This is a genomic window from Streptomyces sp. NPDC001068, from assembly GCF_042897315.1.
Lineage (GTDB): Bacteria > Actinomycetota > Actinomycetes > Streptomycetales > Streptomycetaceae > Streptomyces.
Genome location: NZ_JBIAYD010000012.1, coordinates 169,911 through 226,104 on the forward strand (window position 1 = coordinate 169,911; position 56,194 = coordinate 226,104).

At 72.8% G+C, this 56,194-nt stretch carries 52 protein-coding genes (1 of these 52 running past the window's edge); 19 read left to right on the forward strand and 33 right to left on the reverse strand.

Features of this window, described 5'->3' with window-relative positions:
• Positions 1-155 carry the beginning of a hypothetical protein gene (locus ACFY3I_RS31745; protein WP_390864518.1) on the reverse strand. The gene continues 313 nt to the left of window position 1, outside the view, so only the first 155 of its 468 coding nucleotides appear in the window; it begins with the start codon at positions 153-155; the stop codon falls past the left edge of the window.
• A 148-nt stretch (positions 156-303) separates the two neighbouring features.
• On the opposite strand from ACFY3I_RS31745, the gene ACFY3I_RS31750 reads away from it, so the two are divergent.
• Positions 304-975, forward strand: coding sequence for a pyridoxal 5'-phosphate synthase (locus ACFY3I_RS31750; protein ID WP_390864519.1), 672 nt, complete (start codon positions 304-306; stop codon positions 973-975).
• A 10-nt stretch (positions 976-985) separates the two neighbouring features.
• Here ACFY3I_RS31750 and ACFY3I_RS31755 read toward each other — a convergent pair whose 3' ends face one another.
• The 3 genes from ACFY3I_RS31755 to ACFY3I_RS31765 all read right to left on the reverse strand — a co-directional run bounded on the left by ACFY3I_RS31755 (position 986) and on the right by ACFY3I_RS31765 (position 3,096).
• The gene (locus ACFY3I_RS31755; protein WP_390864520.1) at positions 986-1,966 is read right to left on the reverse strand and encodes a GNAT family N-acetyltransferase; all 981 of its coding nucleotides are present in this window, start codon (positions 1,964-1,966) and stop codon (positions 986-988) included.
• A gap of 40 nt (positions 1,967-2,006) precedes the next feature.
• Positions 2,007-2,612: a GNAT family N-acetyltransferase gene (locus ACFY3I_RS31760; RefSeq protein ID WP_390864521.1), complete on the reverse strand. Its 606-nt coding sequence runs from the start codon at positions 2,610-2,612 to the stop codon at positions 2,007-2,009.
• Between the two features lie 73 nt (positions 2,613-2,685).
• On the reverse strand, positions 2,686-3,096 hold the full coding sequence (locus ACFY3I_RS31765; RefSeq protein ID WP_390864522.1) for a Zn-ribbon domain-containing OB-fold protein: 411 nt from the start codon (positions 3,094-3,096) through the stop codon (positions 2,686-2,688).
• A 362-nt stretch (positions 3,097-3,458) separates the two neighbouring features.
• On the opposite strand from ACFY3I_RS31765, the gene ACFY3I_RS31770 reads away from it, so the two are divergent.
• The 3 genes from ACFY3I_RS31770 (at position 3,459) to ACFY3I_RS31780 (ending at position 7,812) form a co-directional block, all read left to right on the forward strand.
• Positions 3,459-4,616: a flavin-containing monooxygenase gene (locus ACFY3I_RS31770; protein WP_390864523.1), complete on the forward strand. Its 1,158-nt coding sequence runs from the start codon at positions 3,459-3,461 to the stop codon at positions 4,614-4,616.
• Between the two features lie 182 nt (positions 4,617-4,798).
• Entirely contained in the window at positions 4,799-7,027 is a 2,229-nt protein-coding gene (locus tag ACFY3I_RS31775; protein ID WP_390864524.1) for an acetate--CoA ligase family protein, read from the forward strand.
• Positions 7,027-7,812, forward strand: coding sequence for an enoyl-CoA hydratase/isomerase family protein (locus tag ACFY3I_RS31780; protein WP_390864525.1), 786 nt, complete (start codon positions 7,027-7,029; stop codon positions 7,810-7,812). The genes ACFY3I_RS31775 and ACFY3I_RS31780 overlap by 1 nt, the downstream gene beginning before the upstream one ends.
• Positions 7,813-7,927: 115 nt before the next feature.
• Here the strand turns inward: ACFY3I_RS31780 and ACFY3I_RS31785 are convergent, their stop codons facing one another.
• Entirely contained in the window at positions 7,928-8,347 is a 420-nt protein-coding gene (locus ACFY3I_RS31785; protein ID WP_390864526.1) for a nuclear transport factor 2 family protein, read from the reverse strand.
• 143 nt (positions 8,348-8,490) lie between these two features.
• Between ACFY3I_RS31785 and ACFY3I_RS31790 the strand changes: the two genes are divergently transcribed.
• Positions 8,491-9,342, forward strand: coding sequence for a helix-turn-helix domain-containing protein (locus tag ACFY3I_RS31790; RefSeq protein ID WP_390864527.1), 852 nt, complete (start codon positions 8,491-8,493; stop codon positions 9,340-9,342).
• Between the two features lie 277 nt (positions 9,343-9,619).
• Positions 9,620-10,219 carry a flavin reductase family protein gene (locus ACFY3I_RS31795; protein ID WP_390864528.1) on the forward strand — a complete coding sequence of 200 codons (600 nt, stop codon included), beginning with the start codon at positions 9,620-9,622 and terminating at the stop codon, positions 10,217-10,219.
• A gap of 49 nt (positions 10,220-10,268) precedes the next feature.
• Here the strand turns inward: ACFY3I_RS31795 and ACFY3I_RS31800 are convergent, their stop codons facing one another.
• Positions 10,269-11,600 carry an MFS transporter gene (locus ACFY3I_RS31800; RefSeq protein ID WP_390864529.1) on the reverse strand — a complete coding sequence of 444 codons (1,332 nt, stop codon included), beginning with the start codon at positions 11,598-11,600 and terminating at the stop codon, positions 10,269-10,271.
• A 71-nt stretch (positions 11,601-11,671) separates the two neighbouring features.
• Between ACFY3I_RS31800 and ACFY3I_RS31805 the strand changes: the two genes are divergently transcribed.
• Positions 11,672-12,679 carry a GlxA family transcriptional regulator gene (locus ACFY3I_RS31805; protein ID WP_390864530.1) on the forward strand — a complete coding sequence of 336 codons (1,008 nt, stop codon included), beginning with the start codon at positions 11,672-11,674 and terminating at the stop codon, positions 12,677-12,679.
• Here ACFY3I_RS31805 and ACFY3I_RS31810 read toward each other — a convergent pair.
• The 3 genes from ACFY3I_RS31810 to ACFY3I_RS31820 all read right to left on the reverse strand — a co-directional run bounded on the left by ACFY3I_RS31810 (position 12,676) and on the right by ACFY3I_RS31820 (position 16,025).
• On the reverse strand, positions 12,676-13,725 hold the full coding sequence (locus ACFY3I_RS31810) for a Zn-dependent alcohol dehydrogenase (protein ID WP_390864531.1): 1,050 nt from the start codon (positions 13,723-13,725) through the stop codon (positions 12,676-12,678). The two genes, ACFY3I_RS31805 and ACFY3I_RS31810, sit on opposite strands and share 4 nt — an antisense overlap.
• Positions 13,725-14,879 carry an acyl-CoA dehydrogenase family protein gene (locus ACFY3I_RS31815; RefSeq protein WP_390864532.1) on the reverse strand — a complete coding sequence of 385 codons (1,155 nt, stop codon included), beginning with the start codon at positions 14,877-14,879 and terminating at the stop codon, positions 13,725-13,727. Before ACFY3I_RS31815 ends, ACFY3I_RS31810 begins: the two co-directional genes overlap by 1 nt.
• 231 nt (positions 14,880-15,110) lie before the next feature.
• The gene (locus ACFY3I_RS31820; protein ID WP_390864533.1) at positions 15,111-16,025 is read right to left on the reverse strand and encodes an SDR family NAD(P)-dependent oxidoreductase; all 915 of its coding nucleotides are present in this window, start codon (positions 16,023-16,025) and stop codon (positions 15,111-15,113) included.
• 86 nt (positions 16,026-16,111) lie between these two features.
• On the opposite strand from ACFY3I_RS31820, the gene ACFY3I_RS31825 reads away from it, so the two are divergent.
• Positions 16,112-17,047, forward strand: a complete 936-nt coding sequence (locus tag ACFY3I_RS31825; RefSeq protein ID WP_390864534.1) for a cyclase family protein — start codon at positions 16,112-16,114, stop codon at positions 17,045-17,047.
• Between the two features lie 353 nt (positions 17,048-17,400).
• Here ACFY3I_RS31825 and ACFY3I_RS31830 read toward each other — a convergent pair whose 3' ends face one another.
• The 4 genes from ACFY3I_RS31830 to ACFY3I_RS31845 all read right to left on the reverse strand — a co-directional run bounded on the left by ACFY3I_RS31830 (position 17,401) and on the right by ACFY3I_RS31845 (position 20,436).
• The gene (locus ACFY3I_RS31830) at positions 17,401-17,877 is read right to left on the reverse strand and encodes an ATP-binding protein (RefSeq protein WP_390864674.1); all 477 of its coding nucleotides are present in this window, start codon (positions 17,875-17,877) and stop codon (positions 17,401-17,403) included.
• 18 nt (positions 17,878-17,895) lie between these two features.
• The gene (locus ACFY3I_RS31835; RefSeq protein WP_365284905.1) at positions 17,896-18,033 is read right to left on the reverse strand and encodes a hypothetical protein; all 138 of its coding nucleotides are present in this window, start codon (positions 18,031-18,033) and stop codon (positions 17,896-17,898) included.
• 387 nt (positions 18,034-18,420) lie between these two features.
• The gene (locus tag ACFY3I_RS31840; protein WP_390864535.1) at positions 18,421-19,299 is read right to left on the reverse strand and encodes an acyl-CoA dehydrogenase family protein; all 879 of its coding nucleotides are present in this window, start codon (positions 19,297-19,299) and stop codon (positions 18,421-18,423) included.
• 6 nt (positions 19,300-19,305) lie between these two features.
• Positions 19,306-20,436 (reverse strand): acyl-CoA dehydrogenase, encoded by a 1,131-nt coding sequence (locus ACFY3I_RS31845; protein WP_390864536.1) that lies wholly within the window; start codon positions 20,434-20,436, stop codon positions 19,306-19,308.
• A gap of 134 nt (positions 20,437-20,570) precedes the next feature.
• Here ACFY3I_RS31845 and ACFY3I_RS31850 point away from each other — a divergent pair, with 134 nt between their 5' ends.
• Complete coding sequence (locus tag ACFY3I_RS31850) at positions 20,571-22,130, forward strand: class I adenylate-forming enzyme family protein (protein WP_390864537.1); 1,560 nt, start codon at positions 20,571-20,573, stop codon at positions 22,128-22,130.
• Here ACFY3I_RS31850 and ACFY3I_RS31855 read toward each other — a convergent pair.
• Both ACFY3I_RS31855 and ACFY3I_RS31860 read right to left on the reverse strand, forming a co-directional pair.
• Complete coding sequence (locus tag ACFY3I_RS31855; RefSeq protein WP_390864538.1) at positions 22,114-22,626, reverse strand: EF-hand domain-containing protein; 513 nt, start codon at positions 22,624-22,626, stop codon at positions 22,114-22,116. The two genes, ACFY3I_RS31850 and ACFY3I_RS31855, sit on opposite strands and share 17 nt — an antisense overlap.
• 212 nt (positions 22,627-22,838) lie before the next feature.
• Complete coding sequence (locus ACFY3I_RS31860) at positions 22,839-23,213, reverse strand: STAS domain-containing protein (RefSeq protein ID WP_365284915.1); 375 nt, start codon at positions 23,211-23,213, stop codon at positions 22,839-22,841.
• A 381-nt stretch (positions 23,214-23,594) separates the two neighbouring features.
• Between ACFY3I_RS31860 and ACFY3I_RS31865 the strand changes: the two genes are divergently transcribed.
• A complete protein-coding gene (locus ACFY3I_RS31865; protein ID WP_351737242.1) occupies positions 23,595-24,173 on the forward strand; it encodes a sigma-70 family RNA polymerase sigma factor in 579 nt (192 codons plus the stop codon).
• Positions 24,170-25,459: a maleylpyruvate isomerase N-terminal domain-containing protein gene (locus tag ACFY3I_RS31870; protein WP_390864539.1), complete on the forward strand. Its 1,290-nt coding sequence runs from the start codon at positions 24,170-24,172 to the stop codon at positions 25,457-25,459. The genes ACFY3I_RS31865 and ACFY3I_RS31870 overlap by 4 nt, the downstream gene beginning before the upstream one ends.
• Before the next feature lie 234 nt (positions 25,460-25,693).
• On the opposite strand, the gene purU is transcribed toward ACFY3I_RS31870, so the two are convergent.
• Together purU and ACFY3I_RS31880 are read right to left on the reverse strand one after the other, a co-directional pair.
• On the reverse strand, positions 25,694-26,578 hold the full coding sequence (gene purU, locus ACFY3I_RS31875) for a formyltetrahydrofolate deformylase (protein ID WP_365295479.1): 885 nt from the start codon (positions 26,576-26,578) through the stop codon (positions 25,694-25,696).
• 56 nt (positions 26,579-26,634) lie between these two features.
• Entirely contained in the window at positions 26,635-27,135 is a 501-nt protein-coding gene (locus tag ACFY3I_RS31880; protein ID WP_390864540.1) for a hypothetical protein, read from the reverse strand.
• 117 nt (positions 27,136-27,252) lie between these two features.
• Here ACFY3I_RS31880 and ACFY3I_RS31885 point away from each other — a divergent pair, with 117 nt between their 5' ends.
• Positions 27,253-28,557, forward strand: coding sequence for an ABC transporter substrate-binding protein (locus tag ACFY3I_RS31885; RefSeq protein WP_390864541.1), 1,305 nt, complete (start codon positions 27,253-27,255; stop codon positions 28,555-28,557).
• A gap of 60 nt (positions 28,558-28,617) precedes the next feature.
• Here ACFY3I_RS31885 and ACFY3I_RS31890 read toward each other — a convergent pair whose 3' ends face one another.
• Together ACFY3I_RS31890 and ACFY3I_RS31895 are read right to left on the reverse strand one after the other, a co-directional pair.
• Entirely contained in the window at positions 28,618-30,207 is a 1,590-nt protein-coding gene (locus ACFY3I_RS31890; RefSeq protein WP_390864542.1) for a hypothetical protein, read from the reverse strand.
• 201 nt (positions 30,208-30,408) lie between these two features.
• Positions 30,409-31,794, reverse strand: a complete 1,386-nt coding sequence (locus ACFY3I_RS31895; protein ID WP_390864543.1) for a transcriptional regulator — start codon at positions 31,792-31,794, stop codon at positions 30,409-30,411.
• A gap of 274 nt (positions 31,795-32,068) precedes the next feature.
• Between ACFY3I_RS31895 and ACFY3I_RS31900 the strand changes: the two genes are divergently transcribed.
• Genes ACFY3I_RS31900 through ACFY3I_RS31910 form a run of 3 tightly spaced genes read left to right on the forward strand, consistent with a single transcriptional unit; the run spans position 32,069 to position 35,179 of the window.
• Positions 32,069-32,731 carry a bifunctional DNA primase/polymerase gene (locus ACFY3I_RS31900; RefSeq protein ID WP_365295470.1) on the forward strand — a complete coding sequence of 221 codons (663 nt, stop codon included), beginning with the start codon at positions 32,069-32,071 and terminating at the stop codon, positions 32,729-32,731.
• A 55-nt stretch (positions 32,732-32,786) separates the two neighbouring features.
• Positions 32,787-33,560: an ABC transporter ATP-binding protein gene (locus ACFY3I_RS31905; protein WP_365295468.1), complete on the forward strand. Its 774-nt coding sequence runs from the start codon at positions 32,787-32,789 to the stop codon at positions 33,558-33,560.
• Positions 33,557-35,179: a transporter gene (locus ACFY3I_RS31910; protein WP_390864544.1), complete on the forward strand. Its 1,623-nt coding sequence runs from the start codon at positions 33,557-33,559 to the stop codon at positions 35,177-35,179. Before ACFY3I_RS31905 ends, ACFY3I_RS31910 begins: the two co-directional genes overlap by 4 nt.
• 178 nt (positions 35,180-35,357) lie before the next feature.
• Here ACFY3I_RS31910 and ACFY3I_RS31915 read toward each other — a convergent pair whose 3' ends face one another.
• A complete protein-coding gene (locus ACFY3I_RS31915) occupies positions 35,358-36,248 on the reverse strand; it encodes an alpha/beta hydrolase (protein ID WP_365295464.1) in 891 nt (296 codons plus the stop codon).
• A 506-nt stretch (positions 36,249-36,754) separates the two neighbouring features.
• Entirely contained in the window at positions 36,755-37,447 is a 693-nt protein-coding gene (locus ACFY3I_RS31920) for a metal-dependent transcriptional regulator (RefSeq protein ID WP_351321325.1), read from the reverse strand.
• Between the two features lie 239 nt (positions 37,448-37,686).
• Here ACFY3I_RS31920 and ACFY3I_RS31925 point away from each other — a divergent pair, with 239 nt between their 5' ends.
• Positions 37,687-38,442, forward strand: coding sequence for an SIS domain-containing protein (locus tag ACFY3I_RS31925; RefSeq protein ID WP_390864545.1), 756 nt, complete (start codon positions 37,687-37,689; stop codon positions 38,440-38,442).
• Positions 38,443-38,473: 31 nt separating this feature from the next.
• Here ACFY3I_RS31925 and ACFY3I_RS31930 read toward each other — a convergent pair whose 3' ends face one another.
• The 3 genes from ACFY3I_RS31930 to pdxH form a co-directional block, all read right to left on the reverse strand.
• Positions 38,474-39,895 (reverse strand): PAS domain-containing protein, encoded by a 1,422-nt coding sequence (locus ACFY3I_RS31930; RefSeq protein ID WP_390864546.1) that lies wholly within the window; start codon positions 39,893-39,895, stop codon positions 38,474-38,476.
• Between the two features lie 128 nt (positions 39,896-40,023).
• Positions 40,024-40,473 carry a GNAT family N-acetyltransferase gene (locus ACFY3I_RS31935; protein WP_390864547.1) on the reverse strand — a complete coding sequence of 150 codons (450 nt, stop codon included), beginning with the start codon at positions 40,471-40,473 and terminating at the stop codon, positions 40,024-40,026.
• A 366-nt stretch (positions 40,474-40,839) separates the two neighbouring features.
• Positions 40,840-41,478: a pyridoxamine 5'-phosphate oxidase gene (gene pdxH / locus ACFY3I_RS31940; protein ID WP_365295483.1), complete on the reverse strand. Its 639-nt coding sequence runs from the start codon at positions 41,476-41,478 to the stop codon at positions 40,840-40,842.
• A 173-nt stretch (positions 41,479-41,651) separates the two neighbouring features.
• On the opposite strand from pdxH, the gene ACFY3I_RS31945 reads away from it, so the two are divergent.
• Positions 41,652-42,752, forward strand: a complete 1,101-nt coding sequence (locus ACFY3I_RS31945; RefSeq protein ID WP_365295458.1) for a citrate synthase 2 — start codon at positions 41,652-41,654, stop codon at positions 42,750-42,752.
• A 55-nt stretch (positions 42,753-42,807) separates the two neighbouring features.
• On the opposite strand, the gene ACFY3I_RS31950 is transcribed toward ACFY3I_RS31945, so the two are convergent.
• The 8 genes from ACFY3I_RS31950 to ACFY3I_RS31985 all read right to left on the reverse strand — a co-directional run bounded on the left by ACFY3I_RS31950 (position 42,808) and on the right by ACFY3I_RS31985 (position 52,918).
• The gene (locus ACFY3I_RS31950) at positions 42,808-43,410 is read right to left on the reverse strand and encodes a TetR/AcrR family transcriptional regulator (RefSeq protein WP_390864548.1); all 603 of its coding nucleotides are present in this window, start codon (positions 43,408-43,410) and stop codon (positions 42,808-42,810) included.
• Positions 43,398-44,132 (reverse strand): enoyl-CoA hydratase family protein, encoded by a 735-nt coding sequence (locus tag ACFY3I_RS31955; RefSeq protein ID WP_390864549.1) that lies wholly within the window; start codon positions 44,130-44,132, stop codon positions 43,398-43,400. The genes ACFY3I_RS31950 and ACFY3I_RS31955 overlap by 13 nt, the downstream gene beginning before the upstream one ends.
• Positions 44,129-45,724: a 4-coumarate--CoA ligase family protein gene (locus ACFY3I_RS31960; RefSeq protein WP_390864550.1), complete on the reverse strand. Its 1,596-nt coding sequence runs from the start codon at positions 45,722-45,724 to the stop codon at positions 44,129-44,131. The genes ACFY3I_RS31955 and ACFY3I_RS31960 overlap by 4 nt, the downstream gene beginning before the upstream one ends.
• A 17-nt stretch (positions 45,725-45,741) precedes the next feature.
• Positions 45,742-46,908 (reverse strand): acyl-CoA dehydrogenase family protein, encoded by a 1,167-nt coding sequence (locus tag ACFY3I_RS31965; protein WP_390864551.1) that lies wholly within the window; start codon positions 46,906-46,908, stop codon positions 45,742-45,744.
• An 82-nt stretch (positions 46,909-46,990) separates the two neighbouring features.
• On the reverse strand, positions 46,991-48,832 hold the full coding sequence (locus tag ACFY3I_RS31970) for an acetyl/propionyl/methylcrotonyl-CoA carboxylase subunit alpha (protein ID WP_390864552.1): 1,842 nt from the start codon (positions 48,830-48,832) through the stop codon (positions 46,991-46,993).
• An 8-nt stretch (positions 48,833-48,840) separates the two neighbouring features.
• Positions 48,841-50,439, reverse strand: coding sequence for an acyl-CoA carboxylase subunit beta (locus tag ACFY3I_RS31975; protein WP_390864553.1), 1,599 nt, complete (start codon positions 50,437-50,439; stop codon positions 48,841-48,843).
• Entirely contained in the window at positions 50,436-52,127 is a 1,692-nt protein-coding gene (locus ACFY3I_RS31980) for an acyclic terpene utilization AtuA family protein (protein ID WP_390864554.1), read from the reverse strand. The genes ACFY3I_RS31975 and ACFY3I_RS31980 overlap by 4 nt, the downstream gene beginning before the upstream one ends.
• Positions 52,124-52,918, reverse strand: coding sequence for a TIGR03084 family metal-binding protein (locus tag ACFY3I_RS31985; protein WP_390864555.1), 795 nt, complete (start codon positions 52,916-52,918; stop codon positions 52,124-52,126). The genes ACFY3I_RS31980 and ACFY3I_RS31985 overlap by 4 nt, the downstream gene beginning before the upstream one ends.
• Positions 52,919-53,125: 207 nt before the next feature.
• Between ACFY3I_RS31985 and ACFY3I_RS31990 the strand changes: the two genes are divergently transcribed.
• Positions 53,126-54,217 (forward strand): permease, encoded by a 1,092-nt coding sequence (locus ACFY3I_RS31990; RefSeq protein ID WP_390864556.1) that lies wholly within the window; start codon positions 53,126-53,128, stop codon positions 54,215-54,217.
• Positions 54,214-55,014 carry a TIGR03943 family putative permease subunit gene (locus tag ACFY3I_RS31995; protein ID WP_390864557.1) on the forward strand — a complete coding sequence of 267 codons (801 nt, stop codon included), beginning with the start codon at positions 54,214-54,216 and terminating at the stop codon, positions 55,012-55,014. Before ACFY3I_RS31990 ends, ACFY3I_RS31995 begins: the two co-directional genes overlap by 4 nt.
• On the opposite strand, the gene ACFY3I_RS32000 is transcribed toward ACFY3I_RS31995, so the two are convergent.
• Positions 54,984-56,045, reverse strand: coding sequence for a DMT family transporter (locus ACFY3I_RS32000; RefSeq protein WP_390864558.1), 1,062 nt, complete (start codon positions 56,043-56,045; stop codon positions 54,984-54,986). The two genes, ACFY3I_RS31995 and ACFY3I_RS32000, sit on opposite strands and share 31 nt — an antisense overlap.
• Positions 56,046-56,194: the final 149 nt, after the last annotated feature.

Here is a 56,194-nt window from a genome sequence, read left to right on the forward strand (position 1 = left end):
CAGACCGGGCACTCCAGCTCGACGCGCTCCCGGCCCACCGCCGGCCGCACCAGCCGGAAGTCACGGGCGGCCCAGGTGGCGGTCCGCGCCGTGGACCGCCCGGCCTCGCCGAGCACATGGCGTACGCCCACTCTCACGGTCCTGGGTCCCCTCATGCCGGACAGTGTGGGGCCGGGGCACAGGTGTCCGCAGGCCTTTGCGCGGTTGTGCCCCGGAGTCCGGCCCCCGGGTACCTCCGGGCACCCCGGATCGCCCCGCGACGTGCTGCCGGGGCGGCCGCGGGTACCCGAGGATACTCGGCACATGGCAGCAACGGATCTTCACGACCTCCTGAAGTCGCTCCGGGTCTGGTCCCCCGAGACCACGGAGCTACGGCCGTTCGAACCGGAGTCGGCTCCCGACGACCCGCTCCCCCTCTTCACCACGTGGTTCGCGGAGGCGGTGGCGGCCGGACAGGTGGAACCGCACACCGTGTCGCTGGCGACGACGGACGAGGAGGGCAGGGCGGACGTGCGGATCGTGATGCTGCACGGCGCGGACCCGGCCGGCTGGTCCTTCGCCTCGCACGTGACCAGCCGCAAGGGGCACCAGCTGAGCGCCCGCCCGTACGCGGCGCTGGTCTTCTACTGGCCGGTCCTGGGCCGCCAGGTCCGGCTCCGCGGGCCGGTCACCACCGCCCCGTGGGAGGAGGGCCAGACGGACCTGCACGCCCGCTCGACGGGCGCCCTCGCGGCGGCGCTCACCGGCAGCCAGAGCGGACCCCTGTCCTCCCCGGACGAGCTGCGGCAGGAATCGGAGGCGGCCTGGGAACGGGCCCGCGCCGACCCGGCCGCCCCCTCCCCCACCTGGACCCTCTACCGGCTGCGCCCGGAGGAGGCGGAGTTCTTCCAGGGCGACCCGGACCGCCGGCACGTCCGGCTCCGGTACTCCGTCCAGCCCGACGAGACCTGGCACCGGCAACTGCTCTGGCCGTGAGCGCCCACCGCTACGCCCCCGCCGGGAGGTCGTACACCGCCCAGTCGGCGACCTCCCGGTACCCGATGCGCCGGTAGAGCGCGTTGCTCGTCGGGTTCGCGAGGTCCGCGAAGAGCAGCACCTCGCCGACGCCCCGGGCCAGGGCCGCCCGGCCCACCTCCGTGGTCACCGCGCCGGCGTAGCCGCGACCGCGCAGTTCGCGCGGGGTGTAGACGGGCGCGACCCGGGCCTGGCCGGCGACGGTCGGGGTCACGCCGGCCATGGACACCGGGGTGCCGTCGGGCGTCTCCCACAGCGTGACGCCGCCGTAGGAGAGCCGGAAGTCGGCCCAGTCCCCGGCGTTCCGGCCGCCCGGCACGCCCGCGTCGGCGACGAAGCCGTCGTACCAGCGGATCAGCAGGTCCCGGTCGGCCGGCCCGGCCACCCTCGCCCGGCCCTCCGGCATCGGCAGGGGTGCCGTCAACTCGTGCAGCCGGTAGAGCCGTTCGAGATCGCGGAGGGCCCCGGCGATCCCGGTCAGCCGTTCCCAGGCCGCCACGAACGCCTCCGCGGTGGCGCGTTCGGCGGCGAATCCGGTGAACGGGTGGCCGAGGGCGCGGAGCCGGGAGGCCAGTGCCCCGGTCTCCGCGGCCGTGAGCCGGGTGGTGCGCAGGGCGTACGGCGGGGTGTGCAGCAGCGTCGCGCCCACGCTGCCGTCCGCCCTGGTCAGGAAGCCGAGGAACGGAGGCCGGTCGCCGTACGCCGACGGGCCGCGGTGCCGCAGTTGCCGGGTCACCGTCAGGTGGACGGTGTGCAGGTCCGGGCGGGAGCCGAGGAATTCCCCGGCGCGGGCGAGGAATTCCTCGGTGTCGGAGGTGAAGTGCCAGTCGGACGCGGCGACCGGTGCGGGGGTCCTGGGCTCCTCGGGTGTCCTGGGCTCCTCGGGTGTCCCGGGTGTCTCGGTCGTCTCGGGTGTCTCGGGTGTCTCGGGTGCGGGTGTCTCGGGGTTCATGGTCGATGGTGGCGCCCGGTCGCCTTGTCCCGCACGTGAATTAGCCGAGGGCCGGGTCGGGGTCCGAGGCCAGGCGGGCGTGCAGGTGGGCGTCCCGGAACGCGTTCGGCCGGCCCGCCTCGAACATTGCGCCCCGCAGTGTCCCCTCGTACGGGAAGCCGCAGGCCCGCGCTATCCGGCAGGACGCCTCGTGACCGAGCGCGTGGCCCAGTTCCAGGCGGTAGAGGCCCAGTTCGGCGAAGGTCCAGCGGGCGGCCAGGGCCAGGGCGCGCGTGGCGACCCGGCGGCCGCGCTCCGCCGGGAGCACCCAGTAGCCGACCCGGGCCGAACGGGACACCCGGTCGATCATGTTGATGCCGATGTGCCCGAGGGTCGTACCGCTCTCCGCGTCCGCGATCCGGAACGGCGCGCAGCCGCCGGTGGCCGCCTGTTCCCGCTGCCTGAGCAGCGCGGTACGGGCTCCGGCCAGGTCGATGTCCGGCTGGAGGGGGGTGTTCCAGCGCAGGAACTCCAGGTCGGTGCGGCCGCGCAGCCAGGCCTCGGCGTGGTCGGGCGAGTCCGGGTCCCAGTGGTCGAGGCGCAGGCCGTGACCGCGCGGGACGGCGTCGGGGCGGTGGGCGGCGGGCTGTTCGTCGATCTGGGCCATGGGGTCATTGAAGCCCCTGTGCCGGGTGGTGCCCAGACCGTGTCGGCGCGCCCCGGTGTTCACCGGTTCCGGTTCAGCGTGTCGCGGGACGGAACACCGGCACACCCGACCGGAACACGGCCTCCAGTTCCATTCCGGCGCGGGGTGCGGGCGTGTCCACCAGTTCGGTCATCATGCGCGGACCCTCCGCCAGGTCGACCACCGCGGCGACGTAGGGGACGCGGTCGCCGAAGGGAGGGAGGTCGTTGCGGTGCACGACGGACCAGGTGTAGAGCACCGCGCGGCCGGACGCCGGTACCCAGGTGACGTCGTCGCTCCAGCAGTGCGGGCAGAACTCCCGGGGGTAGTGGTGGTCCCGGCCGCAGGAACCGCAGCGGCGGAGCAGGAGCCGGCCCCGGGCCGCCGCCTCCCAGTAGGGGCGGGTGAAGGCGTCCGGTTCGGGGAGGTCGTACCGCCGGGCGGTCGGTGCGCTCGTCGCGTCCATGGTTCTGACGGTATGTCAGATCACCGCGGGAGCCCAGAGGACGGCGGGCGAAAAGGCCGCGCGAATCCCGTGAACCCGATGTCCCGTCCACCGAAAAGGGCCGGCGAAATACGCGCGGGGCGCCGGTTGATCGAACTCCGCGCCGATGGCACCGGCCCGGACGGTTTCGTCGCCGGGATCATCTCGATCACCTCGACCACCTCGCAACGGCCGCGGAAACAGGGCTTCTTCCGCGTTTCCGTTCCGATGAAGTGGGCTACGTCACAAGCCCTACCCAGTTCTCCTACGGGTGTGATCAATCCGAAACCAATTCCGGTCTTGACCGAGACCCATCAACGTATCGCGTGATTACGCTCGCGCCCATGGTCGTGTTTCCCCCCACCGTTTCGCCCGTGTACGTCATCGGCGCCGGCCCCGGAGGGCTCTCCGCCGCCTACGCGCTGCGGGCCCGGGGCGTTCGCGCGGTCGTCCTGGAGAAGTCCGACGACGTCGGCACCTCCTGGCGCCGGCACTACGACCGTCTCCGGCTGCACACCACCCGCAGGCTCTCCGCGCTGCCGGGACTGCCGATGCCGCGCCGCTTCGGCCGCTGGGTCTCCCGCGACGACGTGGTGCGCTACCTGGAGAAGTACGCCGAACACCACGAACTGGAGATCGTCACCGGCGTCGAGGTCTCGCGCGTGGAGCGCGCCCCCGAGGGTGACGGCTGGCTGCTGCACGCCTCCGGCGGCCGGGAGCTGACCGGCTCCGCGGTGGTCGTGGCCACCGGCTTCAACCACACCCCGCGCCTCCCCGGCCTGCCCGGCCTGGACGGCTACGGCGGCCGGTTCCTGCACGCGGGCGAATACCGGAGCGCCGAACCGTTCACCGGACAGGACGTGCTGGTCGTCGGCGCCGGCAACACCGGCGCCGAGATCGCCGTCGACCTGGTGGAGGGCGGCGCCTCCCGGGTACGGCTCGCCGTCCGGACGGTGCCGCACATCGTGCGCCGCTCCACCGCCGGCTGGGCCGCCCAGCAGAACGCGATCCTGATACGACGCCTGCCGGTGTCCCTCGTCGACCGGCTGGCCCGCGCGATGGCCAGGGCCACCGTGCCCGACCTGGCCGCCCAGGGCCTGCCCCGCCCCGACACCGGCCTCCTCAGCCGGGCCCGGCAGGGCGCCGTCCCGGTCCTGGACGTCGGCCTGCTGGACGCGGTGCGGGACGGGAAGGTCGAGATCGTGGCCGCCGTCGACGGCTTCGAGGACGGCAAGGTCGTCCTCGCCGACGGCACCCTCGTCTCCCCCGACGCGGTGATCGCGGCGACCGGGTACGCGCGCGGACTGGAGGACCTGGTCGGCCACCTCGACGTCCTCGACGACCGCGGCCACCCGGTCACCCACGGATCCCGCACCCCGCAGAACGCCCCCGGCCTCTACTTCACCGGATACACCAACCCCATCAGCGGCATGTTCCGGGAGATGGCGATCGACGCGGAGAAGATCGCGAAGGCCGTCGCCCGACGGCAGCGGTCGGCGTAGGGCCGAACGGATCCCCGCCGAACGGATCCCGGCCGACCGGGGTGCCGGTCCGGGCGGAGAGCCGGGCAAGAAGCACCCGCCGTCTCGACTTTGCGCGCAGACCGGTTCCTGACGCTGCGTCAGTTCAGTAATCTGACACAGCGTCAGTTTATTGGGCTGTCACAACAGGAGCGGGCGGAACGATGCTTGGATCAACCCACGGCACCCTCACCACCGACTCCCGCCGGGCCCGGGTCATCGCCTGCGGTGAGCAGCGACCCACGTCGGCCGTCCACGGCCGGACGGCCGACGCGGACGAGCGCGACGTCAGCGGGCGGCCGCTGCACGCGGACGTACCGGATCTGGACAGGTTCTTCCGGCCCGAGTCCGTCGCCGTGATCGGCGCCTCGGACGCCGAGGGGCGGCCCAACACCGGGATCACCCGGCAGCTCCTCGACTGGGCGGATCGGGTCGGGGCCCGGGTGCACCCGGTGCATCCGACCCGGCCGTCGGTCTACGGCACCGCCTGCGTCCCCTCCGTCGCCGACCTGCCCGAACAGGTCGACCTCGCCGTACTGCTGGTCGCCGACCCGCTTCCGGTCATCGAGGAACTGACCGAGGCCAAGGTGCGGTTCGCGGTGGCCTTCGCCTCCGGGTTCGCCGAGACCGGCGAGGAGGGAGCGGCCGCCCAGGTCCGGCTGGCCGCCGCCGTGCGCCGCTCCGGGCTGCGACTGCTCGGCCCGAACACCAACCTGAACGCCTTCGAACGGTTCCGGGACGACCTGGACGGTCCGGCGATCGCGCTGATCACCCAGTCGGGACACCAGGGCCGGCCCGTCTTCGCCGCCCAGGAACTCGGCATCCGCCTCTCCCACTGGGCCCCCACCGGCAACGAGGCCGACCTGGAGAGCGCCGACTTCATCTCCTACTTCGCCGGGCTCCCCGAGGTCGGCGCCATCGCCTGCTACGTGGAGGGCCTCAAGGACGGCCGCGCCTTCCTGCTGGCCGCCGACCGCGCCGCCCGCCGCGGGGTTCCGGTGGTCGCCGTGAAGGTCGGCCGCACCGAGGCCGGCGCCCGCACCGCGGCCTCCCACACCGGCAAGCTGACCGGCGCCGACGACGTGATCGACGCGGCCCTGCGCCAGTACGGCGTGATCCGCGTCGACGGCCTCGACGAACTCCAGGACACCGCCGCCCTGCTGGCCCGGGCGCGGGCACCGCGCGCGGACGGAGTGGTCGTCTACTCGATCTCGGGCGGCACGGGCGCGCACGTCGCCGACCTGGCGGCAGGCCTCGGACTGGAACTGCCGGTGCTGTCCGCGGCCCGGCAGGCCGAGCTGCACCAGTGGATACCGGAGTACCTGAGCGTGGCCAACCCGGTCGACAACGGCGGGCACCCGGTGGGCGACCGGCGCGGCCGGAAGATCATCGACTCGATCCTCGCCGACCCCGCGGTCGGGGTGCTGATCTGCCCGATCACCGGCCCCTTCCCGCCGCTCAGCGACCGGCTGGTGCGGGACCTGACCGACGCGGCCGAGGCCACCGACAAGCTGGTGTGCGTGGTGTGGGGATCGCCGGTCGGCACCGAACCCGCGTACCGCGAGGTCCTTCTGGGCTCCTCCCGGGTGGCCACCTTCCGTACGGTCGGCAACTGCCTCACCGCCGTCCGCGCCTACCTCGACCACCACCGCTTCGTCCGCTCGTACCACTCCCCCTTCGACGAGGCCCCGCGTACGCCCTCGCCCTCGTACCGCAAGGCGCTCGCGCTGATGCGGCCGGGCCGGCAGCTGAGCGAGCACGCGGCGAAGCAGCTGCTGCGCGCGTACGGCATCCGGGTGCCGCGCGAACAGCTGGTGACCAGCGCGGCCGCCGCCGTGCGCGCGGCGGGCCTGGTCGGCTATCCGGTGGTGATGAAGGCGTCCGGGGCGCAGATCGCCCACAAGACCGAGCTGGGCCTGGTGAAGGTCGGGCTCACCTCGGCCAGCCAGGTCCGCGACGCCTACCGGGAGCTGACCGACATCGCCCGCTACGAAGGCGTCGCCCTCGACGGGGTGCTGGTCTGCCAGATGGTCGAGCGGGGCGTCGAGATGGTCGTCGGGGTCACGCACGACGCCCTGTTCGGGCCGACGGTGACCGTCGGACTCGGCGGCGTCCTGGTCGAGGTCCTGCACGACGCGGCGGTACGGGTGCCGCCGTTCGGCGAGGAGCAGGCCCGGGACATGCTCGCCGAACTGCGCGGCCGGGCCCTGCTGGACGGGGTACGGGGGCGGCCCCCCGCCGACCTGGAGGCGCTCGTCGAGGTGGTGCTGCGGGTCCAGCGGATGGCCCTGGAACTCGGCGACCAGCTCGCCGAACTCGACATCAACCCGCTGATGGTGCTGCCCGAGGGCCAGGGCGCGGTGGCGCTGGACGCGCTGGCGGTGTGCCGCTGATGGACACCGTCCGGTACGCGACGGCCGACCGGGTCGCCCACCTCACCCTCGACCGCCCCGACGCCCTCAACGCCCTCACCCCCGACCAGCGGGACCACGTCATCCGGCTGCTCGACCGGGCCTCCGCGGACCCGGAGATCGGCGCGGTGGTCCTCACGGGCACCGGCCGGGGCTTCTGCGCGGGCGCCGACCTGCGCGGCGGCGCCACCGCGGCCGAACGGCTCCCCGGCGACGTGGCCCGCACCATCAGGCTGGGCGCGCAGCGGCTGGTCGCCGCCGTCCTGGACTGCGAGAAGCCGGTGATCGCGGCGGTCAACGGCACCGCCGCGGGGCTGGGCGCCCACCTCGCGCTCGCCTGCGACCTGGTCCTGGCCGCGGAGTCGGCGCGTTTCATCGAGGTCTTCGTCCGCCGCGCCCTGGTCCCCGACGGGGGCGGCGCCTATCTCCTGCCCCGCCTGGTCGGCCCGCACCGCGCCAAGGAGCTGATGTTCTTCGGTGACGCCCTCTCCGCCCCGGACGCGGAGCGCCTCGGCCTGGTCAACCGGGTCGTGCCGGACGAGGAGCTGGCCGGGACGGCGCGGGACTGGGCGGCCCGTCTCGCGGCCGGCCCGACCCGGGCGCTCGCGCTCACCAAGCAGCTGGTCAACGCGTCCCTGGACGGCGACCGGGCGGCGTCCTTCGCGGCCGAGTCCGCCGCCCAGGAGATCAACATGACGACCCGGGACGCCCAGGAGGGTCTGCGGGCCTTCGTGGAGCGCCGGAAGCCGGGGTTCCTCGGCAGGTGAGGCGCCGGTCGGCGGTCCCCGACCCGGCTAGACACGGCCGGAAACGACCAGCCAGGTGGCGCTCTCGGCCAGCCCCCCCGTTCGTGGGGAGAGGTCCTTGGTCGGGGCCGGACCGTCAGCCGGCGAGGCCGGTGGCCGCCCACGGCACGGGGTTGGCGATCTCGTCAACGCGGATGATGCGCCCGTCGGCGATCTCCAGCCGGAAGACGTAGACGTTGTGGTAGAGGAGGTTGGTTCGGGTGATCATGTCGCCGCGAGCGTGGAGGTGGACGTAACGCGCGTCGTGTGACACCGACCACTCCCGATCGATCAGGCGCAGCTGGGGCAGGTTGGACATGGCCAGTCGCAGGTAGCCCATCGCCTTCTCGATCCCATCGAACACGGCCCAGGGCTCGGGTGTGCCCTCGATCGACATCGGGAAGACGATGGTGGTCTCGTCGGTCAGCAGTTCACGCATCCCGGCTGCGTCATGCGCCTCCCACCGTTCGAAGTACTGCTTCGCGGTGGTGAGTGCGTTCTCATGCTCGGTTGCCATGGCAGTTCCATTCGCTTGGAGGGTGGTGCCGTCCGGGGACGGCACACCGAGCATCCGGCCACGCGCCCGTGGTTCCCGAGCCTCCTGGTCCCTAGCACTGGCAGTACCAGGCACTCCCGCGAGGCAGGGGTGACACTGGTGAGGTGACCCAGGACCTGCTCGCCTTCGGAACACGTCTTCGCGAATGGCGTGACCGCACCGCACCCGAAGAACTCGGACTCCCGGTCGGACCCCGGCGCAAGGTTCCCGGGCTTCGCCGCGAGGAGCTGGCCGCGTTCGCCGACCTCTCCGTCGACTATCTGATCCGACTGGAGCAGGGCAACGCGGTACATCCGTCGTCCGAGGTCATCACCGCGCTGGGCCGCGCGCTGCGCCTTCCCCGCGTCGAGATCGGCCTTCTCCATCAGCTCGCCGGCCTCGTGCCACCCACGGATCTTGAGGTGCCCACTCATCTGTCGCCCGGCACACAACGTCTGCTCGATCGTCTCGGCGATGTGCCGGTAGCCGCTTACGACGCAACCTGGACCCTCATCGCCGCCAACTCGATGTGGAGACAGTTGCTCGGTGTGGCCGACAGCACACCGGGGGTGAATCTTGTCCAGACGACATTCACCGACATGCCAACGCGTGTGAGGACCACCCCCGAGTATCGCGACCGGCTGCGCCGTTCTCTGGTCGCCGATCTCCGTTCCAGCAGCGTCCGCTACCCGGCCGATCTCCGTCTGCAGGCGCTCCTGCGGGAGTTGATCGACCACAATCCAGCCTTCGCTGCGGCGTGGTCCGACCGACGCGCTGAGCCGTTCACGGCGGAGACGAAGCAGGTCGAGCACCCCGACTTCGGCAACCTCTGGTTCGACTGCGATGTCCTCAACGCCGCAGACGGCGATACGCGCGTGGTCGCCTACACCGCGCCGCGTGGGTCTCTCAGCGCAGAGGCGCTGACTGCGCTCCGCAGTTCGTCCCCGGACCGGCCGGCGCTCAGCGCCACGTTGTGACGTTCGCCGGCCTCAAGGCCTGGCGCATCCTGGCCAAGGTCCGCATGAACGCCCGCCACGCCACCGACCTCCTGCGCGCCCTGCGGGTCTCTCACCGGGTGTCCCGGCCGCAGTCGCCGTCCAGCTTGAGCGGCAGACCGTCGCGCCAGGTCCTCCGGGGCGCGGTGCCGCTCCCGTCCCGCCAGACCCCGGTCATGCACGCAGCGTACGAAGCGGTCGGAGGCCGTCCCGCACCCCCCTTTCCATCTGACGCTTCGTCAGCTTCAATGGAGGTGTGATGGGACACGCAGGGGCGGCCGAGGCCGCCGTCCGGTACCTCAGAGCGGCACCCGCTCCGGAACCCGTGGACGCCCTGCCGCGCCCGGAGTTGCGGTGCGTGCGCCCGGACGAGCGGGCGCCGGTCGACCCGGCCGAGTTCCGGCGCGTGCTGGGGAACTTCGCGACCGGGGTGACCGTCATCACCGCACCGGCCGCCGAGGGCGAGTCCTCCCCCGCGGGCTTCGCCTGCCAGTCCTTCTCCTCCCTCTCGCTCGATCCGCCCCTGGTCTGCTTCATGGTCGGCCGTACGTCGGCCACCTGGCCGCGCATCGCCCGCGCCGGCGTCTTCTGCGTCAACGTCCTCGGCGCGGACCAGGGCGGACTGTGCCGAGCCTTCGCGGTGAGCGGCGCGGACAAGTTCGCGGGTGTCGCCCACGCCCCGTCCCCGGTGTCCAGGGCGCCCCGCCTGACCGGTGCCGCCGCCTGGATCGACTGCTCGGTGCACGCCGTCCACACGGGCGGTGACCACCTGATCGTGGTGGGACGGGTGAACGCGCTGGGCACCGGCGACGACCCGGGTCAGGCGCCGCTGCTCTTCCACCGCGGGCGGTTCCTCTGACCGGCCGGGCACCCGTGCGCGACCGGACCGGGCCGGCCGGGTTCCCGGTCTAGGCGGTCACGGACCGGGTCACCGCGCCGGGTCCCCCCGCCGCCGTCAGCGGCCGGCGCCGGATCACCAGGGCCATCAGGGTCGCCGCCGCGCACAGGGCTCCGGAGGCGTACCAGACCATGTCGTAGGTGCCGAAGACGTCGCGGGCGACCCCGCCGAGGAAGGCGACGAGGGCCGCGCCGATCTGGTGGGCGGCCAGGACCCAGCCGAAGACGATGGCGCTGTCCTCGCCGTAGTGCTCCCGGCACAGGGCCAGGGTGGGCGGGACGGTCGCGACCCAGTCGAGGCCGTAGAAGACGATGAAGAAGATCATCGGAGGGTGGACGGCGGGGCCCAGCAGCATCGGCAGGAAGAGGAGCGAGAGGCCGCGCAGGGCGTAGTAGACGGCGAGCAGCCGGCGGGGCTCGAAGCGGTCGGTGAACCAGCCGGAGGCGATCGTGCCGGCGACGTCGAAGACACCGATGACCGCGAGCAGCGAGGCCGCCGTGGTGACCGGCAGGCCGTGGTCGTGGGCCGCGGGCACGAAGTGGGTCTGGACCAGGCCGTTGGTGGAGGCGCCGCAGATCGCGAAGGACCCGGCGAGCAGCCAGAACGGCCCGGTGCGGACGGCGGAGAACAGCACCCCGACCGTGCGGCGCGCGGCTCCGGTGACCGGGGCCGGCTTCGGCACGAACTCCGTCGCGCCGTAGGGCTTCAGGCCCACGTCCGCCGGGTGGTCGCGCAGCAGCAGGCAGACGAAGGGGACGACCGCGAGGGCGGCGAGGGCGACGGTGACGGCGGCCGGGCGCCAGTCGTACCGCTCGACCATCCAGGACAGCAGCGGCAGGAAGATCAGCTGGCCGGAGGCGGAGCCGGCGGTGAGGATGCCGCTGACGAGGCCGCGCCGGGTGGTGAACCAGCGGCCGGTGACCGTGGCGGCGAAGGCGAGGGCCATCGAGCCGGAACCGAGGCCCACCAGCAGGCCCCAGCACAGCAGCAGTTGCCAGGCCGCGGTCATCCACACGGTCAGCCCCGAGCCGACCGCTATCACCGTCAGGGCGACGGCGACCACCCGGCGGATGCCGAAACGGTCCATCAGAGCGGCCGCGAACGGCGCGGTCAGCCCGTACAGCGCGAGGTTGACGGAGACGGCCGCGCCGACCGTGCCGCGCGACCAGCCGAACTCCTGGTGCAGGGGGTCGATGAGCAGGCCGGGCAGGGATCGGAAGGCGGCCGCGCCGACGATCGTGACGAAGGTGACGGCCGCGACGAACCAGGCACGGTGGACGCGCGGCGAGCGGGTCGGCCCGGGAGAGTCGACGGATGCTGCGGCTTCGCTTGTCTGGGTCACGCCATACAGCTTCGGTCAGCGGGTTCCGTCCATCGAGTGGCCCGAAGGTCAGTATTCGCTAGGATCGGGCCATGAGCAGTGGCCCGAGGTTCCGTCCGCACCGAGTCGTCGTCCTCGCCCTGGACGGCCTGCTCCCCTTCGAACTGGGCATCCCCCACCGCATCTTCGGCCGGCCCAAGGACGCGCGGGGACGGCACCTGTACGAGGTCGTGACCTGCTCGGTCCGGCCACCGGGGCCGGTCGGGACGGACGCCGACTTCGCCATCCACGTACCGAACGGCCCCGAGGCGCTCGCCACCGCCGACACGGTGGTCGTCCCGGCGTCGTACGAGCTGGGCCCGGTCTTCGAACGGGGCGTCCTCACCCCCGAACTGGCCGCCGCGCTCGCCCACATCCGCCCCGGCACCCGGCTGGCCTCCATCTGCACCGGTGTCTACGTGCTGGCCGCGGCCGGCTACCTGGACGGCCGCCCGGTGACCACGCACTGGGCCGAGGCGGACCATCTCCAACGGCTGTTCCCGCGGGTCAGGGTGGACGCGGACGTCCTGTTCGTCGACGACGGGGACGTGCTGACCTCCGCCGGTGTGGCGGCCGGCATCGACCTGTGCCTGCACATGGTCCGCCGCGACCACGGCACCGCCGTCGCCAACGAGGTGGCCCGCCGCACGGTCGTCCCCCCGCACCGGGACGGCGGCCAGGCCCAGTACATCCACCGGCCGGTCCCCGACCCGCAGGTCGCCGGCACCACAGGCGCCCGCGCCTGGGCGCTGGGCCGCCTGCACGAGCCGATCCAGCTGCGGGACATGGCCGAGCAGGAGGCCATGTCGGTACGGACCTTCACGCGCCGCTTCCGCGAGGAGACCGGCGTCAGCCCGGGCCAGTGGCTCACCCGGCAACGCGTCGAACGTGCCCGGCACCTCCTGGAGTCCACCGGGCTCTCGATGGACCAGGTGGCCCGGGACGCCGGCTTCGGCACGGCCCAGTCGATGCGGCAGCACCTGCAGACGGCGCTCGGCGTCACCCCGAGCACCTACCGGCGGACCTTCCGGGCCGGCGAGGTCTCCCAGAACCTGTCCTAGAAGGTGAGCACCCCCCGGGCCACCCGCCCGGCCTCCGCGTCGGCGCGGGCCTTCTCGAAGTCCTCCACCGGGTAGGTCGCGGTGACCAGTTCGTCGAGCATCAGACGCCCCTGCCGGTACAGCTCGGCGTACAGGGCGATGTCCCGCTGGGGGCGCGAGGAGCCGTAGCGGCAGCCCAGGATGGACTTGTCGAGGAACATCGAGGAGACCACGAAGGACGCCTCGGCGGTGGCGGCGGCGGTGCCGAGGAGGACGGCCTGGCCGTGCCGGTCCAGGAGGTCCACCGCCTGCCGGACCAGGTCGACCCGGCCGACGCACTCGAAGGCGTGGTCGACACCGTGCGGAAGCAGGTCCCTGACCCCCTCCGTCGAGGTCAGGAAGTCGCTCGCGCCGAACCGCCGGGCCACCTCCTCCTTGGCGGGGTTGGCGTCGACGGCCACGATCCGCAGGGCGCCGGCGATCCGGGCGCCCTGGATGACGTTGAGCCCGATCCCGCCGGTGCCGATGACCAGCACGGTGTCGCCGCGGTCGACGCGGGCGCGGTTCAGCACGGCGCCCACCCCGGTCAGTACGCCGCAGCCGATCAGAGCGGCCGAGGTCAGCGGGATGTCCTTCGGGATCCGCACCGCCTGCACGGCCTTGACGACCGTGCGCTCGGCGAAGGCCGAGTTGGACGCGAACTGGTAGAGGGCCCGGCCGCCCCGGGTGAACGGCTTCTGCGGCCGCCCTATGGCCTTCCGGCACATGGTGGGCCGCCCCCGGTCGCAGTCGGCACACGCACCGCAGTTGGCGAGCGTGGACAGCGCGACATGGTCGCCCGGCGCCACATGGGTGACCCCCACACCGACCGCCTCCACCACTCCGGCACCCTCATGTCCGAGCACCACAGGGACGGGGAAGGGTATGGTCCCGTCCACCACGGACAGATCGCTGTGACACAGCCCGGCCGCCGCGACGGAGACCAGCACCTCCCCTGCCCCCGGCTCCCGTACGTCCAGGTCGTCGACGACCTGGACCTGTTTCCCGTCGAACACCACTGCGCGCATCACGACTCGACCCCCTTCGGTTCCCTCGGCAGACCGAGCACGCGCTCGGCGATGATCGTCCGCTGCACCTGGTCCGAGCCGCCGTAGACGGTGTCGGCCCGGGAGAAGAGGAACAGGTGCTGGGCGGCGTCCAGTTCGTAGGGCGCCGCGGCCGACCAGTCGGCCGGACCCACGCTCGCGCCGGCGCCCCGCACCAGCACGGCGAGCTCGCCGAGCCGCTGGTGCCAGCCCGCCCACAGGAGCTTGGCCACGCTGGGCGCGCCGGGCTCGGCGACCTGACCGCCGAGGGTGCGCAGGGCGTTCCAGCGCATGACCCGAAGCTCCGCCCACAGCCGCACGAGCCGCGCCCGTACGACGGGATCGTCGGCGGCGCCGGTCGCCACGGCGTCCCGCACCACCCGTCCCAGTTCCTCGGCGAACCCGATCTGCTGGGCGAGGGTGGACACCCCGCGCTCGAAGCCCAGCAGGCTCATGGCCACCCGCCAGCCGTCGCCCACGCCGCCGACGACGTGCTCCGCGCGCGCGTGCGCCCCGTCGAAGAAGACCTCGTTGAAGTCGCTGGTGCCGGTCATCTGGCGGATGGGGCGGACCTCTATGCGGCCCGGCTGGTCCATGGGCACGAGCAGGAAGGTGAGGCCGTGGTGGCGCCGGGAGCCGGGCTCGGTGCGGGCGAGCACGAAACACCAGTCGGCCTCATGGGCGAGCGAGGTCCAGATCTTCTGCCCCGTGACGCGGTAGCCGTCCGCCTCGCGTACGGCCGCGGTCCGCACACCGGCCAGGTCGGACCCGGCACCGGGCTCGCTGTACCCCTGGCACCACAGCTCCTCCCCGGCGGCGACGGCGGGCAGGAAGCGGGCCTTCTGCGCGTCGCTGCCGTGCGCGATCAGCGTCGGGGCGAGCAGGTTCTCCCCGATGTGCCCGGAGCGCGGCGGCGCGGCCGACCTCGCGTACTCCTCGGCCCAGGCGACCTGCTGGGTGAGCGTGGCGGTCCGGTTCCCGTACCCGCCCTCCGTCCACCCGAGCCCGATCCATCCGGCGGCCCCGAGCGTGCGCTCCCAACCGCGCCGGTCCGCGCCGGCCGGGGCATGCGCACCGAGCCAGGCACGGACTTCGCCACGAAACGCCTCGTCCTCCGGCGCGAACCCGAACTCCACGGTGACCTCCAGATGAGCCTCGGGACCAAGGTCGTACGAAAACCGCCGGCGCGGGGAACTGCGCGCACAGACAGACCGAGCCACTGAACGCCGACCCGGACACCCCACCCAGGGGCGCTGGGGGTACCCCCGGCCGAAGGCTGGGGGAGGAACTGCGCGAACGGCCGAGGCGGCGTCGCACCCGCGCACGCACCGCACCCCCGACGGCGAGTCGGCGCACGGCCCACCCCTTCACGCGTTCGGCCGGTTTCCCGCCCGCGCCGCCGTCTCCATCGCCGTCAGCCGCGCCAGCATCGGCATCGGATCCACCCCCACGCTCCCCGGCAGGGACTCCGCGATCCGCTCCGGAGTCCAGGACCCCTCCGACGCGTACGCGGCGCGCAGTTCCCTCGGCTGGGCCCAGACCGCGATCTTCGGCCCGGCCACCGTGTACACCTGCCCGGTGACGCCCGCGTCCCGCGACGCGTCCGACAGCAGGTAGACCACGAACGCGGCGACGTCCTCCGGCTCGCCGATCTCGGTGAGTTCCGTCGGCACCCCCGCGGACATCCGGGTCCGGGCCACCGGTGCCACCGCGTTCGCGGTCACCCCGTACTTGTGCAGGCCCAGCGCCGCGCTGCGCACCAGCGAGATGATCCCGCCCTTGGCCGCGCTGTAGTTGGCCTGCGAGACCGAGCCCTGGTGGTTTCCGCTGGTGAAGCCGATCAGGGTGCCGGCCCGCTGGGCCCGCATGACCGCGGCCGCCGCCCGGAACACCGTGAACGTGCCCTTGAGGTGGGTGGCGACCACCGGGTCCCACTCCTCCTCGCTCATGTTGAACAGCATCCGCTCGCGCAGGATCCCCGCCACGCACACGACCCCGTCGAGGCGCCCGTACGACGCCAGCGCGGTGTCCACCACCCGCCGGCCGCCCGCCATGGTGGAGATGTCGTCGGCGACCGCGACCGCGTCCCCGCCCGCCGCCTCGATCTCCTTGACGACGGCCTCGGCGACCTCGCTGGTGGGCGAGGCGCCGTCGACCGAGACGCCGTAGTCGTTGACGACGACCTTCGCGCCCTGGGCCGCCGCCGCGAGCGCGACCGCCCGTCCGATTCCGCGCCCCGCACCGGTCACGGCGACGACCTTGCCTGCCAAGAAGTTCCCCACGCCCGGCCCCTTCCCGCGATATCTGACGGACCGTTAGATTTTATGGCGCGCCGGACGCGCGGACACAAGCCCCGGGGAGGAACCGGATGTCACTGCCCACAGCCCGTGCGGTGTTCCACGAGATCGCCGAGCGCGTCAACAACTGGGGCCGCTGGGGCGCCGACGACGAGATCGGCACGCTGAACCTGATCACCGACGAGGTGGTGCGGGAGGCGGCGGCGACCGTACGGACCGGCCACCGCGTCCCGCTCGCCCTCCCCCTGCTCCAGGACGGCGTGCAGACCGGCATGATCCCGGGGCGGGTCAACCCGCTGCACGTCATGGTCCAGATCAACCAGGAGCTCTTCGGTCCGGGGACGGTCGCGTGCAGCGACGACGCCGTGACCATGGGCCTGCAGGCCGGCACCCACTGGGACGCGCTGCCGCACGTCTCGCACTCGGGGAGGCTGTACAACGGCCGCCCCGCGCACACGGTGACCGCGCACGAGGGTGCCGGGTTCGGCGGGATCGACAAGGCGCGGCACGTCGTCTCGCGCGGGGTGCTGCTGGACGTGGCACGCGCGCACGGCGTGGACCGGCTGCCGGGGGGCCACGCGGTCACGCCCGAGGACCTGGAGGCGGCCGAGGAACTGGCCGGTACGACGGTGCGCGGCGGCGACATCGTGCTGGTGCGGACCGGCCAGGTGCAGGTGTACCTGGCCGGCGACAGGCACGGGTACGGCTATCCGTCGCCGGGGCTGTCGGTGCGCACCCCGGAGTGGTTCCACGCGCGCGATGTGGCCGCCGTCGCCGACGACACCCTGACCTTCGAGATCTTCCCGCCCGAGATCGAGGACCTGTGGCTGCCGGTGCACGCCCTGGACCTGGTGGAGATGGGGATGCTGCAGGGCCAGAACTGGAATCTCGAAGAGTTGTCCACAGCCTGTGGAGAAACCGGCCGGTACGCGTTCCTGCTGTCGGCTACGCCCGAGCCGTTCGTCGGGGCGACGGGCAGCCCGGTCGCCCCGGTGGCGGTGCTCTGAAGGGTGTTGCGGCGGCCCGCCCGGAGCGCGCACGCCTCCGCGGCCGCCCGAGGCCGGTGCCACGCCGGGACCGGCGTGGCACCGCCCCTCCCCCGTTCCCCCCGGGATCCGCACGACCGCGCGCACCGGCCCGCCCCGAGCCCGGCCCCGCACACCGCCGTCCGGCTCGACCCACACGCGACGAGGGCGTTCCCGGACCGTGCCCTCGCCGTCCCCTCGCGGCGAATCGCAGACCTCAAGAGTGAGCACGCGATCACCGGGCGTCAACACCCGTTCAATCTTTTAGGACCTATGCCCCGGTTCGTCATGGGCGCGCACGGATGCATCCCCCGGCGCATCACCGCACACCGGGATCACACCGCCTCGAACGCCAGCCCCTCGAAGGAGGCCAGCCCACCTCCGTACGCCACCGCCGCACCCTGCCGGGGTTCCGCGCACCGGTCGAGTTCGCACCAGATGCGCTTGCCGGCGCCTTCGGGGCTCCAGCCCCAGCGGTCGGCGAGACCGTCGACGAGAGCCAGGCCCCGGCCGCCGGTCGCGTCGGTGCCCACGCACCGCGGTACGGGGGCGCGGTCACTGGCGTCGGCGACCTCCAGCCGCACGGTGGCCGACTCCTCGACGCCCTCGCGGTCCACGCCCGGCAGGGAGAGCCGGAGCACGGCCGGACAGCCCGTGTGCACCACCGCGTTGGTGACCAGCTCGGAGACGAGCAGGATCAGCGTCTCGGCCAGCGGCTCGTCCGCCGCTATCCCGGACCCGGCCAGGCGCGAGCGCGCCCATCTCCTGGCCCGTCCCACCTCCGCGGGGTCGGGCCGGATCTCCAGCTGCACTTGAAGCACCTGCACCGCTCACACCATCCGAACCGGCGGACACATGAACCCGCGCCGAGCCAGCGTCACGACCAGCACCGTGACGACAAGGACGACCAGGGCCACGATCGTAGCCATTTTCTGCATGGCCAGAACAACGGCCAGAGCAAGGGTCACGGAACGTGATTCCCTTACGAGACAGCATGGTTGACGTACAGTCACCTCAACAAGCGCTTCGGGCATATTCCAACGCGAAGGAGTACGCGTACGCCATACTGTGCGACGCTCGCCGAGGGGAGTCGAACAGGCGGGGGCAGAAGCCCTTGCCGCCCTGCGAGCGGGGGTACGCACCATGAACCGCGGGGCCGCTTCGTCGGCACCGCCGGCATGGCTCGTCCTCGGAACCACTCGCATCCCACAGAAGGTACCCGAGGGAACGCCCGACTCCAGGCCGTGACGAGTCACGCGTTGGACACAACCCGATATCGACGCTCCGTGACGACGGTGTGCCACGATCCGCGACACCTGGTCCCCGGGGGCTCCGATTCCGCAGACCAGGGCCGTTTAGAACATCAGGCCGAGCAGGTCGGCCGCGAGCGTCTCGTGACTCCGCGTGCCTCCTCCGCCACGCTGGGCCCGGACCCAGGCCCTCTTCACGTGCAGATGCACCTCCGCCTCCCAGGTGAAGCCCATTCCGCCGTGCACCTGGAGGCAGTCCCTGGCGCCCCGCACGGCGGCCTCGTCGGCGAGCAGCCGGGCCGCCGCGATGTCCACCCGGTCGGCGGTCACCGCGGCGGCGTAGACGGCCGCGCGGGCGGTCTCGGCACGCACCAGCATCTCCGCGCAGAGGTGCTTGACCGCCTGGAAGGCCCCGATCGGCCGGCCGAACTGTTCGCGGGTCCGGGCGTGTTGCACGGCGAGCTCGCACGCGCGCGTGGCGGTGCCGAGCTGCTCGGCGGCGGTGAGGAGCACGGCGACCGGGTCGGGGTCCGGATCGGCCGCCCCCGCCACCCGGTGCAGCGGGGTGAGCGGGTCCACGGAGCGCAGCGGTAGGGCGCCCGACGCATCCCCCCGTACCGCGTCGGCCTCGGCCAGCCACTCCACCAGGCCGCCGTCCACGCGGGCCACCACGGCCTCCCCGGTGGCCGCGCCGGGCACGTCGGCCGCCGCGAGGTGGGTGGCGAGCAGCGGTCCGGGCAGCAGGGCCCGTCCCGCCTCCTCGAAGACCAACACCGCCTCGGGCAGCCCCAGTCCGACCCCGCCGTCCGCCTCCGGCAGCCGCAGCGCGAAGAACCCCGCCGCCCCCAGTTCCCGCCACAGTCCCCGGTCCAGGCCGGGCGCGCCGACCGCCGCCCGCAGCGCCTCGCCGTCGAACCGGCGTGCGAGCAGCTCCCGCATCCCGTCCCGCAACGCCGTCTGGTCGTCGCTCAGCTGGAAGCGCACGCCCGCTCACCGCCCCTTCGGCAGCCCGAGGATCCGCTCGGCCACGATGTTCCGCTGGATCTGGGAGGTCCCGGCCGCGATGGTGTACGAGAGGGAGGAGAGCCGGTCCAGGACCCACGGCCGGTCCAGGTCCAGGGCGTCCGGGCCGAGCACGGCGGCGGCCGCGTCGTACAGCTCCTGGCGTACGTGCGAGTAGCGCAGTTTGAAGACCGAGCCGCCGACGCCGGGCACCCCCCTGCCCTCGGCCTCGCTGACGTTCCACTGGGTGAGCCGCCACAGCGCCCGGAACTCGGCGTTCAGCCGGCCGAGGCGGTGGCGCAGCTCCGGGTCGTCCCAGGTGCCGTTGGCGCGTGCCGCGCGCGCGAGGTCGACGAGCACGCGGCGGCAGGCGACGACCTCGCCGACGAAGGCCGTGCCGCGTTCGAAGGAGAGGGTCACCATGGTGACGCGCCAGCCGTCGTTCTCGGCGCCCACCCGGTGGGATGCGGGCACCCTCACCTCGTCGAGGAACACCTCGGCGAACTCGGCCGACCCGGCGAGCGTGCGCAGCGGCCGCACGGTGACGCCCGGCGCGGTCATGGGCATGGCCAGCCAGCTGATGCCCCGGTGCCGGGGCGCCCCGGGATCGGTGCGCACCAGCAGTTCGCACCAGTCGGCGACCTCCGCGTGCGAGGTCCAGATCTTGGAGCCGCTGACCACGTAGTCGTCCCCGTCGCGCCACGCGCGCGTGCGCAGCGCCGCCAGGTCGGAGCCGGCGCCGGGTTCGCTGAAGCCCTGGCACCACACCTCGTCCCCGCGCAGGATCGGCGCCAGCCAGCGCGCCCGCTGTTCCTCGGTGCCCTCGGCGGCGATGGTGGGGCCCGCGTGCAGCAGGCCCACGAAGTTGGCGCCAACGTAGGGCGCGCCGGCCTTCTCGGTCTCCTCCAGGAAGATCAGCCGCACCGTGGGCGACGCGCCCCAGTGCACGTCGGCGTAGCCGGCGTCGTACAACGCCCGCTGCCAGCCGAGGTCGTAGGCGCGGCGGCCGGGCCAGTCCTCGGGCCGCGGCTTCGGGGGCAGGCCGGGGAGCGCCTTGGCCAGCCACTCGCGCAGCCGGGCCCGGAACTCGTCCTCCTCGGGCGTGTACGACAGATCCACCGGCGGCCACCCCCACGGAACTGATGCTTCGTCAGATTCCGCAGGCTAACCCCGCACCCCTGGACCGGCAAGGAGTCAGGACCTACGATCTGACGACTCGTCAGTTCTGCCGGTGCAGTCGGACAGGGGACTCGATGAACGCCACCGCACACGAACTGGGCGCCTCCCGCACGCTCTGGGACCTGGTCGCCCGCCGCGCCGAACTCACCCCCGGCAGACCGGTGTTCCTCCAGGGCGAGCGCACCCTGTCCTTCGGGGAGCTGCGCACGCGCGCGGAACGCGTCGCGGCCGGGCTGTACGACATGGGCGTGCGGCCGGGCACGGTGGTCGCCTGGCAGCTGCCCACCCGGATCGAGACCGCCGTGCTGTCCTTCGCGCTGGCCCGGCTCGGCGCCGTCCAGTCCCCGGTCATCCCCTTCTACCGGGACCGCGAGGTCGGCTTCGCGCTGCGCGAGTCCCGGGCGGAGTTCTTCGCCGTACCGGGGGTGTGGCGCGGCTTCGACCACACGGAGATGGCCCGGCGGCTGGGCGCGAAGGGGATCTTCGAGGCCTACGACGGCGACCGGCTGCCCGACGGTGATCCGGCCGTGCTGCCCGCCCCGCCCGCCGAGGGGACCTCCGTCCGGTGGATCTACTGGACCTCGGGAACCACCTCCGACCCCAAAGGCGTTCTGCACACGGACCGTTCACTCATCGCGGGCGGCTCGTGCCTGGCGCACGCGCTGCGGCTGACCGCCATGGACGTGGGCTCCATGGCGTTCCCGTACGCGCACATCGCGGGCCCCGACTACACGGTGATGCTGCTGCTGTACGGCTTCCCGGCCGTCATGTTCGAGCAGTTCGCGCTGCCGGACGCGCTCCCGGAGTACCGCAGGCACCAGGTGACCGTGGCGGGCGGGTCCACGGCGTTCTACTCGATGTTCCTGGCCGAGCAGCGCAAGCAGCCCGGGGTCCCGGTCATTCCCTCGCTGCGGCTGCTGGCGGGCGGCGGGGCGCCCAAGCCGCCGGAGGTGTACCACGCGGTGGTGCGCGAGATGGGCGTGCAGCTGACGCACGGATACGGCATGACCGAGGTGCCGATGATCACGATGGGGGCGCCGGACGACACGGCGGAGAACCTGGCGACGACCGAGGGCAGGCCCCCCGAGGGCATGGAGATACGGGTCTCCGGCAGCGGCGAGGTGCGGCTGCGCGGGGAGGCGGTGTGCCAGGGGTACCTGGATCCGGCGCAGACCGCCGAGGCCTTCGACGAGGACGGGTTCCTGCGGACCGGTGACCTGGGGCGGCTGACCCCGAGCGGCCACCTGGTGCTCACCGGCCGCCTCAAGGACGTGATCATCCGCAAGGGCGAGAACATCTCGGCGAAGGAGATCGAGGACCTGCTCGCCGCGCATCCCGCGGTGGGCGACGCCGCGGTGGTGGGGCTGCCGGACGTGGAACGCGGGGAGCTGGTCTGCGCGGTGGTCGAACAGCCCCCGGGAAGCGTCGTGTTGACGCTTCCCGAGGTGGTGGCGTACCTGCGCGGGCAAGGGCTGTCGGTGCACAAACTGCCCGAGCGGCTGGAGGTGGTGGACGCCCTCCCGCGCAACGAGACCCTGCGCAAGGTGCTCAAGTACAGGCTGCGCGAGCGGTTCTCGACGGCCGCCGGGCAGCCCGGGGCCGCCGGGCCCGGAAGCCCTAGTCCGGGATCGTGAAGTAACGGGCGAACGCCGGGACGATCTCCGTCTCCGCGACCTTCCCGTCACCGTCGATGTCGAGGCCGGAGGCGACCGCGCGGGCGATCTCCGGGGGAACTCCGAGGACGCGCAGCACGCGCACGGTGTCGTCGACGGACGCCGTGCCGTCGTTCGCCGTGTCCGCGAGGGCGAGGGCCGCGTGCAGGAAGGGACGGGCGATCTCGCCGAACCGCTCGGGGTTGTCGTGCAGCCGCTTGACCGCGCCGCTCACGAACTCCTCGCGGGTGATGCGCTGGTCGCCGTCCCGGTCGGCCATGCCGGCCATGCCCTGCCAGAAGGCCTCCGCACCGCCGTACAGGGCCTGGCCCTTGTCGGAGCGGGCCGGGACGCCGAACTCGGTGAGCAGTGCCTTGGCCGCCGAGTTGAAGTCCTCGCGGTCGATCCAGCCGTTGCCGTCCTGGTCGAAGGTTGCGAACCGGGCGGCGATCCGTCGCTCGTACTCGGTGCTGACCATGTGTGTTCGGGCCGCCTTACGTGACGTGGGGGTTCCTCTCGCAGGGAGCCTACGACGCGAGCGGCGACCGGGGAGCACGAAGACGACTCTTGTGCCAAGACCGGGGGAATTCTGCGACAACACTGCGGCATCACCGAGATCGTCGGATATAGAGGACGGTTGCGGAGGGTCCGGAGCGGCCGCCGCTCCGCCGGCGCCGGGTGCACGGCCCGCTACGCCGAGAGCGGATCCTCCTCGTCGCTGACCGCGCTGTCCATGTCGGGGTACACGTCGAACAGCCGCCGCACGCCGAGGGCGCCGAGGACCCGGTTCACGTGAGACCCGTCACTCGCGCCCTGCGCGGGCAGGATCAGCCGCAGCCGGCCCCGGCAGGAGCGGATCAGGCGGCGCGCCGCGATGAGGACGCCGACCCCGCTGGAGTCGCAGAAGAACACGTCGGAAAGATCGAGGACCACGCTGTGGCAGCCCTCGGCGACCGCGTCGTGCACCCGCTGGCGCAGCACCGGCGAGGTCACCAGGTCCAGTTCGCCCGACACCCCGAGCACGGCCCATTCGCCCTGCTGGACCTCGGTCACCTTGAAAGTCACGGCTCAGCCCTCCGCTCGCCGGATCTCCGGAACCGCCCGGAAACGGAGCCAGTTCCTTCGCTTCTTTTCGCGCGGCTGCCCAGCGGCCGTTCCCCGAAACCCCCGAGGACAAACGAGCACCGATCGGCGAGGGTCTTGTTTCGGTCACTCACGATCTCGTTCGATCAGAAGCGGAGGCTTTGCCCGGACCCGACTGTGCCATCGCCGAGGCGGCGGCGGGGGCGCACCCCCGGAGCACCGCGGAGCCACCGCCGGTCTCTACCACTCGGGGACCCTCAGGGGGCGCGCATTGACACAAAGGGGCGTGCGCTGTCCGACATGCCGACTACATTCGAGGAGACGGTGGAGCGACGCTGGACGCAGGCACGGGGAGGGGGCCGCATGGCGAAGAAGGACGTACCGCCCCGATGGGACCGCAAGATGCAGCAGCGGCTGGCGCGCGGCGAGGCCGCGGCCCTCGGCGAGCTCTACGACCGCTTCGCCTCGCTCGTGCACGGCCTCGCCCACCGCGTCCTCGGGGACGAGCGGGCCGCCGACTCCATAACCCGCGAGGTCTTCGCCCACGTCTGGGAGCATCCGGACGCCTACGACCCACGCCAGGGCCCGCTGCGCTCCTGGGTCGCCGCGCTCACGCACCGGCTCGCCGTGCAGCGCCTGCGGGCCACCGAGACCGCCGCGCTCACCCCGGGCGACACCGGTGCCGAGGCCACCGAGGAACTGGAGCGCAAGGTGCGGCGCGCCTCCGTGGCCGCCCGCGCGGACTACATCGTGCACTCCATGCCGACGCCGCTGCGCGCCGCCCTGGACCTCGCCTACTTCCAGCGACGTGACTACCGCCAGACCGCGGTGGACCTCGGCGTCACCGAGGACGAGGCCCGTCGTCGGCTGCGCCTCGGTCTGCAGCTGCTCTCCACCGCGCACGACGCCGGGCGGCCGCCCGGGTACGGAGGTGCGGTGTGACCGGCGCCGACCCGTTCGACGCGCAGTCCGGCGCGGGCTCCGGCCCCGGACCCGGCGGCGTGCCCCCGGACGGCGAGCCCGGCGGGCCGCCGCGCGTCCCGCTGCCCCGGGCCGCCGCCGAGAAGGGCGGCCGGCCGCTGCCCGAACCGGACGGTCCGCCGCCGGCACCGCCGGCACCGCCGGAGCTGCCGCACGACGTCCTGAAGTCGCTGCTGGGCGCCTGGGCCCTGGCCGCCTGCTCGACGGACGAGGCGCTCGCCGTCGAGGTCCACCTCGGCGACTGCGGGGCCTGCGCGGACGAGGCGCGGCGGCTGCGCGAGGCGGTCGGCCTGCTGCACCAGCCGGAGAACCTCGACCTAGATCCCGCTCTGCGTACCCGGGTCCTGGAGGCCTGCCTGGACCGCCGCCCGCCGCGTATCCCGATCCCCGCGTGGGCGACGCCGTACGACGCCGAGACGGCCCGTCTGGACGCCCTGCTCCAGGACATCGGCGACGCGGAGTGGCACGCGCCGGTGCGGCTGCGCTGGTTCGACGGCGTGGCGCCGACGAGCCGCCGTACGACGGTCGCCGGCGTGATCGCGCACCTGCTGTCCGTCGACGGCCTGGTGGCCGCCGCGCTCGGCCTGGACGACCCGCTGGGCCGGGCACCGGGGCAGGGACCCGCGGCCCGTACCGAGGCCTTCTGGCAGGCCTCGCACTTCCCGCCGACCCGTGCGGTGCGGGGCCCCTGGCGGGAGCAGAGCCACCGGCTCGTGCAGACCGTCTCCTTCACCGGAAGCGGCGCCGGGCGCCTCGGGGTGTCGTACGGCGACTTCGCGCTGCCGTTGCACGACGCGATGCTGGACCGTGCCTTCGAGTGCTGGGTGCACGCGGAGGACATCGCGGTGGCCGTGGACTACCCGTACGGGCCGCCGGCGCCGAGATACCTGCACCGGATGATCGACCTCGCGGCGCGGATGCTTCCCGGCGCGCTCGCGGCGCGCCGCCAGGCCGGGCTGGCGGCGCCCGGCCCCACCCCGCACCTGGTCCCCGCGGGACAGCCCGGCCGCAGCCTGCGGCTGGAGATCGAGGGCACCGGGGGCGGCGAGTGGCTGATCCCGCTGGACTCGCCGGGGGCGGTGGGTTCGGAGGAGTTCGAGGTGGCGCACGTGGCGCTGGACGACGTGGAGTTCTGCAGGCTGGCGGCGGGCCACGTGCCTCCGGAGGAGGCGGCGGCCGGGCAGTTGGGGGACCGGGCGGCGATCAGGGACGTCCTGTTCGCGGCGGCGAGCCTGAGCCGGATGTAGGGGGCCGGTACGCCCAAGGGGCGGGGGCCGCGGTCGTACGGCGGCTGCGGGTGGTTCGTGGCTGGTCGCGCAGTCCCCGCGCCCCTCAAAAGCAGGGGCTGCGCCCCGCTTTTGACTTCTGGGGCGCGGGGAACTGCGCAAATCTTTTAGGGGCGCGGGGAACTGCGCGAACGAGCCCCACCGGCCCGCGGCCGCCCGACGACCCCGCCCCCGCACCCTCGGGCGTACCGGACGTCAGGCGAAGACGACCGTCCGGCGGCCGTTGAGCAGGATGCGCCGCTCCGCGTGCCACTTCACCGCCCGCGCCAGCGCCTGGCACTCCACGTCCCGCCCGATCGCGACCAGCTGGTCCGGGGTGACGCCGTGGCCCACCCGCTCGACCTCCTGCTCGATGATCGGGCCCTCGTCGAGGTCCGCGGTGACGTAGTGCGCCGTCGCCCCGATCAGCTTGACGCCCCGCGCGTGCGCCTGGTGGTAGGGCTTGGCGCCCTTGAAGCTCGGCAGGAACGAGTGGTGGATGTTGATGATCCGGCCGCTGAGCTGCTTGCACAGATCGTCCGAGAGGACCTGCATGTACCGGGCGAGGACCACGAGTTCGACGTTCTCCTCGCGGACCAGCTCGAGGAGCTGGGCCTCCGCGTCCGCCTTGGTCTCCTTCGTCACCGGGATGTGGCGGAAGGGGATGTGGTACGACTCCACCAGTTCCGCGAACTCGGTGTGGTTGGAGACCACCGCGGCGATGTCCACCGGCAGCGCGCCGATCCGGGCGCGGAAGAGCAGGTCGTTCAGGCAGTGCCCGAACTTGCTGACCATGAGGACGACCCGCATCCGCTGGTCGGCCCGGTTGATCTGCCAGTCCATGTGGAAGGAGTCACCGACCGCCGCGAAACTGGCCCGCAGCTTGTCGACCGTCACCGGCGCCTCGGCCGAGAAGTGCACCCGCATGAAGAACAGACCCGTGTCGTGGTCCCCGAACTGCTGGCTGTCCTCGATGTTGCAACCGGTCATGAACAGGTAGCTCGACACGGCGTGCACGATGCCCTGCTTGTCCGGGCAGGACAGCGTGAGGACGTACTGGTCGGCCAGGGTGGCCTCGGCTCGGGTGGGCTGATCGGTCATGCACCACAGAATCTCATGCCACGCCGTCCCCGGCCGTCGCCGTCCGTACCGCGGACTCAGGCCGCCCGGGTCATGATCCGCAGCACCTCGAGGCTGCGCGGCGGGACGTCCGGGTCGTCGCCGTCGCTCGCCGCGAGGCGCGTGTGCGCGTCCCGGGCCGCCCGGATCGCGTCCGGCCACGCCTGGTGGTCGAGGTACGCGGAGACCGGCGCGTCCGGCCCGACCTGGTGCATGATCCGCAGGACCCGCAGCACGGCGGTGTCGACGAGCGCCGCCTCCTGCGAGTCGCGGAATATCGTCCCGACGTATTTCTCCGCGGACCAGTTGTCCAGCCAGGTGTCCTCCACCAGCCGGTAGACCGCGTCGGTCACGTCGCCGTACCCGTCCTGGCCGGCCAGCCAGACGTTCCGCTGGAACTCCGGGTCCGAGAGCATGTGCAGCGCGGAGCGCACATTGCTGCGCCAGCGCCACCACGGCATGTCGTTGAGTGGCATGTCGCCCATGGTGGAGGAGCGACGGCCGCGACGGGAAGAGTTCTCCGAACCTTGCACGGTCATCGATCGTACGTTCCTCGTCACACGCCCGTCACAGGCCCCCGTAATTCACCTGCGCGTCACCTCTCGTTGACCATGGGTCACTCAGAGGTTATTGATGTGGGGGAATCGTGCGTGTCCATGACCGGCAGGCGTCCCACACTCAGCACCATCCTCCCCACGACCCACCAGCGGGTCAGAGCCACAGCGCTGTCCGCGGTGGCCATCGCCGCCTGCGCGTCGCTCACCGCCGGCTGCGGCACCATCCCAGGATTCTCGGCCGCGGGGGACGACGAGATCAAGGTGATGACCTGGGCTCCGCAGAAGACCGGCGCCACCAACAAGGCGGGCATGCCCGCCATGGCCTCGGCCATCGTCCGATGGGTCAACTCCCAGGGCGGCGTCGGCGGTCACAAGCTCAAGCTGATCACCTGCAACGACCACAACACCAGTGTGGGCGCCGCGAACTGTGCCCAGAAGGCGGCCGACGAGGACGTCGTCGCCGTCGTCGGCTCCTACAGCCAGTTCGGCGACTCCTACTTCGCCGCCCTGGAAGGCGCCGCCATCCCCTACATAGGCGGCTACGGGGCCTCGAACGAGGAGTTCACCAGCCCCGTCTCCTACCCGGTCAACGGCGGCCAGCTCACGCTGCTCGCCGGACTCGGGGAGGCCCTGGCCGGCTCGTGCGGCCCGGTCACCCTGGTCCGCCCGGACAGCATCGCCGGCGACCAGCTGCCCCAGCTGCTCGACTCGGGCCTGCAGGCCGGCGGCCACGCCAAGTCGATCGACCAGCTGGCCGCCGAGGACCTCACCGAGTACGACAAGCAGTCGCAGCAGGCCCTGGAGCACGCCACCTCGGAGTCGGGGAAGACGGGCTGCGTGGTGCCCGAGCTCGGTGACCGCACGGCCACCTTCATGGACAACTTCCAGCGCGCCCGCCAGGACTTCCCGAAGGTGAAGACGGCCGCCGAGGTCGGCAGCGTCGACCAGACGGTGATCAACTCCACCGGCGGCGCGTCCGGCCCCTACGAGGGGTCGTACATCACCGGCTGGTACCCGGTGGCCTCCGACTCGCGCTGGGACCAGATGAAGAAGGTCATCAGCAAGGAGGCCTTCGGCGACAACCGGATCGACCCGGCCGACGCCGGGGTGCAGACCACCTGGATCGCCTACCAGGTCCTGCTGGCCGCCCTGAAGAAGATCGGCTCCGGTGAGATCAGCTCCGACAGTGTGCGCCGCACCCTCAACGACGGCCTGAAGGTCTCCACCGGTGACCTCACTCCGCCGCTGTCCTGGCCCTACCAGGGCAAGCTGTCCGCGGCCGGCTTCTCCCGGCTGGTCAACACCGACGTGAACGTCCAGACGGTCAAGGACGGTCTGCTCCGGTCGGCGAACAAGACCGCGCTGGACATGACCGACATCCTGGAGAACGCCGACCTCACCTGACCCGCCGGGCCGGTGGCGGCGGACCGACCGACCGGGTCGGCCGCCGCCACCGGCCCGCTCTCACAGCTGGGTCGGCTGCCGCTGGGTCAGCCCGTACTTGCCCGCGATCGAGTTCCACAGCGCGGCCGCCTTCACCTTCTGGGAGCTGGCGGTACCGCTCTCCGCGTTGCCGGCCGCGGTCTGGCCGGTGCCGCGGGCCTGGCCCTTGTGGCAGCCGTGCTTGCCCTTGACCTGGTCGGCCCAGGCCGCGTAGTGGTTGTCGGCGTTCGCGGAGGCCTGCCAGGCCTTGGTGAGGGCGGTGGTCAGCTCCCCGCTGTTCGGCAGCTTGTCGACGGACAGCTTCGACAGCCGGGTGACCAGCGCGGCCCGCTGGGTGGCGGCGTTGCGCAGGTCGGAGCCGGCGCCGTCGAGGTTCCGGCACTGCTTCACGTTGGCCACGGCGCTGATCACCGAGGCCCTGCTGCTGCCGCTGTCGGCGAGCAGCTTGTCCAGCGCGGCCGCCTGAGCCTTCCCCTGGTCGGCCCCGGCCGACGAGGATCCGTCGGTGACGGGCGAGGTCGCGGCGACCGTCTTGCCCGCGTCTGCGGAGTCCCCGTCGCCTCCGCCGCTGAACAGGGCGCCGGCCCCGATGCCGAGGACGGCGATGCCGATCCCCACGGCGGCGATCAGCGGCACCTTGGACCTGCCGCCGCGTCCGCCCCGGCCGCCGCCGTCGTCGTCGTGGTCGTAGGACGAGGGGGGCGGGGTGTACGCCGGCTGCTGCTGGTAACCCTGCGGCTGCTGCTGGAAGCGCGGCATCTGGGACGTGGACGCGGCCGGGTGGTCGCCGCCCGGCGCGCTGCGGAAGAGGTTGTCGAACTCGGCGGGCGGCTGCCGGTCCCCGCCCTGCTCGGCGCCGGCCTGGTACGGCGGGATGTACTGGGTGGCGTCGGCGTCGGAGTGCTGACCGTTCGGGAAGGCGGCCTGCTCGGGCGGCAGGGCGCCCGGGCCTATCGGCGGTATCAGCTGGGTGGCCCCTTCGGGAGCGGCCGCCACCGGCGGTATGTACTGCGTGGCCCCCTCGTCCACCGGCGCGGCGGGCACCGGCGGTATGTACTGGGTGGCGCCGTCGTCGGCGGTCGGCAGGGCACCGGGGTACCCGCCGTGGCCGCCGTGCGCCGGCGCGGCGCCCTGAGCGCCGTAGGGGTCCTGGCCGCCGTACGGCTGCTGGGCCTGGGCGCCGTAGCCGTACGACTGCTCGTAGCCGCCGTACGACGGGGCGGAAGCCGCCTCCGGCGGGAGCGGGCCGGCACCCGCGCCTGGGGCCCGGTACCGGTCGGCCTGGGCCTGCGCCGCCTGGGCCTGCGCGGCGTGCGTCTGGGCGTTCCAGGCGGGCGGCAGCTCCGGTGCGGGCTCCGTGGTGTTCCACTCCTGGCCGGCCGCCTGCGGCCAGCCCTGCTCGGGCTGTGCCGCGCCCTGCTCACGTCCGGGCCCCCACGGCTGCCCCCATGCCTGCCCCTCGGAGGGCGCGGTGTTCGGCGCCGGGGCGGGCGGCTGCGACAGGGAAGAGGGGGCGGGTACGCCCGTCATGCCCGGCAGCAGCGGCTCGCCACCGTCGGAGGGCAGCACGATGCCTTCGCGCGCGGGCTCGCCCTGTCCACTCTGCGTCACCGGGACTCCTACTTATGGGGGACCTTGTGAATCGTCGGCTCACGCTACCGGGTCCCCTCAGCCAGGTGCCACGCAGGCAAGGGCGCGATCTTCTTCCCTGTGACAGCAGTAACAAAACCGCCCCGCGGTGCGCTGTATATGCCGCCTCAGCGACGGCAAGGTGTGGTTTCCCACACGTTCATGTGACCGCGGGGCATGAATTCATGCGGCCGCCTGCAGATCCAGTCGGGCTCCGAACTCCCTGACGACCGGTTCGTCCCGGAACGGCTCCAGGCGCAGCTGGAAGTCCTCCAGATACTCCGCGCCCCGGTTGGAACGGATCGTCCCGAGGAGCTCCACCGCCTTGAGCCCCGTGGCACAGGCCTGTTCGACCTCGCGCTGCTGCACCTGCGCCGTGGCCAGGAGCACATAGCCGATCGCGCGCCGCCGTGTCCGCGTCACCGGATGCCCGGCCAGCGACTCCTCCGCGCTCCTCGCGGCCGCCTCGGCCTGACCCAGGTCGCGGTGGCAGTGCGCCAGCTCGTCGGCGAGGTAGGCCTCGTCGAAGTGGGCGATCCAGGCCGGGTCGTCCCCGGACGACGGATCGGCCGACTCCATCGCCGACACCGCGCGCCCCGAAGCCAGTTGGGCCGACCGCGCGTCCCCCAGCAGCGCGTGCCCGCGGGCCTCGGCGGCGAAGAACATGGCCTCCGCGCGCGGCGTCACACGCCCGCGCGACCCTTCCTGCGCGGCCCGCGCCAACTGGGCGATCTCCCGCGGGTTTCCGAGCTGCGCGGCGAGGTGGCTCATGGAGGCGGCCAGCACGTAACCGCCGTAGCCGCGGTCGCCGGCGGCCTGCGCCAGCCGCAGCGACTGGATGTAGTACCGCTGGGCGAGCCCGGGTTGCCCGGTGTCGACGGCCATGTACCCGGCGAGCTCGGTGAGCCGGGCGACGGCCGCGAACAACTCCCGTCCCACGGACTCCCGGTAGGACCCGGCCAGCAGCCCGGAGACCACGCTGTTGAGGTAGTGCACGACGACCGGGCGCACATGGCCGCTGCCGTACTGGTGGTCGAGATCGGTGAGCGCCTGGGTCATCGCCTTGACGGCCGCGACGTCGGACGGCCCGACCCGCGGGCCTGCCTGCCGTGCCACTTGCGCGTCGGGCGCCGAGATCAGCCAGTCCCGGCTGGGCTCGACCAGCGCGGACGCGGCGACCGAGGAGCCGGACAGGAAGTCCCTGCGGCCCACGTCGCTGCGCCACAGCTCGCAGACCTGCTCGATGGCCCCCAGTACCGTCGGCGAGAACTGGAGACCGACGCCGGACGCGAGGTTCTTGCCGTTGGCCATGCCGATCTCGTCGATCGTGACCGTACGGCCCAGCTTGCGTCCCAGCGCCTCCGCGATGATCGCGGGCGCCCGGCCCCGCGGCTGCTGGCCGCGCAGCCAGCGGGCCACGGACGTCTTGTCGTACCGCAGGTCGAGACCGTGCTCCGCGCCGCACATGTTGACCCGGCGGGCCAGCCCGGCGTTCGAGCACCCCGCCTCCTGGATGAGCGCCTGCAACCGTTCGTTCGGCTGCCGCGCGACAAGCGGCCTTGCGGCCATGGCGTACCCCCTGCGAACTCCCTGTAGGGAAAAGATCCGGCCTTGACGATCACTGCCCAGCGGACATACCGAAAATGCGGGACATGCGAGGATTGCCGGGTAAAGGCAGCGGAATCACGGGCACGGCCGCCGCCAACCCCCCACGTGTGACTACCCGCTCACGCCCCGGTTCCTCCTGCGCGCCCCCACCCGTGCACCCATGCGCCCCAATTGCGGAATCGATGCTCCTCCCCCGCGCGCGCTACGCCCGTAACCCGAGGTGGGTGCGGGAGTTGTGTTGAACGTGGAAGAGACGATCGCCGGCACCGAAGCCGCTCAGATTCCGAAGCAGCGCGGGGAATCGCTGCTGGAGACAGCCGTACGCTACGCCGAGGAGCGTCACTGGGACGTCTTCCCGGGCACCTGGCTGGAAGCGGCCGAGGGGGTGCAGCACTGTTCCTGCGGGGAGGTCGCGTGCGCCGCGCCCGGCGCGCACGCGGCGCGTCCGGACTGGGCGTCGCAGGCGACCGGTAGTGCGACGGTCGCGCGCCGGATGTGGCAGAAGCAGCCGACGGCGTCGATCCTGCTGCCGACGGGGCGGACCTTCGACGCGCTGTCCGTACCGGAGACCGCCGGGTTCCTGGCGCTGGCGCGGATGGAGCGGATGGAGCTGACCCTCGGTCCGGTGACGCTCACGCCCGACGGCCGGATGCAGTTCTTCGTGCTCCCGGGCGGGTCGCTGAAGGTGCCGGACCTGGTGCGGAAGCTGGGCTGGGCGCCGGCCTCCCTGGACCTCACGGCGCTGGGCGAGGGCGCGTACGTGCCGGCGCCGCCGACTCGCCTGGGTTCCCGGGGCGCGGTGCAGTGGGCCTGCCGGCCGACTCCGGCGAACCGGTGGCTGCCGGACGCGGAGGAGCTGATCTCGCCGTTGGCGTACGCGTGCGGGCGGGACCGGTAGCGGGGTGCCCCCGGCGCCCCTGAAGGGGCTCTGCGCCACCCCCTAGGGTTGACCCATGACCGATGCCGTGCGTGTTCGTGGGCTCTGGAAGCGGTTTGGGCAGCAGGTGGCGGTCGGCGGGATCGATCTGTCGCTGCCCGCCGGGAAGTTCGTCGGGCTGGTCGGACCCAACGGGGCCGGGAAGACCACCACCCTCTCCATGGTGACCGGGCTGCTCCGGCCGGACCAGGGAAGCGTCGAGGTGGTCGGGCACGACGTGTGGCGGGACCCGGTGGCGGTGAAGGCCCGTATCGGCGTACTGCCGGAGGGACTGCGGCTCTTCGAGCGGCTCTCCGGACGCGAACTGCTCGGCTACAGCGGCCGGCTGCGCGGACTGCCCGGCGCCGAGGTCGACAAGCGCGCCGCCCAGCTCCTCGACGTGCTCGACCTCGCCGGTTCCCAGCACAAGCTCGTCGTCGACTACTCGACCGGCATGCGCAAGAAGATCGGACTGGCCGCGGCTCTCCTCCACAACCCCGAGGTCCTCTTCCTGGACGAGCCGTTCGAGGGCGTCGACCCGGTGTCCGCGCAGACCATCCGGGGCGTCCTGGAGCACTACACCGCCTCCGGCGCGACCGTCGTCTTCTCCTCCCACGTCATGGAACTCGTGGAGTCGCTGTGCGACTGGGTGGCGGTGCTGGCGGCCGGACGGATCCGTGCCACGGGCGCCCTGGAGGACGTGCGCGGGGCGCACGGCACCCTCCAGGCCGCCTTCCTCGAACTGGTCGGGGCGAGCGGACGCAACGCCGGATCGGACCTGGACTGGCTGGGCGGCGGTGCGGCCCGATGACGGACGTGACCGCCACCGTCGTACGGCTGAAGCTGTCGCTGTTGCGCAACGGGCTGCGCCAGTCCGGCGGCCGCCGGGCCGCGTTCGTCGTCTCGGCCGTGCTCGCGCTGCTGTTCGGGGCGGCGCAGCTGCTGGGCCTGGTCCTGCTGCGCGGGCACCCGCACGCGGATGCCGTGGCGGTGCCGGCGGCGGCGGTACTGGCACTGGGGTGGGCGGTGATGCCGCTGTTCTTCCCGGGCGGTGACGAGACCCTGGACCCGACCCGCCTGGTGATGCTGCCCCTGCGGCCACGGCCGCTGGTACGGGCCCTGCTGACCGCCTCCCTGGTCGGCGTCGGCCCGCTGTTCTCGCTGTTGCTGCTGGTGGGCTGCGCGGTGTCGGTGGCGCACGGCACGGTGGCGTACGCCGTCGCGGTGGCCGCCGTCGCCCTCGCGCTGCTGGTCTGCGTGGCCCTCGCCCGGACCGTGGCCGCCGCGAACGTCCGGCTGCTCAGCAGCCGCAAGGGCCGCGACCTGGCGGTACTGAGCGGTCTGGTCATCGCCGTCGGCGCCCAGCTGGTCAACTTCGGTGCCCGGAGCCTGGGTTCGGCCGGGCTCGGGGAGCTGGCGCCGGTGGCCGACGTGGTGCGCTGGCTGCCGCCCGCGTCGGCGATCGGTGCGGTACGCGCGGCGAGCGAGGGGGCCTACGGCACTGCGGCCGCCCAACTGGGGCTCTCGGCGCTCGCGTTGGCACTGCTGGTCGGAGCCTGGGCACGCACCCTGACCCGGCTGATGACCGCGCCGGACGGCTCGACGCTCCAGGCGCTCGACCCGGCCGACCGGAGCCGCTCCTTCGGCGGCGCGGGCCTGCGGCGCCTGCTGTCCGCCTTCGGAACCGAGAGCCCGAACGGTGCCCCCAGCCGCACGGGCACGGTGATGGCCCGCGCCCTGCGCTACATCTGGCGCGACCCGAAGACCAAGGCCGCGTGGGTGACCTCGCTGGCCATCGGGCTGATCGTGCCCCTCTTCAACGCCCTCCAGGGCACCGGGTCGATCTACTTCGCGTGCTTCGCCGCCGGGATGCTCGGCATCCAGATGTACAACCAGTTCGGGCAGGACACCTCGGCCTTCTGGATGGTGGCGACGACCATCTCCTCGCCCCGGGACGCCTTTGCCGAGCTGCGCGGGCGGGCGCTGGCGCTGCTGGTGATCACCCTGCCGTACGCGACGCTGGTGACGGCCCTGACCACGGCCGTGCTGGGCGACTGGGCCCGGCTGCCCGAGGTGCTCGGCCTGTCCTTCGCCCTGCTCGGCGCGATGCTGGCGACCGGCGCCTGGACCTCGGCCCGTTTCCCGTACTCCATCCCCCAGGAGGGCCACCGGAACGTCGCCGCCGGGCAGGCCGGCCTGGCCTGGATCGCGATCTTCGGCGGTATGGTCTCGGCTGCCCTGCTGTGCGCCCCGGTCATCGCCCTGACGATCGCGCTGAACGTGAGCGCGGGGGGCGACGAGTGGACGTGGGTGCTGCTGCCGCTCGGGGCCGCGTACGGGGCGGGGATCACCTGGTCGGGCCTGCGCCTGGCGGCTCCGCGCACCGCGGCGAACCTGCCGGAGATCCTGGCAGCAGTCAGCAGGGGCTGACTCAGACGCGAGAATCAGCAACCCGATAAGGAGTATGGGAACAGCGCCCCGTAAGGGGCGCTGGGGGCACCCCCGGCCGAAGGCTGGGGGAGGAACTGCGCGACAAGCCACGTCGGACCCGCAGCCGCCCACGCACCCGAGCCCTCCCCGACCCGCACCCGGCGCCCACCGCCCCCGCTCACTCCCCCACCCGCTCCAGAAACGGCTCCACCGCCGCCCGCCAGGCCTCCGGCCGCTCGTACGGCAGCAGATGTCCCGCCTCGGCCACCTCCGCGTACTCCCCCTTGGAGAGCACCCGCACCATCTCCTGGGCCTCCGCCCGCCCCAGCTCCCCGTCCACCCCGCGCACGACCAGCGCCGGGCACGGCACCTGGGCCAGTTCCTCCCAGTGCGCGTCGTAGACCCAGGTCTCGCGGGACTTCAGCATCTGGTCGGGGTCGAAGACGGGCCGCCAGCCGTCGGCCCGCTCGTGCATCACCTCGGCGTAGAACTCGCCGCGCGCCGGACTGGGCCGCTCCACCCAGGGGTCGTCCTCGCCGAACCACTTGCGGACGTCGGCGAGCGTGGCGAAGGGGACTGGCCAGGACCTGAACCACTCGGCCCACTCGCGCTGCGAGGCCGCCCCCAGCGCGGACGCCCGCATGTCGCAGATGATCAGGGCCCGGACCAGTTCGGGGCGCTTCGCGGCGAGCTGCCAGGCGGTCAGCGCGCCCATGGCGTGACCGACGACCACGGCCGGCCCCAGGTCCAGCTGCTCGATGGCGGCCGCGGCGTCCTCGACGTACGCCTCACGGGTGTAAGCGGCCTGCGGGGGCTTGCCGCTCTGGCCGTGGCCGCGCTGGTCGAGCGCGACGGCGCGGTGCCGGTCGGAGAGCCAGCGGGCGGTGGAGGCCCAGTGCGAGGCGCGGCCCATCAGACCGTGCAGTAACAGCACACCGGGGAACGAACGGTCCGGGACCGGACGATCGCCGTGCGGCCGCGCCGCCTCCTCCGTCTTGGGCGGGTCCGCGAACTCCCAGGCGGCGAGGTGTACGCCGCCGGCTCCTGTCACGTCGATGCGTCGTGCCATGAGCCTGGCACCCCCCTAGCTCCGCGTGCCTTGTGTCGCCTCGTATCGCTTCGTGATGCTCGGTACCGCTGCAGACTATCGAATACCTATTCGAAAATCGGGGCTCCTGCGGGCAACACCCCTCGTTCGAGTGACCCCTCTCCAGGCATGATCGGCGCCTCTGGGGGGATTTGTTCTGCGGGGGGCGGACCGCTCGGGGAAGACGGTCCGCGGGGATGACCCTGGGAGCTCGGGGCTCCGGGTCAGCACTGGGGAGGACAGGCCCCGGCGCCGAAGGGCGCCGGGGCCGGACCCATGTCCGTGTCCACGCCTTCGGCACATCCTCCCCGCCCCCTCAGGTCATATGCCTCTCGCGACAGCCTTGCACGCGAAACGTCCGAGCGCTGCGATTCGGAGCACTGAATCTTGGATTCGACACGTTCGAACGAACCTGGAGACACGTTCGGAGGACGCGTCAACTTCCCGATGAACAACGGTAGTTGAAAGGTCCTCCGACCAGTCGGTGGTCAGCGCTTGGCGACGAACACGTGGGAGGCGACGTCCGCCTCCAGCTCGGCGGCCTCGCCGCCGCTGCCCACCAGCACCCCGCCGGCCGCCTCGGTCACGCTGACCACCGAACCGGGCTGCACACCCGCCCGCCGCAGCGTGTACATCAGCTGCGCGTCGGTCTGGATGGGCTCACCGATCCGGCGTACGACCACGGTCTTGCCGTCCGCCCCCGGGTCCAGGTCGGCCAGCGACACCATGCCCTCGTCGAGGAACGGGTCCGCGCCGTCCTTCTCGCCCAGCTCCTCCAGACCCGGGATCGGGTTGCCGTACGGCGACTCGGTCGGATGGCGCAGCAGCTCCAGCACCCGCCGCTCCACCGCCTCGCTCATCACGTGCTCCCAGCGGCACGCCTCGGCGTGCACCTGCTCCCACTCCAGGCCGATCACGTCGACCAGCAGGCACTCGGCGAGCCGGTGCTTGCGCATCACACGCGTCGCCAGCCGGCGGCCCTCGTCGGTCAGCTCCAGATGGCGGTCGCTGGCGACGGACACCAGACCGTCCCGCTCCATCCGCGCCACCGTCTGGCTCACCGTCGGCCCGCTCTGGTCGAGCCGCTCCGCGATGCGGGCGCGCATGGGGACCACGCCTTCCTCTTCGAGCTCGAGGATGGTGCGGAGATACATCTCCGTGGTGTCGATCAGTCCGGACATACGTGCCCCTCGATTACCTCTGCCGGAAGCCCGGCCGCGTGCGTGCGCTGGCCCTGACACCAATTCTGCCGGATCCCACTGACAAGCGGGGGACGCGGGGAAAACAGAGGCCGGGCATCCCGGCACGCGACCGGCCCCCCGGCCGGATCGCCCCCCGGCCGTATTGACACCGAGATGGTCCAGACCGGAGGGTGATCCGCGACACGGACCACGGCGTCGACCGCGCAAAGGGGCACCGCATGAGCGACGGCACACCCGCCGACCTGTTCTTCGACGCCGCGATCGGCATCCTGCAGCGCGTCCGCGACGAGGAGGCCCCGGCCATCGCCGCCGCCGGCACCCTGCTGGCCGACACCGTCGCCGCGGGCGGCCGGCTGTTCGCCTTCGGCGCCGGGCACTCCTCGCTCGCCGCCCAGGACGTCGTCTACCGCGCGGGCGGCCTCGCCCTCATGAACCTGCTGCCCGCCCCCGGCCTCGTCGGCGTCGACGTCATGCCGGCGACCCTCGGCTCCCGTCTGGAACGCGTCGACGGACTCGCCACCGCCGTCCTCGACACCTCGCCGCTGCGCGCCGGCGACACCCTCGTGATCGTCTCCCTGTCCGGCCGCAACGCGCTGCCCGTCGAGATGGCCGTCAGCGCCCGTTCCCGCGGCGCCAAGGTCATCGGCGTCACCTCCGTGGCCTACGCCGCGCAGACCGCCTCCCGGCACTCCTCGGGCACCTTCCTGAAGGACCACTGCGACATCGTCCTCGACTCGAAGATCGCCATCGGGGACGCCGAACTCACCCTCGACACCATCCCGGCCCCCTTCGCCCCCGCCTCCACGGTCGTCGCCAGCGCCCTGCTCCAGGCGGTCCTGGCCACCACCGCGGCCACCCTGGCCGACCGGGGCATCGAGCCCCCGCTGCTGCGCTCGGGCAACGTCGACGGCGGCCACGAGTGGAACGCCCGCGTCTTCGAGGAGTACGGCGACCGGATCTTCTACCAGCACTGAGGCCCGGCACCGGGACACCGCCGGCGTCGCCTCACTGCTGCCGCTCCTTCGCGAGCTGGGCCAGGTCCAGCGCGGTGGCGATCCGCACCGCCACGTCCTCCGCGTACGTCGCGTCCACCCGCTCGAAGCGGCTGCGCCCCGACCCGCGCAGAAACGTCAGCACGCCCAGCGTCCGTCCCCGGCTGCGCAGCACCGCGCACAACGCGTGCACCGCGTCCCCCGGCCACTGCCGCTCCAGCGCCCACTCCCGGGCGCTGTCCGCCGGCACACTTCCGGCGTCCGCCCGCACGCTCCCGGCGCGGGCCACGCACTGCAGCGCCGGATGCCCGTCCTCGTAACGCACCGGCAGTCCGGCCGCGCCCGTCAGCAGGCTCGGCCCCGGCGCCCCGGACGGCGTGGCCGCGATCCGCACCAGCCGCACCGGACCCACCTCCCCGTCCGACCGGGCACCGCCCACCACCCGGTCGACCACCGCGTGATCGGCGAACCCCGCCAGCGCGAAGTCCAGATGCAGCGCGGCCGCCTCCACCGGGTCCTCGCACTCACAGGCCGCCCGACCCGCCCGGTGCAGCTGGTTGGCCCGGAAGCGCAGCATGGCCGCCTCCTGTTCGGCCTGCTTGGCCTCCGTGACGTCCTGGAACAGCCAGCCGACCCCGAGCGGCACCGGCTCCTCCGCCAGCGGCGACGCCAGCCGCACGAACCCGGACCGCCAGCAGCGGCGTTCCTCGCCCTCCGCCGTCCGCACGCTCACCCACATCTCGGCCGGCGCGGGCGGCGCGCCCTCGGCGAGCACGTGGGTGAGGGCACCCTCCAGGTCCTCCACGCCCTGCGCGAGCAGTTCCCCCAGCGGGCGCCCCAGCGCGGACGTACGCCCGGTCCCGAGCGCCCGCGCGGCGTGCGCGTTGACGACGGCGGGCCGCAGGTCCGCGTCCACGAGGACGACGCCCCAGGCCGCGTCCTCGAAGAGAGCCTCGCTCAGCGCGATCGACCGCTCCAGGTCGATCTGCGTGTGCACCTCGCTGAAGGCGCAGTACACGCCGGCCGGCTTCCCGTCCGGGCCGCGCACGGCCGCCGACTGGGTCCGCACCAGGACCCGGCCGCCGTCCTTGGTGAGCAGCGCGAACTCGTGCACCTGGCGGCCCGGGGCGTGCATGGCCGACAGCAGCCGGCCCTCGACCTCGTCGGCGTCCGCCTCGCGCACCGCCCAGCCGGCGAACCCGTGCCGGCCCACCGCCTCGGCCGCCGTCCACCCGAGGATCCGCTCGGCCTCACGGTTCCAGTGGGTGACGAAGCCGTCCGCGTCGAACGCGCACAGCGCCGCGTCCATGCCGTCGAGGAGCGCCGCGAGCAGATCGGATCCGCCCGAGTCCTCCGGACCGTCCCGTTGCGGCTCCGGCCCGGGCTCGTCGGGCCCCAGTTCGTCGGTGGTCCCACTACGCCGGGAAGCACTCACCTGGACCCCCATCAGGCTGCGTCCGCACGCACGGCGCGCCGGTTCCTCGCTGCCCTTCATTCAACTCGAACGTGACGCAGCCCACACTGTGTTCCCGCAAGATTGAAGGAATCGTTGCAAGCGGACGCTCACAACCCGAGCCGAAGATCCACCCACTCATCGTCCCCTCCGTCGAGCACATACCGCTCCACCTCGACGAACCCGCACCGTCCGGCGAACCGCAGCCCGTCCTCGTTGACCGCCAGCACACACGTCTCGACGGCCTCGGCGCCCTGCGCACGCGCCTGCGCGAGTCCACGCTCGTACAGCGCCTTGCCGAACCCGCGCCGCCGAAACCCCGGCAGCACGCGCGCGATCACCGTCACCGCCCCTTCGACGGCCGGCCGCACGGTCGAGCACCCCACGAGAACGCCGTCCAGGTAGGCGTTCTCCAGCCGGTACCCGCGGTCCAGCCGCTCCCGTGCCTCGCCGGGCGACATCGCGGCCGGCGGCACGACGACGTTGTGCACGTACCGCCACTCCTCCAGCGCCGGCGCGTCGTCCCCACCGACGCCGACGACCCTCAGTTCCCCACTCACGCGTCCCCGCCCCTTCTGTCGGTTCGCCCCGGGCGGGAAACGCTAGCCAGGCCGACGGCACGGCATCCACCGAAAATCCCTTGAGCACCTCCGGTCCGCTTCGTAAGGTGAGTGGTACCGAGGAAGGGAGGTGGTTCGGAGCATGTATGCACACCGGACGTCGGAGGTGGCTGCGGGCTAGCGCCCGTCACCACACCAGTGCGGTGCCGGACCCGCGTGCACGGGATGTACGCAGCCGGCCAATCCAACGCAGTCACCCGACCCGCGAGCTCGCCGGTACGTCCGGCCGGCTTCTCCGTCGTCAGACGGAGGGACCAGAGCTCGCGGGTCGTCTGCGTTCTCCGTTCTCCCCGGCCCGCCCGGGATTCAGGGGCTGAGGCGCTCCACGTGCCAGCTGCCGTCGGGGGCGGCCACGTAGCGCAGGCGGTCGTGGAGGCGGTTGTGGCGGCCCTGCCAGAACTCGATGGTGCGGGGTTCGACGCGGAAGCCGCCCCAGTGCGGGGGGACCGGGACCTGTTCGCCCTCGGGGTAGCGGGCGCTCAGGTCGGCGTAGGCGGTGTCCAGTTCGGTGCGGGAGTGGATGACCGAGGACTGGGCGCTGGCCCAGGCGCCGAGCTGGGAGCCGTGCGGGCGGGTGCGGAAGTAGGCCGTGGTCTCGTCGCGGCCGGTACGGCGGGCGGTGCCGGTGACGATGACCTGGCGGGCCATCGCGTGCCAGGGGAAGAGCACCGAGACGTGGGGGTTCGCGGCGAGGTCCCGCGCCTTGCGGGAGTCGTAGTTGGTGTAGAAGACGAAGCCCTTGGCGTCGTACCGCTTCATCAGGACCGTGCGTGAACTGGGGCGGCCCTCGGCGTCGGCGGTGGAGACGACCATCGCGTTGGGTTCGTAGACGATGCCGTCGTCGGCGGCGCGCACCGCCTGTTCGAACCAGTGGGTGAACTGGTCCATGGGGTGTGCGGGCAGGTCGTTCTCGTCGAGGCCCTCGGCCCGGTAGTGCTGGCGCATCTCAGCGGGGTCACGGTCGGTCACGCGGTCATCCTGCCGTACGCGCACATGGGCGCGCGCCACATGTCCCGCCCTGCCCGTGGTGGCACTGAGTGCCGCTGGACTCCCCAATTCTGGCACTCGGGGTTATGGTGCAGATGCCTCCGCCGTACACCTCACCGAGGAGCCGCCCCATGTCCGACTTCGTACCTGGGCTCGAAGGAGTCGTCGCGTTCGAGACGGAGATCGCCGAACCGGACAAGGAAGGCGGCGCCCTGCGGTACCGGGGTGTCGACATCGAGGATCTGGTCGGGCACGTCTCGTTCGGGAACGTCTGGGGGCTGCTGGTCGACGGCGCCTTCAATCCCGGTCTGCCGCCCGCCGAACCGTTCCCGATCCCGGTCCATTCGGGTGACATCCGGGTGGACGTGCAGTCCGCGCTCGCCATGCTCGCCCCCGTGTGGGGGCTGAAGCCGCTCCTGGACATCGACGCGGAGCAGGCCCGGGACGACCTGGCGCGGGCGGCGGTCATGGCGCTGTCCTACGTCGCCCAGTCCGCGCGTGGGCAGGGTCTCGCGATGGTCCCCCAGCGGGAGATCGACAAGGCGCACTCGGTCGTGGAGCGGTTCATGATCCGGTGGCGCGGGGAGCCGGACCCCAAGCACGTGGCGGCCGTGGACGCGTACTGGACGTCGGCCGCCGAGCACGGGATGAACGCGTCGACCTTCACCGCGCGGGTCATCGCCTCCACGGGCGCGGACGTCGCCGCCGCGCTGTCGGGTGCGGTCGGGGCCATGTCGGGACCGCTGCACGGCGGTGCGCCGTCCCGGGTGCTCGGGATGATCGAGGAGATCGAGCGGACCGGCGACGCGGAGGCCTACGTCAAGGGTGCGCTGGACCGGGGCGAGCGCCTGATGGGGTTCGGGCACCGGGTGTACCGGGCGGAGGATCCGCGGGCACGGGTGCTGCGGCGGACGGCGCGGGAGCTGGGGGCGCCGCGGTTCGAGATCGCGGAGGCGCTGGAGAAGGCGGCGCTGGAGGAACTCCACAACCGTCGGCCGGACCGTGTGCTCGCCACCAACGTGGAGTTCTGGGCGGCGATCATGCTGGACTTCGCGGAGGTGCCGGCCCACATGTTCACGTCGATGTTCACGTGTGCGCGCACCGCCGGGTGGTCGGCGCACATTCTCGAGCAGAAGCGGACGGGGCGGCTGGTACGGCCGTCTGCGGAGTACGTGGGCCCGGGCGTCAGGAAGCCGGAGGACATCGAGGGGTTCGCGGACATCGCCCACTAGTTCGCGGACATCGCCCACCAGGGGAAGTGCGGCGGTGCGTGGGCGGGTCCGCTCGTCAGCCCAGGGCCTCGTCCAGCAGTGCCGCCCACTGCTGTACCACCCGTTCCCGTCGCGCCTTGTCGTCCGTCAGGAGGTTGGCGAGGCCCAGGCCTCTGGCCATGTCCAGGAGGCCCTGGACCGTCTCCCGGGTGCCGGGGCGGGCTTCGTCGGCGCCCAGGAGGTCCACGGCGATGCGGTGGGTCTCGCGGCCGACGCGGGCCTCCAGTTCGGTGACGCGGGGGCGGAGCTGGTCCTCGTCGGAGGCGGCGACCCACAGGTGGAGGGCGGCCCGGAACAGCGGGCCGGTGAACAGGTCGACGAGACCGCGGACCACGGCGCGCCGGTCGCCGGCCGCGCCCTGCGGGAACAGGGCGCGCAGGGCCGTGGACCGTTCCTCGGCGACGTATTCGACGGCGGCGGTGAAGAGGTCCTCGCGGGTCGGGAAGTGATGCTGGGCGGCGCCCCGGGAGACGCCGGCGCGTTCGGCGACGACGGCGACCGTGGAGCCCGCCCAGCCGTGTTCGGCGAGGCAGGCCACGGCGGCTTCCAGGAGCCGTTGCCGGGTGGCCCGGCTGCGGTCCTGCTTCGGCGAGCGTTCCGCCGTGTTCACACCACCCACGCCGCGTCCCGTCGTTCGAGGAAGGCCGTCATCCCCTCGCGGGCCTGGTCGGAGGAGAACAGCCGGGCCGAGAGCGCGGTCAGGGTGGCCGCGTCCCGGTCGAATGTCTCCAGCACCCTAGCCGTGAGCAGCCGTTTCGTCTCGGCCAGGGCCTGCGGGGCGGAACGCCGCAGGCCGTCGAGGACGGGTTCGAGGGCGGTGTCCACGTCGTCGGCGGTGGCGGTGAGCAGGCCCAGGCGTACCGCTTCGGGCGGGCCGAAGCGTTCGCCGGTGAGGTAGTAGCGGGCCAGGGTTCGGGGGTCGGCGCGCGGGAGGAGGGGGAGGGAGATCACCGCGGGGGCGACGCCGATCCGCACCTCCGTGAAGGCGAAGGTGGACCCGGTGGACGCGGCGGCGATGTCGCACGCGGCGAGGAGGCCGAGGCCGCCGGCGCGTACGTGTCCGGTGACGCGGGCGACGACCGGTTTCGGCAGCTCGACGATCTGACGGAGGAGCTGGACGAGGGCGTCGGGGTGTGGCGGGTCGCGCAGGTCGGCGCCGGCGCAGAAGGTCGTCCCGGTGTGGGTGAGGACCACCGCGCGGACGTCGGGGTCCTCGGCGCAGTCCGTGAGGGCCTCGGCGAGTTCGCCGACGAGGGCGGCGGACAGGGCGTTGCGGGTGGGGACGGAGTCGAGGCTGAGGGTGGCGACGGCACGCGCGCGTGCCTGTCCGATCAAGGTCATGCGCGCCCCCCGGGTTCCGCGGTCTTCGCGAGGGCGCGCAGTTCGCGGCGGAGTATCTTCCCGGAGGCCGCGCGGGGCACGCCGGCGATGAAGGTGATCCTGCGGACGCGTTTGTAGGGTGCGACGCGTTCGGCGACGTAGCGCATGGCCTCGTTCTCGGTGAGGTCGGTGGCGGTGGGCTGGCGGACGACGAAGGCGTGCGGGATCTCGTTGCCGTCCTCGTTGTAGGCGCCGATGACGGCGGCGTCGGCGATGCCCGGGTGGGTGAGCAGGAGTGCCTCCAGTTCGGCGGGGGCCACCTGGAAGCCCTTGTACTTGATGAGTTCCTTGACCCGGTCGACGACGTACAGCCAGCCGTCGGCGTCGGCGTGGCCGACGTCCCCGGTGTGCAGCCAGCCGTCGGCGTCGATCATCGCGGCGGTGGCGTCGGGGCGGCCCAGGTAGCCCTTCATGACCTGGGGGCCGCGGATCAGGATCTCGCCGGGTTCGCCGAGGCCGAGGTCCTTGTGCGGGTCGTCGAGGGAGACGATCCGCATCTCGGTGCCGGCGATGAGCCTGCCGACGGTGCCGGGCGGTGCGTGGTGCATGGCGTCCAGCGGGACGACGTGGGTGCCCGGCGAGAGTTCCGTCATGCCGTAGGCCTGTCCGACCGGCGGCAGGCCGAGGCGCTCGGAGCAGGCGGCGGCGAGGCGGGCGTCCAGGGGCGCCGCGGCGCTCATGACGTACTTGAGGGAGGACAGGTCGTACTGCTCGACCAGGGGGTGCTTGGCGAGGGCGAGGACGATCGGCGGGGCGACGTACAGGCCGGTGATGCGGTGGTTCTGGATGGCCGCGAGGAAGGTCTCCAGGTCGAAGCGGGGCAGTACGACGACGGTGGCGCCCATGCGCAGGGGCGCGTTCATGAGTGCGGTGAGGCCGTAGATGTGGAAGAGCGGGAGCACCGCGAGGATGCGGTCGCCGGGGCCGGTGGGGACGGCGGGTTCCAGCTGGGCGAGGTTGGTGGCGATCTGCCGGTGGGTGAGCATCACGCCCTTGGGGACACCGGTGGTGCCCGAGGAGTACGGCAGCGCGGCGACGTCCTCGGCCGGGTCGATGTCGACCTGCGGTTCGGGGGCGTCGCCGGTGAGCATGTCGAGCAGCGAGCGGTGTCCGGGCGCGCTGTCGCAGACGAATATCTCCGCTATGCCGCCGGCGAGTTCGGCGGCCCGGCGGGCGGCCTCCAGGAGCGGGGAGACGGTGACGATCCAGCGGGCCGCGGAGTCGGTGAGCTGTTTGGCGAACTCCTCGGGCGTGGCGAGGGGGTGCACGGTCGTGACGGAGGCGCCCGCGCGCGTGGCCGCGTAGAACGCCGTCGGGAAGGCGACCGTGTTCGGGCTGTGCAGCGCGAGCACGTCGCCCTTGCGGACGCCGGCGTCGGCGAGTCCGGCCGCGATCCTGCGGTGGAACCGGTCCAGTTGTGCGTAGCTGAGGGTGGTGCCGTCGGTGCCGTCGATCAGGGCGGGGGTGTCGCCGAACTCGGCGGCCCGGCCCAGTACGGCCTCGTGGATGGGGAGTTCTACGGGCGGAACGTCTGCGTACGCGCTGCGGAACACGGTTCCTCCAAGGCGGCCTAGTACGACTTGGGCAGGCCCAGGGTCTGGTGGGAGACGTAGTTGAGAATCATCTCCCTGCTCACCGGAGCAATACGAGCCACGCGCGCGGCCGTTATCAACGAGGCGAGTCCGAATTCCCGGGTGAGCCCGTTGCCGCCGAGGGTGTGCACGGACTGGTCGACGGCGCGCACGCACGCCTCGCCCGCCGCGTACTTGGCCATGTTGGCCGCCTCGCCCGCGCCGATGTCGTCGCCGGCGTCGTAGAGGTGGGCCGCCTTCTGCATCATCAGGCGGGCGAGTTCGAGGTCGATGTGGGCCTGGGCGAGGGGGTGCGCGATGGCCTGGTGGGCGCCGATGGGGGTCTTCCAGACGGTGCGCTCGCGCGCGTACTCGATCGCCTTGGACAGGGCGTGGCGTCCCATGCCGATCGCGAAGGCGGCCGTCATGATCCGCTCCGGGTTGAGTCCGGCGAAGAGCTGCAGCAGGCCGGCGTCCTCGTCGCCGACGAGGGCGTCCGCCGGCAGCCGTACGTCGTCCAGGACCAGTTCCCATTGCTTCTCGGCGGCGTTGAGTTCCATGTCGATGGGGTTCTTGTGGAAGCCCTCGGCGTCGGTCGGGACGATGAACAGGCAGGGCTTGAGGCGGCCGGTGCGGGCGTCCTCGGTGCGGCCGACGATCAGGACCGCGTCGGCCATGTCGACGCCGGAGATGAAGACCTTGCGGCCGGTGAGCAGCCAGCCGCCGGTGTCGGGGTCCCGGCGGGCCGTGGTGCTGATGCGGTGCGAGTTGGAGCCGGCGTCGGGTTCGGTGATGCCGAAGGCCATCAGGCGGGAGCCGTCGGAGAGGCCGGGGAGCCAGGCCCGCTTCTGCTCCTCGGTACCGAAGCGGGAGATCACGGTTCCGCAGATGGCGGGCGAGACCACGAGCATGAGGAGCGGGGAGCCGGCGGCGCCGAGTTCTTCGAGCACGATGGAGAGTTCGGTGATGCCGCCGCCTCCGCCGCCGTGCTCCTCCGGGAGGTTCACGCCGAGGTAGCCGAGTTTCCCGGCCTCCTGCCACAGCTCGGTGGGGTGGCGGCCCTCGGCGATGGTGCGGGTGATGTAGGCGCGGCCGTACTTCCTGCCGAGGGCGGCCACGGCTTCGCGGAGTGCCCTGTGCTCGTCGGATTCGATCTGGGGGGTCAACGTGGCTCCTTCGCGTGCGGGTTGTGTGTGGTTGCTCGCGCTCACGCGGCGGCAGCCGCATATCGAATTCAGCCCCGCGCCCCTAAAGGGGCGCCTGCACTACCGCCAGCAGAGAGCCGGGCTCAACCTGTTGGCCGACCGCGGCCCGCAGCTCGCTCAGCGTTCCCGTCACCGGCGCCGTGATCTGGTGCTGCATCTTCATGGCCTCCAGCCACATCAGCGGCTGGCCGGACTCCACAGAGTCGCCCTCCGTCAGCCCCTCCGCGATCCGTACGACCGTGCCCGGCATCGGGGCCAGCAGGGAGCCCGGTGCCAGCTGGGCCTTCGGGTCGGGGAAGCGCGGGAGCGCGGTGAGGGCCGTGCCGTTGACGTGGACCCGGTCGCCGTACACCGACACCTCGAACCGTCGGCGCACGCCGTCGACGTCGAGAACGACCAGACCCGCGTCCGCGCGCACGACCTGTACCCCGTCCGCCGTGAGGCCGTCGCGGGTGTGCCGGTAGTGGACCTCGTGCTCCTCGTCCGCCATCAGGTACCGCTTGGTCTGCGGCTGGGAGGAGAGGTTGCGCCAGCCGCCGAACCGGGAGCGGCCGTGGGCGTCGGCCAGGGCGGCGGCGAGGGGGGCGTGCGGGTCGGGGGCGGGCGCCGTCAGTTCGCTGAGGTGGCGGTCGTAGAAACCGGTGTCCATGCGGGCCGTCGTGAACTCCTCGTGCCGCAGGGAGCGGACGAGGAGGTCGCGGTTGGTGGTCGGACCGTGCAGCGTGGCCCGTTCCAGCGCGTGGGCCAGTCCGCGCAGGGCCTCCGCGCGCGTGGGGGCGTGGGCGACGGCTTTGGCGAGCATGGCGTCGTAGTGCACGCCGATGTCGTCGCCGTCGGTGTAGCCGGTGTCCAGGCGGACGCCGGGGACGGCCAGGCGGTGCAGGGTGCCGGTCTGCGGGGCCCAGTCGCGGGCGGGGTCCTCGGCGTACAGGCGGGCCTCGACCGCGTGGCCGCGGGCGGACGGGGCCTCGGCCGGGAGGGCGTGACCCTCGGCGACGCGGATCTGCTCGGCGACCAGGTCGACGCCGAAGACGGCCTCGGTGACGGGGTGTTCGACCTGGAGGCGGGTGTTCATCTCCAGGAAGTGCGCCCGCCCGTCGGCGACGAGGAACTCCACGGTGCCCGCGCCGACGTAGGAGACGGCGCGGGCGGCACGCACCGCCTGCGCGTACAGCTCCTCGGTGAGCTCATCGGGGAGGCCGGGCGCGGGCGCCTCCTCGATCACCTTCTGGTGCCTGCGCTGGAGCGAGCAGTCGCGGGTGCCCAGCGGCCACACCGTGCCGTGCGCGTCGGCGAGGATCTGCACCTCCACGTGGCGGCCGTGCTCGAGGTAGGGCTCGACGAAGACCTCGCCGTCGCCGAAGGCGCTCGCGGCCTCCGCCCGTGCCCCCTCCAGCGCGGCGGCCAGCTCGTCGAGGCGGCGCACGACGCGCATCCCACGCCCGCCGCCGCCCGCGGCCGCCTTCACCAGCACCGGCAGGTCGGACTCGGTGACCTCGCCGAGCGGCGCGATCCCCATCAGCTCCTTGGCGCGCGTCTTGGACGCCATCGCCTCGATCGCCTCCGGGGGCGGCCCGATCCAGACCAGGCCGGCGTCCAGCACCGCGCGGGCGAAGTCGGCGTTCTCGGAGAGGAAGCCGTATCCGGGGTGCACGGCGTCCGCGCCCGCGCTCACGGCGGCCTTCACCACCAGGTCGCCGCGCAGGTAGGTGTCCGCGGGCGTGGCGCCCGGCAGCCGTACCGCGCTGTCGGCCACGCGCGCGTGCAGCGCGTTCTCGTCGGCGTCCGAGTGCACGGCGACCGTCCTGACACCGAGTTCGGCGCAGGTCCGGAAGATCCGGCAGGCGATCTCGCCCCGGTTGGCGACCAGCAGAGTCGAAATCATGTGATCCCTCACATCCGGAAGACGCCGAAGCCGCCCCGCGCGCCCTCGTAGGGGGCGGTGTGGATGGCGGACAGGCACAGGCCGAGGACGGTACGGGTGTCGCGCGGGTCGATGACGCCGTCGTCGTACAGCCGCCCGGACAGGAACATCGGCAGCGACTCCGACTCGATCTGCTGCTCGACCATGGCGCGCAGCGCGGCGTCGCCGTCCTCGTCGTAGGGCTGCCCCTTCGCGGCGGCCGACTGGCGGGCGACGATCGAGAGCACGCCCGCGAGCTGCTGCGGGCCCATGACGGCCGACTTGGCGCTGGGCCAGGCGAACAGGAACCGGGGGTCGTAGGCACGCCCGCACATGCCGTAGTGGCCGGCACCGTAGGAGGCGCCCAGGAGGACGGACAGGTGCGGTACGCGGCTGTTGCTGACCGCGTTGATCATCATCGCGCCGTGCTTGATGATGCCGCCCTGCTCGTACTCCTTGCCGACCATGTAGCCGGTGGTGTTGTGCAGGAACAGCAGCGGGATGTCGCGCTGGTTGGCGAGCTGGATGAACTGGGCGGCCTTCTGCGACTCCGCGGAGAACAGCACGCCCTGGGCGTTGGCCAGCACCCCCACGGGATAGCCGTGCAGGGTGGCCCAGCCGGTCGTCAGGCTGGTCCCGTACAGCGGTTTGAACTCGTCGAAGTCGGAGGCGTCGACGAGCCGGGCGATCACCTCGCGCGGGTCGAAGGGGACCTTGAGGTCGCCGGGGACGATGCCGAGGAGTTCCTCGGCGGCGTACTTGGGGGGCTCGGCCGGGCCCGGATCCCGGTGCGCCTTGCGGTGGTTGAGGCGGGCGACCACGCGGCGGGCCTGCCGCAGCGCGTCCGGTTCGTCGACGGCGAAGTAGTCGGCGAGACCCGACACGCGCGCGTGCATCTCTGCACCGCCGAGCGACTCGTCGTCGCTCTCCTCGCCGGTGGCCATCTTCACGAGCGGCGGTCCGCCGAGAAAGACCTTGGCGCGTTCCTTGACCATGATCACGTGGTCGGACATGCCGGGGATGTAGGCGCCGCCCGCGGTGGAGTTGCCGAAGACGACCGCGACGGTCGGGATGCCGGCGGCCGAGAGCCGGGTCAGGTCCCGGAAGATGGCCCCGCCCGGGATGAAGATCTCCTTCTGCGAGGGCAGGTCGGCGCCGCCGGACTCGACCAGGCTGATGCAGGGCAGCCGGTTGGCGAGGGCGATGTCGTTGGCCCGCAGCGCCTTCTTCAGCGACCAGGGGTTGCTGGCGCCGCCGCGCACCGTCGGGTCGTTGGCGGTGATCAGGCACTCCACGCCCTCGACCACGCCGATCCCGGTGACCAGCGAGGCGCCGACCGCGTACTCGCTGCCCCAGGCCGCCAGCGGCGACAGCTCCAGGAAGGGGGTGTCGGGGTCGAGGAGGAGCTCGATGCGCTCGCGGGCGAGGAGCTTGCCGCGTCCCCGGTGCCGCGCGGTGTACTTCTCGCCGCCGCCCGCGAGGACCTTGGCGTGCTCGGCGTCCAGGTCGGTGAGCTTGGCGAGCATGGTGTCGCGGTTCGCCCGGTAGTCGGGGTGGTGGGTGTCGAGGGTGGTCTCGATGACCGTCACAGCAGGGCCTCCGGGATGTCCAGGTGGCGGGAGCGAAGCCATTCGCCGAGGGCCTTGGCCTGGGGGTCGAAACGGTGTTGGGCGGCCACACCCCGGCCGAGGATGCCTTCGACGAGGAAGTTCACGGCGCGCAGGTCGGGCAGCAGGTGCCGGGTGACGGTCAGTTCGCGGCTCTCGGGCAGCAGGTGCCGGAAGGCGTCGACGGTCAGGGTGTGCGCGAGCCAGCGCCAGGCCTCGTCCGAGCGCACCCAGACGCCGACGTTGGCGTTCCCGCCCTTGTCACCGCTGCGGGCCCCGGCGACGAGCCCCAGGGGCGCCCGCCGGGTCGGCCCGGCCGGCAGCGGTTCGGGCAGCGGCGGCTCGGGCGGATCCCGCAGTACGAGGGTGTCCTGGGCCGGCGGCACGGGGATCCGGCGCCCGTCGTGGAGGACGGCCACATGTGGCACCTCGCCCTGGGGGACGTACACGTCCTCGAAGACCCCGTAGGGCGCGCCCTTCCCGGGGGGCGCGAGCACATGGAAACCGGGGTAGCTGGCGAGCGCCAGTTCCACGGCGGCTCCGCTCAACGCCCGGCCGACGGCCTCCTGGTCCGGGTCCCGCACGACGAGCCGCAGCAGCGCGCTGGCCGTCTCCTCGGTGTCCGCGTCGGCCCGGTCGGTGCGAGCGAGCTCCCACCGCACCTCCCGCGGGGGCGACTTGGCGAGGGCATCGGCCATCTGTGCCTTGACGAGTGCCGCCTTGGCCTCGATGTCGAGGCCGGTCAGGACGAAGACCACCTCGTTGCGGAAGCCGCCCAACCGGTTGCGGCCGACCTTGAGGGTCGGGGGCGGGGCCTCACCCATGACGCCCTCGATCCGCACCCGGTCCGGGCCGTCCTGGCGCAGCCGCACGGTGTCGAGGCGGGCGGTGACGTCGGGTCCCGCGTACCGGGCGCCGCCCGTCTCGTAGAGGAGCTGCGCGGTCACCGTGCCCACGTCGACGAGTCCGCCCGTGCCGGGGTGCTTGGTGATGACGCAGCTGCCGTCCTCGTGGAGTTCGGCGAGCGGGAACCCGGGCCGCCGCAGGTCCCGTCCGGCCTCCGCGCCGGCTTCGGCGAAGAAGGCGTAGTTGCCGCCGGTGGCCTGGGTTCCGCACTCCAGGACGTGTCCGGCGACGACGGCGCCCGCGAGCCGGTCGTACTCCCCGGGCCCCCAGCCGAAGTGGGCGGCGGCTGGCCCGGTGACGAGGGCGGCGTCGGTGACCCGGCCGGTCACCACGACGTCGGCGCCGGCCCGCAGGCACTCGGCGATCCCGAAGCCGCCGAGGTAGGCGTGGGCGGCGAGGCTGCCGGGGTGGGCGGCGGTGAGGTCGTCGCCCGCCACATGGGCGACGCGCACCGGGATGCCGAGCCGGTCGGCGAGTCGGCGCACGGCGTCGGCGAGTCCGGCCGGGTTGAGACCGCCGGCGTTGGTGACGATCCGTACGCCGCGCTCGTGGGCGAGGCCCAGGCACTCCTCCAACTGGCGCAGGAAGGTGCGGGCGTATCCGGCTCCGGGGTCCTTCAGCCGGTCGCGGCCGAGGATGAGCATGGTCAGCTCGGCGAGGTAGTCGCCGGTGAGCACGTCGAGTCCGCCGCCGGTGAGCATCTCGCGCATGGCGTCGAAGCGGTCGCCGTAGAAGCCGGAGGCGTTGCCTATGCGCAGGGTCACGCGGTGCCGCCCTTCGGGGTGCGGCCGGTGCCGGGCGGTCCCGCGAACGCCTGGGCGATGTCCAGCCAGCGGTCGGCGTCGGCGCCGACCGCCACGAGGGCGAGGTCGGCGCGGTGCGCGCGCTGGGTGACCAGGAGGCAGAAGTCGAGGGCCGCGCCGGTGACGCGGTCTTCGGCGTCCTCGGGGCCGTAGGTCCACAGGTCGCCCGAGGGGGCGGTCAGTTCGACGCGGAACTCCTCGAACGGCACGGGCATCCCGTGCACACCGAAGGCGAAGTCGCGGGTGCGGACGCCGAGCCGGGCGATGTGCCGGAGCCGGTCGGTGGGGGTGCGGGTGGTGCCCAGCGCGTCGGCGACGTCCAGGCCGTGCGCCCAGGTCTCCATCAGCCGCGCGGTGGCCATGGAGGCGACCGACATGGGGGGGCCGTACCAGGGGAACCGGGCTCGGGCGGGCGCGGCGCGCAGCGCCTGGTCCAGGGCCTCGCGTCCGGCCCGCCAGTCCGCCAGCAACCGTGCGGGGGGCTTGGCCGCGCCCTCCTCCGCCCCGTTGTCCACGAAGTCGCCGGGCTGGGCGAGCGCCTTCTCGACCTCACGGGCGAAGGCGTCCTGGTCGGTCGCGGCCAGCAGCGAGGAGTGGTCGGTCCAGGCGAGGTGCGCGATCTGGTGGGCGACTGTCCAGCGGGGTGCGGGGGTGCGAAGAGTCCACTGCTCGGCTCCCAACTCGGCTACCAGCCGGTCGAGTTCCGCACTCTCCTCACGCAGGTCGTCGATGACGGGCGTCGGATCGGACATGGGGAGGAGCATGGCAGCGGCCCGAGAAACAATCAAGCGTGCTTGCATTGAATTCGGCCCACGACCGGAGCGGAGACCCGCCCCTGGGGGGTTCGTGGGTGTTCCTGGGGGATTCCTTGGGACGTCCCGTCGCGGGGGCGGGGGCGGTATGGCCTATGTTCGATCGCGACCATCGGGCGACGAGGTGACGTGGGGGACGGGCGGGGCGTGCGGAGGACAGATGAACTCGCCGTGGCGGCGGAGGCGCCGGCCGCCGCGGAACCCGCGGCCGGCGACCACGGTCCGGCGGCCGCCGCGGCCGACGACCACGGCCAGGCGGCCGGGGCGGACGCGCCCACGCGTGAACTGCCCCGCCACTGGCCGCTGCTGCTGATCGCCGCCGCCGTCCTCCCCGGTACCGCCCTCTTCCTCCTCGGCCAGGGCGTCGGCAAGGCGGCGCTGCAGGCCTGGCAGACGGTGTGCCTCGCGGTCGTCGTGCAGGCGACGCCGTTCCTGCTGCTCGGTACGGCGCTCTCGGGAGCGATCAACGCGTTCGTGCCGGAGCGGGTGTTCACCCGGCTGCTGCCGAAGCGGCCCGCGCTGGCCGTGCCCGTCGCCGGGCTCGCCGGCGTGGTGCTGCCGGGATGCGAGTGCGCGTCGGTACCGGTGGCGAACAGCCTGATCGGGCGCGGGGTCACCCCGGCCGCCGCCTTCGCGTTCCTGCTCTCCGCGCCCGCCATCAACCCGGTCGTGCTCACCGCCACCGCCATCGCCTTCCCGGGCACCCCCCTCATGGTGCTGGCGCGGCTGCTCGCCTCGCTGGTGACCGCCGCCGTGATGGGCTGGCTGTGGCTCTGGCTGGGCCGCGCGGAGTGGCTGCGGCCGGCCGTACGGCACACCGGGCACCAGCGGGGCCGCGGCCGCTGGACGGAGTTCCGGCGCGGCTTCCAGCACGACTTCCTGCAGGCGGGGGGTTTCCTGGTGGTCGGCGCGATGGCCGCGGCCACCTTCAACGTGGCGGTGCCGCGCTCGGTGCTCGACACCTTCTCCGGCTCGCCGTGGCTGTCGGTGCCGTTCCTGGCGGCGCTGGCGATCATCCTCGCGGTGTGTTCGGAGGCCGACGCGTTCGTGGCGTCGTCGCTCACGGGCTTCTCGCCCACTGCCCGGCTGGCGTTCATGGTGGTCGGGCCCATGGTCGACCTCAAGCTGATCGCGTTGCAGACGGGTACGTTCGGCCGGGCCTTCGCGATCCGGTTCTCGGCCGCCACGACGGTCGTCGCGGTCCTGTGCAGTGTGCTGGCCGGAGGGGTGCTCCTGTGAGACGTCCGCTTCAGGTGACCCTGCTGGCCCTCAGCGGCCTCGGCCTGCTGCACGCCTCCCTCTTCACCGACATGTGCCTGCGCTACGTCAAGCCCGGAATGCGCCCGCTGCTGGTCGTCTCCGGGTTCGTGCTGCTGGTGCTGGCCGTCGCGGAGGCGGCGACGCGGGACAGCCACGCACGTGGCGCCGGACCACACGGTGCCGGGCCACATGACGCCGAACCCCATAGCGCCGAACCACATGGTGCCGAACCCCATAGCGCCGAACCGCACGGTCACGACCACTCCGCCGTGCCCCGGGTCGCCTGGCTGCTCCTGCTGCCCGCGCTGAGCCTGCTCTTCTACGCCCCGCCGGCGCTCGGCGCGTACACCGCCTCCCGGCAGCCCGCCAAGGTCGTGGCGGAGCGGGACGGCTTCGACGCGCTGCCCAGCACCTCACCGCTGCCCATCACCCTCACGGACTTCACCACGCGGGTGCAGCAGGACCGCTCGCTGGCCATCAAGGGCCGGACCGTGCAGATGAGCGGGCTGGTCACGCCCGTCGCGGGCGGCGGCAGCTGGGATCTGACCCGGATCATCATCTCGTGCTGCGCCGCCGACGCGCAGTCGGTGAAGGTGCGGATCTACGGCAGCACCGTCCCGCCCGCCGACACCTGGGTGTCGGTCACGGGGAACTGGCATCCCGGCGGAAAGCTGGGCACGAGGTCCGCGCCGGTCGCGGTGGACGCCCAGACCGTGAAGAGGATCCGGAAGCCGTCCAACGGCTATCAGGACGCGCTGCCGTTCCCCTCCGGCTGAGCGCCGGCCACCGGCCCCGGCTGAGCGCCCACCGCCGGCTCCGGCTGGAGCACCGCCACGGACTCCGGCTGGACCACGGCCGCCGACTCCGGCTGGGTGCCGCCCGCCTGTTTCCGGTCGCGGCCCACCTGGGTGCGGACCGCGCCGATGCTGGCCGCGATGACGAGGGCGACGGCGGCCGCCTGGGCGGCCGACAGCGTCTGGTCGAGGATGAGGAAGCCGGCCGTGGCCGCGATCGCCGGTTCCAGGCTCATGAGGACGGCGAAGGTGTGGGCGGGCAGCCGGCGCAGGGCGAGGAGTTCGAGGGTGTAGGGAAGGACGGAGGAGAGGACCGCGACCGACGAGCCGAGCGCGAGGGTGGTCGGATCGAGGAGCTTGCCGCCTGCCTCGGCGATGCCCAGCGGGAGGAAGAGCAGGGCGGCGACCGCCATGGCGAGGGCGAGACCGTCGGCCTGCGGGAAGCGGCGGCCCGTCCGCGCGCTGAAGATGATGTAGGTGGCCCACATGGCTCCGGCGCCCAGGGCCAGACCCACGCCCACGGGGTCGAGACCGCTGAAGTTGCCGCCGCCGAGCAGGAAGACACCGGCCAGCGCCAGGGCCGCCCACAGCGCGTTGATCAGGCGCCGGGAGGCCAGCACGGACAGGGCGAGCGGTCCGAGCACTTCGAGGGTGACGGCGAGGCCCAGCGGGATACGGGCGACGGCCTCGTAGAAGAGGCCGTTCATCGCGCCCATGGTGACGCCGAAGACGACGACCGTGCCCCAGTCGGTGCGGGAGTGACCGCGCAGCCGGGGGCGGCAGACGACGAGCAGGATCACGGCGGCGGCGAAGAGCCGCAGGCAGACCACGCCCAGGGCGCCCGCCCTCGGCATCAGGGTCACCGCGACGGCGGCGCCGAACTGCACGGAGATCCCGCCGGCCAGCACCAGGCCGACGGGGCCGAGAGAGCCGAATCGGCCCTCCGGTGCACCACCGGCGGCGGGCGCGGACACGGGTGTGGGCGTCGGCTGTGAGGTGCTGGGGGTGGTCACGGGCGGTCCAGGGGAGCTCGTCGTTCATTGCGATGCACTGCTCAGTCCAGGGTAATGGACTCAGACAGGCGCGTGAAGCCCCTATGGAACTGTCCGGGGACGGGAAGCCCGGCGGCCGAGCGCCGCACCGCCGGGCGGTGAGCCGCGGA

Bases quoted from the DNA above. Each gene is read 5' to 3' on its own strand.
- ACFY3I_RS31925 (WP_390864545.1), top strand. From the start codon at position 37,687: ATGAGCGACGGCACACCCGCCGACCTGTTCTTCGACGCCGCGATCGGC.
- ACFY3I_RS31850 (WP_390864537.1), top strand. From the start codon at position 20,571: ATGAACGCCACCGCACACGAACTGGGCGCCTCCCGCACGCTCTGGGAC.
- ACFY3I_RS31795 (WP_390864528.1), top strand. From the start codon at position 9,620: ATGGGACACGCAGGGGCGGCCGAGGCCGCCGTCCGGTACCTCAGAGCG.
- ACFY3I_RS31955 (WP_390864549.1), bottom strand. From the start codon at position 44,132: ATGACCTTGATCGGACAGGCACGCGCGCGTGCCGTCGCCACCCTCAGC.
- ACFY3I_RS31945 (WP_365295458.1), top strand. From the start codon at position 41,652: ATGTCCGACTTCGTACCTGGGCTCGAAGGAGTCGTCGCGTTCGAGACG.
- ACFY3I_RS31895 (WP_390864543.1), bottom strand. From the start codon at position 31,794: ATGGCCGCAAGGCCGCTTGTCGCGCGGCAGCCGAACGAACGGTTGCAG.
- ACFY3I_RS31810 (WP_390864531.1), bottom strand. From the start codon at position 13,725: ATGCGCGCAGTGGTGTTCGACGGGAAACAGGTCCAGGTCGTCGACGAC.
- ACFY3I_RS31865 (WP_351737242.1), top strand. From the start codon at position 23,595: ATGGCGAAGAAGGACGTACCGCCCCGATGGGACCGCAAGATGCAGCAG.
- ACFY3I_RS31780 (WP_390864525.1), top strand. From the start codon at position 7,027: ATGGACACCGTCCGGTACGCGACGGCCGACCGGGTCGCCCACCTCACC.
- ACFY3I_RS31805 (WP_390864530.1), top strand. From the start codon at position 11,672: ATGAGCAGTGGCCCGAGGTTCCGTCCGCACCGAGTCGTCGTCCTCGCC.
- ACFY3I_RS31920 (WP_351321325.1), bottom strand. From the start codon at position 37,447: ATGTCCGGACTGATCGACACCACGGAGATGTATCTCCGCACCATCCTC.
- ACFY3I_RS31765 (WP_390864522.1), bottom strand. From the start codon at position 3,096: ATGGACGCGACGAGCGCACCGACCGCCCGGCGGTACGACCTCCCCGAA.
- ACFY3I_RS31825 (WP_390864534.1), top strand. From the start codon at position 16,112: ATGTCACTGCCCACAGCCCGTGCGGTGTTCCACGAGATCGCCGAGCGC.
- ACFY3I_RS31970 (WP_390864552.1), bottom strand. From the start codon at position 48,832: ATGATTTCGACTCTGCTGGTCGCCAACCGGGGCGAGATCGCCTGCCGG.
- ACFY3I_RS31985 (WP_390864555.1), bottom strand. From the start codon at position 52,918: ATGTCCGATCCGACGCCCGTCATCGACGACCTGCGTGAGGAGAGTGCG.
- ACFY3I_RS31910 (WP_390864544.1), top strand. From the start codon at position 33,557: ATGACGGACGTGACCGCCACCGTCGTACGGCTGAAGCTGTCGCTGTTG.
- ACFY3I_RS31915 (WP_365295464.1), bottom strand. From the start codon at position 36,248: ATGGCACGACGCATCGACGTGACAGGAGCCGGCGGCGTACACCTCGCC.
- ACFY3I_RS31880 (WP_390864540.1), bottom strand. From the start codon at position 27,135: ATGACCGTGCAAGGTTCGGAGAACTCTTCCCGTCGCGGCCGTCGCTCC.
- pdxH (WP_365295483.1), bottom strand. From the start codon at position 41,478: ATGCGCCAGCACTACCGGGCCGAGGGCCTCGACGAGAACGACCTGCCC.
- ACFY3I_RS31785 (WP_390864526.1), bottom strand. From the start codon at position 8,347: ATGGCAACCGAGCATGAGAACGCACTCACCACCGCGAAGCAGTACTTC.
- ACFY3I_RS31755 (WP_390864520.1), bottom strand. From the start codon at position 1,966: ATGAACCCCGAGACACCCGCACCCGAGACACCCGAGACACCCGAGACG.
- ACFY3I_RS31750 (WP_390864519.1), top strand. From the start codon at position 304: ATGGCAGCAACGGATCTTCACGACCTCCTGAAGTCGCTCCGGGTCTGG.
- ACFY3I_RS31905 (WP_365295468.1), top strand. From the start codon at position 32,787: ATGACCGATGCCGTGCGTGTTCGTGGGCTCTGGAAGCGGTTTGGGCAG.
- purU (WP_365295479.1), bottom strand. From the start codon at position 26,578: ATGACCGATCAGCCCACCCGAGCCGAGGCCACCCTGGCCGACCAGTAC.
- ACFY3I_RS31775 (WP_390864524.1), top strand. From the start codon at position 4,799: ATGCTTGGATCAACCCACGGCACCCTCACCACCGACTCCCGCCGGGCC.
- ACFY3I_RS31760 (WP_390864521.1), bottom strand. From the start codon at position 2,612: ATGGCCCAGATCGACGAACAGCCCGCCGCCCACCGCCCCGACGCCGTC.
- ACFY3I_RS31855 (WP_390864538.1), bottom strand. From the start codon at position 22,626: ATGGTCAGCACCGAGTACGAGCGACGGATCGCCGCCCGGTTCGCAACC.
- ACFY3I_RS31885 (WP_390864541.1), top strand. From the start codon at position 27,253: ATGACCGGCAGGCGTCCCACACTCAGCACCATCCTCCCCACGACCCAC.
- ACFY3I_RS31770 (WP_390864523.1), top strand. From the start codon at position 3,459: ATGGTCGTGTTTCCCCCCACCGTTTCGCCCGTGTACGTCATCGGCGCC.